The sequence below is a fragment of the Marinobacter sp. genome, assembly GCF_048266785.1.
Lineage (GTDB): Bacteria > Pseudomonadota > Gammaproteobacteria > Pseudomonadales > Oleiphilaceae > Marinobacter.
The window spans coordinates 57,672-113,002 of the sequence record NZ_JBLWYX010000006.1 but is presented as its reverse complement, the minus strand read 5'-3'; the positions used below and the strand labels follow the sequence as shown (position 1 = coordinate 113,002).

The window sequence follows — 55,331 nt, the reverse complement described above, 5'->3', positions numbered from 1 at the left end:
TGCCTGCGAGAACCTGGGCGAGCGTACTCTTGCCCGAGCCGTTCGGGCCCATGATGGCATGTACTTCTCCGGCCTTGATCTCCAGGTTGATACCCTTAAGGATCTCTTTTCCCTCAACGGATGCGTGCAGGTTTTTGATGCTCAGCATTTGTAGGCTTCTCTCTATTTTTACCGTCTGAATTCTGTTTGCTTATGCAATGCTTTGGGTTCGTGCCGCCTTAGCCGACAGACCCTTCAAGGCTCACCTCAAGAAGCTTGCCGGCTTCAACCGCAAACTCCATGGGAAGCTCCTTGAAAACTTCTTTACAGAAACCGTTCACAATCATGGAAACGGCTCGCTCCGGATCGATACCACGCTGACGGCACAGGAACATCTGCTCATCGCTGACTTTGGATGTGGTGGCCTCGTGCTCGACGATCGCGGATTTGTTCAGGCTCTCAATGTACGGGAAGGTGTGCGCGCCGCAGCGGTCGCCGATCAGTAGCGAGTCACACTGGGTGAAGTTACGCGCGCCCTCTGCACGGGGGCCGAACTTGACCAGGCCACGATAGGCGTTGGAGCTTTTCCCGGCTGAAATACCCTTGGAGATGATGGTGCTGGAGGTGTTTTTGCCCAGGTGAATCATCTTGGTGCCGGTGTCGGCTTGCTGGTAGTTGTGGGTGAGCGCCACAGAGTAGAACTCGCCAACGCTGTTTTCGCCGCGCAGGATACAGCTGGGGTATTTCCAGGTGATGGCTGAGCCGGTTTCAACCTGGGTCCAGGATACTTTGGAATTCTTGCCGATACAGGCCGCGCGCTTGGTCACGAAGTTATAGATGCCGCCTTTGCCGTTTTCATCGCCCGGATACCAGTTCTGTACCGTGGAATATTTGATCTGGGCGTCGTCCAGTGCAACCAGCTCCACCACGGCTGCGTGCAGCTGATTTTCATCGCGCATGGGGGCGGTGCAGCCTTCCAGGTAGCTAACGTAGCTGCCTTCGTCAGCAATAATCAGTGTGCGTTCGAACTGGCCGGTATTTGCCGCGTTGATGCGGAAATAGGTGGACAGCTCCATGGGGCAGCGAACGCCTTTGGGAACGTACACAAAGGTGCCGTCGGAGAACACAGCGGCGTTCAGCGCGGCAAAGTAGTTGTCAGTGTGAGGCACAACCGAGCCGAGGTATTTCTGAACCAGCTCGGGGTAGTCGCGCACGGCTTCTGAAATAGAGCAGAAGATAACGCCGGCTTTCGCCAGTGGCTCTTTGAAGGTGGTGGCTACCGATACGGAATCGAATACTGCGTCCACGGCCACGCCAGCGAGCTTTGCGTGTTCGTGCAGCGGAATGCCGAGCTTCTCATAAGTTTTCAGTAGCTCGGGGTCTACGTCATCGAGGCTCTGGGGCATGTCGTCTTTGCGCTTCGGGGCCGAGTAGTAGGAAATCGAGTTATAATCGATTTTCTCATAGCCCACATGCGCCCAGTCTGGCTCTTCCATCTCCAGCCAGCGACGATAGGCTTTGAGGCGCCATTCCAGCATGAATTCCGGCTCTTTCTTGATTTCAGAAAGGCGGGCGATAACGTCTTCGTTCAAACCGGGCTCGAACGTATCAACTTCGATTTCTGTCACGAAACCGTGTTCGTACTCCCGTTTGATCAGTTCGTTCACCTCTTGGTCGGTGGTCGCCATGATCGTCGCTCCGTATTCTCTCTCGCGGGCTCTGAGGCCCTTTGGTTTGCCGGCAACCAGGGTGGGTTGCGGGGGACTAATCTAATGCTTCTGGCACAGGATTGTACAATACCAGAGTAATTTAGTCAGGTATTAAATTATGGGAAAGCCAATTATATCGCAATACACCCGTCAGAGGCTAAGCCTGACGGGCGCAGAGCGCTTGGGTATGGGTTTATACGGAGTCCCAGGCTCGGTGGAGCCTTAGACTTCGGATGGCAGAATGCGGGTAAGGTAACTGTGCTGCAGCGAATCGGGAGTGTGCGGGGGGCGGAGTATGCGAACAATGTGACCGCTGCCGGGGGCGCAAACCATAGCGACGCCGTTCAGGTTTTCCATAACGGGTATCGCGAACAGCAGATTGCCGGATGGCGTAATCAGCTCAAGCTGGTCGCCAGGTGCGAACTTGTTCTTCACATTGATGGTCAGCCAGTTGCCGTCGTCATTGGTGATGGTACCCACTACCTGTTGTGTGCCCAGGTAGGACGAGCCCCTCTCGTAGGTCTGGTATTCCTGAGGCATGTGGCGGCGCAGGAAGCCTTCGGTGTAGCCGCGGTTGGATAAGGCCTCCAGCTCATTCATCAGGCCCATGTCGAAGGGCTTGCCTGTCGCTGCCTCATCAATGGCGCGGCGATACACCTGGGTGGTGCGTGCCACGTAGTAGGTGCTTTTGGTGCGCCCCTCTATTTTCAGTGAGTGCACGCCCATTGCTGCGAGTTCGGCCACATGCTGCACTGCCCGCAGATCCCGGGAGTTCATGATGTAGGTGCCGTGCTCATCCTCATAAGCGGGAATAAAGTTGCCTGGGCGGTTGGGTTCTTCGAGTAGTATTTCTTTCGGCTCGTAGTTGTGCACATCGCTGGTGGCTGACGTGGCGATCAGGTCGCCGGTGTGGTCGTGGGTATGCTGCACTTCCTTGTAGTCCCAGCGACAGGCATTGGTGCAGGCACCCTGGTTGGCGTCTCGGTGATTCATATAGCCGGAGAGCAGGCAGCGCCCGGAATAGGCCATGCACAGTGCGCCGTGAACAAACACCTCCAACTCCATTTGCGGAACGCGCTCACGGATGTCCCGGATTTCACCGAGGGCGAGCTCCCGGGACAGAATGACCCGGCTGATGCCCTGACGGCGCCAGAATTCCACGGTTGCCCAGTTTACGGCGTTGGCCTGCACCGACAGGTGAATGGGCTGGTCCGGCCATTTTTCCCGAACCAGCATAATCAGCCCTGGGTCTGACATGATCAGAGCATCCGGCTTGTATTCGAGCACCGGCTCCAGATCTCTCAGATAGGAGCGCACCTTGTCATTATGGGGCGCTATGTTCGAGACCAGATAGAACTGTTTACCCAGAGCGTGGGCGCGTTGGATGCCGGCGCCCAGCGCTGCAGTGTCTTTGAAACTGTTGTTACGTACCCGCAGGGAGTAGCGCGGCTGGCCGGCATAGACCGCATCCGCGCCATAGGCGAACGCGGTTTCAAGGTGCTCAAGGGTGCCGGCGGGTGCCAGCAGTTCCGGGATATTCATTGGGGGCTCCGGGTAAATCGGTGGCTGGCTATTTTGCCGCAAGCTATTGCGCTTTCCCTTGACCCTGCTCAAACGTCTTATTGATTATTTTCAGCTAACATGTGTACGCTGTACGCCGAACTGAATGGGTCGGTATTTATGAACAAGGAGAATCACAGAATGGGATTAGAGCCTCTGGGGCCAGAGGTGGTGCGGGTTTCACTGAGTAACAGAGTGAGTTCACTGATCAGTATTCAGCTTGCCCGGGGCAAGGTGGGTGTTGAAGTTGTGGCATCGCAGTTGCACATGAGCCGGTACACGCTTCACAAGAAACTGAAGCGGGAAGGATTAACCTTTGCCCGTTTGCTGGAAGATGTGCGCCGTAAGCAGGCGCTGACATACATGCAGGATAAAACCAAGCCGCTGGTGGAAATTGCCGAACAGCTTGGGTTTTCAGAATTGAGCGCATTCAGCCGGGCATTCAAGCGCTGGATGGGCACTTCGCCGGCTGAATATCGCTCTGTCAGGCTTTCCTGATCAGTACTTCTTGAACACCAAGGTTGCGTTGGTGCCGCCGAAGCCAAAACTGTTGCTCATAACGAGGTCCAGATTCTGGTTATCCATGCGCTCGCGCACGATTGGATAACCTTCTGCACCTTCATCCAGGTTCTCAATATTGGCTGAGGGTGCTATAAAACCGTCCCGCTGCATGATCATGCTGTAGATGGCTTCATGAACGCCGGCTGCGCCAAGGGCGTGGCCGCAGAGAGGCTTGGTTGAGCTCAGCGGCGGTATCTTGTCGCCAAAGGTCTTTTTCAGGGCTGTCAGTTCCGTAACATCACCGGCCGGTGTGCTGGTGCCGTGGGTGTTAATGTAGCTGATCTCGCCATCGAGGTTTTTCATGGCCTGCTGCATGCAGCGAATTGCGCCTTCGCCGCTGGGTGCAACCATGTCGGCACCGTCTGATGTGGCGCCAAAACCAACCAGTTCCGCAATGATATTCGCACCGCGAGCCTCGGCATGCTCCAAGGCTTCGAGCACCACGGTGCCACCGCCTCCGGAGATAACAAAACCATCACGGTCTTTGTCGTAGGTGCGAGATGCCTTACCAGGCGTATCGTTGTACTTGGTTGAAAGTGCGCCCATGGCGTCAAACAACAGGCTCAAGGTCCAGTGAATATCCTCGCCGCCGCCGGCAAGCATGACATCCTGACGACCAAGCGCAATCTGATCCGCAGCATGGCCGATCGCGTGGGCACTGGTGGCGCAGGCAGACGTAATACCGTAGTTGATGCCGGTAATGCCAAACGCTGTTGCGATAGAAGCGTTGATTGCGCTGCCCATGGTGCGGGGCACGCGATAAGGTCCAACCCGGCGTATGCCTTTGGCACGGTGGGTATCGATAGCGTCAAGCAGCTCGACCGTTGATGCGCCGCCGGTACCGAAAACGGCTCCGGTGCTGTTGGCCGTAAGATGCTCCTTACTCAATCCGGCCTGCTCAATGGCCTCGCAAGTTGCCAGGTACGTGTACGCCGCAGCCGGGCACATGAAGCGCAAAAGCTTGCGGTCAATCAATTCCGGCAGATTCAGATTGATCTGGCCGCAAACCTGGCTGCGCAGACCATTGTCACGGGCTTCTTCGCTGAAGCCGATGCCGGGTATGGACTCTCTCAGGGAGCGAGTTACTTCTTTCTGGTTAGTGCCGAGGCTGGAGACAATCCCCATACCGGTGATAACAACACGCCGCATCTTGCTAGCTCCTAAAAATCATCGGTGGAAGTGAATACGCCGACCCGCAGGTCTTTAGCCGTGTAGATTTCCCTGCCATCCACTTCCATGCGTCCGTCGGCAATGGCTAGCGTAAGTTTACGCTTGATTACACGCTTGATGTCGAGGTAGTAGCGCACTTTTTTGTTGGTGGGCAGAACCTGGCCAGTGAATTTCACTTCTCCGGCGCCCAGTGCGCGACCTTTGCCTTCGCTGCCGTCCCACGCCAGATAAAAACCTACCAGTTGCCACATGGCATCAAGGCCGAGGCAGCCTGGCATGACGGGGTCGTCGACGAAATGTACTTTAAAAAACCAGAGGTCCGGATTGATGTCCAGCTCTGCCACCAGGCTACCTTTGCCATAAAGGCCGTCGTCCGTCCCCACGTGGGTGACACGGTCAACCATCAGCATCTCATCTATGGGCAGCCGCGTGGCGCCCGGGAAAAGTTTGCCATGACCACACTTAATCAGGTCTTCTTTGTCAAAATGGTCCGGGTTCATAGTGCCATCGTCTCTGTTACAGAATGATTTATTGTTACTTTAGCTGTTATTTCGCGAGTCGCTATTGACCATTAGTGGATGATTAACGTTTAAGCGGTGCAGTTGCAAGTGCCAGATGGCCCTCAAGGGACGGAAAATAAAATAAAAAAAGGGCAGGCTCCCCACGACCCTGCCCTTTTTTAGTTGCGCCAGTAAAGTGCCGCGCGGTCTTTTAGCCTGCGCGGCCGTCAGGCCTGGGGCTTGCAAGTATTTTTGTGTAGCGCACCAGAAACATGCCGTAGGCGAACATCCAGAGCAGGCTACTGCTGCCGATCCCGGAATGCCATGGAATAAAATCAAACGCGGTAAGCACACGGATCAAAGCCGCCAACTGAATGGCAACAAACGCGATAACCATGCCTTTGGGCAGCACTAACGGCCGGCCAGTGTGGCCGAGGGTCACCCGGGCGATAACCCCCAGAATAAGGCAGCTGATAGCACCTGTGCCCGCTGCGTGGCTCCACGCGTTGGACGGCCAGCCTGCGAAAAGCGTGCCCGCGAGAAGGTACAGGGAAACCGGCACCCAGAGAATGGAGAGGTGAAGAACCCACAGCAAGGGCTCCTTGCGAGTAAGCCAGCCTTTCCAGTTGACCAGGCGTACCAGCGTGAGGGTGCCGGCTATGATTGCAAGAATACCCGTGAGCGTTTGCCAGCCTGTCACCAACGATGCGGTAAGCAAAACCATCGAAAACAGCGTCGCCATATCCAGCGCCGGAATGGTTTTTACGGCGCTGGCATCCAGCCCGCGCTGGCGCAGCCAGCCGGTTGTGAACGCTGGAGTGATGCGCCCACCCACAATACTGATAAGCGCCATGGCGATAATCAACGCACCATGGCTGTAAGCCATATCTAGGCGGGTAACAAACCCGATTTGCATCAGCCACAGCAAGCCCAGAACCACCAGGATCATAAGCTGACGTTTTTGCTTTGCCTGCCAGACACGCCATCCGGCGTCCAGCATCACCAGCGGCAGGAAGGCCAGGTTAAAGCCCTGAACCAGCCAGTCAGGCAAGTCCGCACCGAGGGCCAGAAGCAATCGCCCTGCCAGCCATACGCTCCATAGCAGCACAAGCCGGAAGCCATGGGTGCGCTCAGTCTGAGTCCAGACGCAGACAGCGGTCAGCAAAAAACCGGCAATAGCGGCAGACAGAAAACCGAACAGCATCTCGTGCTGGTGCCAGAACAGCCCCGGCATAGCCAGAGGTAGGCTAATGACACCGGTTACCTGCAAAACCCAGAGAGGGATGACCAACAGCGCCAGTAACGTCATCGACAAAAAGAAAATGCGGAATGGATAGCCGAAAAGCTGACTGACACTGGCGGAATTGGCCTGAGCGGATGTAGGAATAGCCTGCATGTTGGTTCCTGCTAATACATATATGTTAGTTATATGTTAAACGTCTGCGGCCAGAAATAACATACCCGCTTGGTGGTATCTTTGCGTACAATGCCGCTATCGTTTTGATTCACAATGGAATGATTTATGAGCACATACGTGATCCTGAAAACCCTTCACATGTCCACAGCTTACCTTACTGTAGTGCTATTCACGCTGCGGCTGCTGCTCGACGCTGTGGGAAGGCCCGGCTGGCGCCAGACTCCGCTGCGCTGGATTCCCCATGCAAACGACACTGTGTTGTTGGTAGCAGCCATCAGCCTGCTATTTGTTGGCGGCTGGAATCCGCTGGAGCAAGGCTGGATTCTGGCCAAAATCGTGTTGTTGCTGGGCTACATCGCTGCCGGGCTGTTCGCGTTGAAAGTCACCGTGTCACGCCCCGTGCGTGTTGTTGCGGCCCTTTTGGCCCTGCTCCAGGTGTCATTCATCTTCCACCTTGCGATGACCAAACCCGTTCTGTTCTGATTTGGTGTAGCTGATTAGCTCGGCAAGTTGGCCCTGCACCTCTCGTAGCTGGCGCGTAATCTCATCGCGCTCATCGTGAGCCTGCTGGGCCTGCCTGGCATTCTGCTCCTCGCTCATAACCTCCAGAATCGCACCGATCATCATGTTCAGAAAAACAAACGCCGTCAGAAAAATAAAGGTCAGGTAGTAGATCCAGCTTAGTGGGTACTGCTCCATGGTCGCGTACATCACATCGGTCCAGTCCTCGAACGTAGCCACCCGGAACAGCGTGAGCATCGATATCGCGACATCGCCCCAGAGCTCATCGTCAACACTGGCAAAGAACATGGAGCCCATGGCTGCGTAGATATAGAAAATGATAAACATCAGAAGTGCGATGTAGCCCATGCGCGGAATGGCCTTGAGCAGAGAATTGATCAGGAAGCGCAGCTCAGGCACCACCGAGACCAGACGCAACACCCGAAAAACCCGCAGCAACCGCCCCAGCAAGACGGCTTCAGAGTTATCGAGAGGGATAAGGCTGCCAACCACCACAAGTGTGTCAAACAGGTTCCAGCCGTCCATCAGGAAGCGCCGTTTGACCGGGCTGGCGGCAAAACGGAACAGAATCTCGATCAGGAAAAACAGCGTGATCGCAGTATCCATCACGCTCAGGGATTGCTCTACCAGCGGCGGGAGATCATAGGTTTTGGCACCTATGGTCAGAGCCGACAGAATGATAATCGTGATGACCACGCCCTGAAAGAGCGTGCTGGACTCGATTCGGCGCAACTGGTTGAAGCCGGCAACGGGGGACATTTCCGGTGGCATGGTCTGTTCTGCTCCAGGTGAAATCGGGTGTGTGAATTCTAATGGCCCGGCCAGCGCTGGAACAGTGTTGTTACAGAGATTTCAAGAAACGCTCATCAGTCACCCTACGGAGTTGGTGAGCCCGTGCCGCCTCCCTGTTTGTGTTTGCGGTTGAGCGGGTAGAACAATTGCGGTGATGCCAGTTCCGGCAAATCGGTTTGTTCCTGATTTGCCGCCCACTCGACCCGTTCGGCTGAACGAATGGCGTAATGCATCCAGGCCAGTGCGGCAGCGGCAATGATGAACATCAGCATAAAGCAACTCTGCCAGATACCGGTAAGGTCGTTCAGAACCCCGAAGGTCAGTGGCAGGATAAAACCGCCTAACCCGCCAATCATTCCGACCACGCCACCGACAGCGCCAACATGCATGGGGTAGTAAACCGGGATGTGCTTGTATACGGCGGCTTTACCGAGGGACATGAAAAAACCCAGGGTGAAAATCAGCACCACGAACACCGGCAGACTCATTTCCAGCGTGAAGCGCACATCGCCGTCTATGCCATGTATCACATAATCTGTAGGTGGGTAGCTCAGGAGGAAGGTGCAGATAACGGATGCGATAAATGTCCAGTACATCACACGCCTCGCGCCAAAGCGGTCGGACATCCAGCCGCCCAGAATGCGAAACAGGGAGGCTGGAATCGTATAGAGGGCGGCGATCATGCCGGCGGTTCGGATGTCGAGCCCGTAAACGCCAATCAGATAGTGTGGCAGCCATAGTGCCATAGCCACAAAAGCCCCGAACACGAAAAAGTAGTAAAGCGAAAAGCGCCAGACCCGTGGATCCCTCAGCGGCTCCATCTGCTCCATAAACGAACGTTGTTGCTCGTCTTCTTTACGACTGGCAGAAACCGGATCTTCTTTTGCCAGCAGGATAAAAACAACGCCCATAACCGCCAGCACCGAGGCATAGATCTGGGCGGTGGTCTCCCAACCAAAAGCTACCAGCAGAAAGGGTGCGCCGAAGTTGGTTACTGCGGAACCGACGTTGCCTGCGCCAAAGATACCCAGAGCCGTGCCCTGGCGAGCGGGCTCAAACCAGGCGGCGGTATAGGCGACGCCTACGATAAACGCGCCACCGGCAAGGCCAACCCCCAGAGCTCCGACCAGTAGCATCAGATAGGTAGTGGCAAAGGTCAGCAGGTAAACACAGGCTGCCGTAGTCAGCATGAGTATGCCGAACACCCAGCGCCCACCATAACGATCCGTCCAGATACCAAGGAACAGCCGGCTGATTGAACCGGTCAGGATGGGTGTGGCCATAAGCAGGCCAAGCTGGGTGTCTGAAAGGCCCAGATCTTCCGCAATGCGGATGCCGATAATGGAAAAAATCGTCCAAACTGCGAAGCAAAGCGTGAACGCCAGTGTGGAAAGGCCAAGTGCGCGATGCTGCTGTGACCTGGTTGGCAAGATCATCGTGACGGCTCTCCCTGTTTGCATCTACCGATCTGTATTCATGATCTTTGTAACCTTACCAAAACCCGGTTTTTCCGGGTGAGAGCATTGGAGGTACCTCCTGCAGGGTGAGCTGGTGGTAGGCGCTGACAGGGATTTGCCGTGAGGGGGTAGGGCGCTGATTGCTCTGGTGGGGTACCCGGTGTCGATTTTGACTTTAGTCAATCATGCGCAGCTATAGAGTGTGGGCTAATGCTGACCAATATCAATTGGCGCGCTGCCTGAACGAGGCATTACCGCCTTCGGAGACTGCTATGAAAATCATGATTGCCTACGACGGCTCCAGGAACGCAAAGCTGGCTCTGGTCCAGACGATTACGATGTTTCGCGAGCTGACACCGCAGATCACCCTGGTGGCTGTGGCGGAAAACCCCAGAGACATCACTGCCGGTAACGAGGACATGTTTCAGGAAGAGATATCCGAACTCAGGCAGATGCTTATTGAAGCGCAGACAGTTTGCGAGAAAGAGGGGGTTGCCTCAGAAACACTGCTTCTGGAGGGCGATGCCCGAAAGATGCTGCTTTATGCCGCGGACAACAAGGTTAAGCCCGGCATGCTTGTCATCGCTCGTCACAGTGAAGAGGTGGACGGCGGCCTGATTGCCCGTTCGCTGAACTACTTTGTGGACGAACTGGATTACATGACATTCGGCAAAGTCAGCTCGTTTCTGGCGCGCCGGGTGCAATGCCCGCTACTTATCCTGCCCAGCTGCTAACAGCCACTGGCACTGAAAGAACTGGAACTCCCCGGAGGCTTAAATGAGAGTCGCAGACGTATTCGGTTTCAAGAATCCAGAGATCAAGGCCCTGCACCTGACCTGGATTGCGTTTTTTATCACATTCTACGTGTGGTTCAACATGGCGCCGCTGGCGTCCAGCATGCTCAAGAGTGTCGACTGGCTGACCCCGGACGACCTGCGCTTGTTTGCCATCTGTAACGTGGCACTGACGATCCCTGCCCGTATCCTTGTGGGCATGGCTCTTGACCGCTTTGGCCCGCGCCGGGTGTTTTCGATACTGATGGTTCTGATGTCCATTCCGGCCCTCACCTTCGCCTTTGGTGACACCATGACCCAGCTGCTGGTCAGTCGTCTGGTACTCAGCTCTATCGGCGCCAGCTTCGTGGTAGGTATCCACATGACAGCCATGTGGTTCAAGCCTCGCGATATCGGCTTTGCAGAAGGTTTCTACGCAGGCTGGGGCAACTTCGGTTCCGCCGCAGCGGCGCTGACACTTCCGACCATCGCTTTGCAGATGTACGGTGGCGATGACGGTTGGCGCTGGGCTATTGCCCAGAGCGCTATCGTGATGGCGCTTTACGGCGTGTACTACTGGTTTGCTGTTACCGATGGCCCTGTAGGAACCGTGCACCGCAAGCCACGCAAAGCGACCGCATTGGAAGTCAGTACCTGGGGCGATATGGTAAAGCTGATTCTGTGGACCATTCCCCTGATTGGCGTTCTGGCTATTCTGGTTTGGCGCATCGAGAACATGGGCTACCTGAGTTTGACCGGTGCGATTATTGCCTACGCAGTCATCGTTGCGATCGTCTGCTACCAGATTGTGCAGATTCTGCGCGTGAACCTGCCCATCCTGAGAAAAGGCGTGCCGGAAGACGACAAATACCCGTTCAACAGTGTTGCCGCGCTGAACAGTACCTACTTTGCCAACTTTGGTGCTGAGCTTGCGGTTGTTTCGATGCTGCCGATGTTCTTCGAGGAAACCTGGAGCCTGACAGCCGCTGCTGCAGGCATGGTTGCAGCGTCCTTCGCTTTTGTGAACCTGGTTGCCCGCCCTATGGGTGGCATGGTTTCCGACCGTATGGGTAACCGCCGCTTTGTTATGCTCAGCTACATGTTTGGTATTGCAGTTGGTTTCGCGCTGATGGGCCTGCTCAACTCCAGCTGGCCGCTGATCATTGCTGTGGGTATCACTGTGTTCACCTCCTTCTTTGTGCAAGGCGCAGAAGGTGCAACCTTCGGAATTATCCCATCGATCAAGCGCCGCCTGACCGGGCAGATTTCAGGTATGGCAGGCGCTTACGGTAACGTGGGTGCTGTGGTTTACCTGACCATTTTCACTTTCGTAACACCTAACCAGTTCTTCTTCATCATTGCTGGCGGCGCTTTTGTGAGCTGGTTGCTGTGCCTGATGTGGCTGAAAGAACCTGAGTCTGGCTTTGCCGAAGAGTATGAGGTGTCTTCTGTAGACCTTCAGATCGAAGACGAAGAGCGCGCACGCCAAGTGGCACTTGGCAAAGCGTGATGCCGGGCTATTGAAGTAATAAAGCCAGTACCCAAGCCCCGCCGGGAGTGATCCCGGCGGGGCTTTTCGGTTGGTAAAAGGGTGTTACTCAGCCAGCTCGGCCTCAAGCCATGCCCAGGCATCCTTTTCCCGGTCTGCCGGGAAAGTCCGCATGTCGATATCCGGGAAAAACGGGTTCATGGAATCAATAATCTTCCGCATCCAGCCAGGCGCCCCGACAATGGCGTAACGCTCTACTTTTTCCATGGCAGAAAGCTTCATTGAGAAGAGACCGCTCTGCATGAGAATAGACGGATCGAAGCCGCCGAAATGCGTCATCCGATTGAGTAATCGCACCTTGCTTTGACCCGCAAAGAAGTCCTCCAGTTTCCTGATCACGCCAGGCATTTCCTCTGACGACATTACACCGTCTACTTCAAAGGCGAGTACGGTGTCCTTGGTGGTTGGCAGAAAGCGGATGGAGGTTTCCTTACTTGCAGGCGTGCCGGACGTATCTGCTGCCCACTTGAGCGCTTCCTGGCTCTGGCTGGAAGGGAAAACCCTCACTTCTAACATCGGGAACAGCTGTTGCAGGAAGGACGCAAGCGTTTGTGGCCACTCCTTATCTGATACAAAGGCACATCGGTTCAGTTGGCTTAGGTGGCTGAATAGCTCCATGTCGGCTTTGGCGCCTTCGATCAGCGCGTGAGCACTTATGTCAGACAGAGTTGTGAGGTCGACATAAATGCCGACCTGTGGATGTTTTTGCAGCTTGTTCTGGAAAATACGTTGGTATTCCTGAATGCCCTCACCGGTTAGTTTCCCATCAAGCGATAAGGCAATCACATGATCTGGAGCGGAGACTTGCTGCAACATTGTTTTATCCTCTTTTTGGTTGAGCAGGTGTGGCTTTATAAGAGTGTATGACATCCAAAGACTATTTGTTCAGAGTTGCGCAAGCCCAAAAAAAGTCCACCGAGGAGAACCCTGACGGACTTTTCTGTTTACCTGATGTGCTTGTGTGGCTTAGCTGAAACCTGCTTACGGATTCTTGATGTAAGCATCCTTGCGCAAGTAGAACCACCAGTTCACCACCAGACAAAGCGCGTAGAACACTGCGAAGCCATACATGGCGATTTCCGGAGTGCCTGCCTGAATCTGCTGGCCTAGCAGCTTGGGCGCGATGAATGCACCGTAGGCCGCGATGGCGCTGGTCCAGCCCAGTACCGGACCTTTCTGCTGCTGGTTGAAGATAAAGCCAATGCTGCGGAAGGTGGAGCCGTTGCCAATGCCGCTGGCAGCGAAGATCACGATAAACAGAATCATGAATACCACGAACAGGCTGTTGGGGTCGGTGGAGTTGTAGGCCAGCATCATCACATAACCAGTAGCCACGGAAGCGACGACCATGATGGCGGAGATGATCTGGGTGACAATGGAACCACCTACCTTATCGGAAATCCAGCCACCCACAGGCCGAATCAGAGCTCCCACCAAGGGCCCAATCCAGGACCAGGTCAGGGCGCTTGGCGCATCCGGGTTCACCACACGGGTAACGGTGCCGTCTGCGGCCACGTCCATCATGTTGCCGAAAATAACGCTGATGGACAGGGGCAACGCAGCAGAAAAGCCAATGAAGGTGCCGAAGGTCAGAATGTACAGCACGGTCATGGACCAGGTGTGCTTGTTGCTGAAGATCGCAAACTGGTTCTTGATGTTGGGTTTGATATCACCGGGGATCAGGCGCAGCAGAACCACGGTCAGAATGATGGTCAGCGGCAGGGCCAGCCACATGCTCATGATGCTGAGCGCCCAGACTCCGATTATGGCCGTCAGCATGCCAACACCATACAGGCCGAGAATCTTGCCGAAAGCAGCAGCAGGACTGCCTGGGTTCGGGGTGACGACTTTCAGGTTGTTCATACCGAACCAGCCAGCGAACGCCAGCGGAATCAGGAAAACCAGCCAGATGAAACCTGCGTTCTGAATCCAGGTGTCGGTGCCGGCTTCAATGCGGCCAATCAGGGTGCCACTGGGGGATTGAAGCGCCAACGGATCACCGGCCAGAGCGCCGAAAACGCCGGCGGTCATCACCAGTGGGATCAGTACCTGCATGGTAGTCACGCCGAAGTTGCCGAGGCCAGCGTTCATTCCCAGGCCGTAGCCCTGTTTGCTCTTCGGATAGAAGGAGCTGATGTTGCTCATGGAGCAGGCGAAGTTGCCGCCACCGATACCGGAGAGAAGTGCAAGGGCCTGGAATACGATGAACGGCGTGTCTGGATTCATCAGAGCAATGCCGGTGCCCGCGGCGGGGATCATCAACAAGGCTGTGGTCAGGAATATGGTGTTACGCCCACCGGCAATCTTGATCATGAAGGACGCCGGTATCCGCAAGGTGGCGCCAGACAGACCGGCAATGGCCGAGAGGGTAAAAAGCTGTTCAATGCTGAAGGCGAACCCCAGGTTCTTCATCTGGGTGGTGATCATTCCCCACATCAGCCATACCGCAAACCCCATCAACAGGCTGGGAATGGATATCCACAGGTTGCGGGAGGCAACGTGTTTGCCTTCCTGTTCCCAGAATTCTTCACTTTCGACATCCCAGTGCTCGATGTCGGCGTTGGTTTTAGCCATAACAGTACTCCTCGGTTAGCGTGCCCTGTGCCGCATTGGGCGCGGTTTCCGGGCTTCCCGACACCATTGTGCAAAGTGAAGTACCTGTTCAATCATGACATTTATCAAGGCAAAGGTTGTGCGAAGACAGGTCTATTAAAAGTCATTCAAAATGTAAGGGTTTGTGGTATTTAAATCTTTATTTTTCAAATGGATGTGAGAGGAATATCACCAAATGGGTAATCATATTCGCGATTGGCGCAGGAGAGGTAGCCACTCATTTCCTGCGGTTTTTCGCATGCTTAGCGAGAATGCAGAGCCTCAAGGTTACCCACAAATAGGCCAATGCCCAGAAGCTGGCCGAGAGCCATAGCAACTCAGGTGCGCCGAAGGGTGATTCACCGGCCATAAACCGAGTGGTAGCAGCTCCCACGACAAGCGCTGCGACAGGAAAGACCTCACCTGCAGCAGGTGCTTTGCGATGGCTTCGTTGCCAGGCCAGGCGAAGCATCACGCTGGTAGATAAAGTACCCAATGCCCCGATCGTAATCAGGTGCAGCGACGGAGCCAGCGCTGTGCCGCGCAGCAGCGCAATGCCGGTAGCCAGGGTGCCAATGGCAAGCCAGAGATAACCGGCCGCCAGAACCAGCAAATCCGGCCGCTCCGGGCATAGCCAGAGCTTCCAGCGCAGGGTGCGCAGGGTGATAAGGCCTGCCGCGACCACCAGCAGGCTGCCGGTGATCGGGTTCGCGGCGGGAAATGCCACCAGAAAAACCGAGCAACCCAACACAACAATCAACATACCCTCAATACGCGGCTGAACGCGAGCCTCCAGAGGTACGCCTTTCTTTTCCAGAGTGCCTGCGACCGCCGGCGCTATGATTCGCCCTGCCATAAACGTCATCAGCAGTAGCAGCCCCGTGATAGCGGAATGCATGAGCCTGAATGGGCCAGGCCACCGGTGTGTGTGCGGCAAATTCACTGCCGTAGAGAGCCAGAAAGCGACCGCAAGCAGGCAGATCAGCAGGATGAGAGGGCCGACCATCTTGTTGCGCCATTTTTTTGCAGCGTTAAAGCGCGGCACCACATGCCAGGCGAGCAGCAGAGCAAATGCAGGGCCCAGAAGCTGGGCCAGAAAGGTGTCCGGAAAGAAAATCCAGCTCAGTCGTGCTGCCAGCCAGAGAGCAAAAAGCGGATAAAGCACCGCAGCAGTTTGAGGGCCGAGGGTGTAACCCGCCACCAGGGCCAGCGCAAAACCGAAAATCAGTTCGTGCCCATGCCCAGCACCTAGCAGCCCCGCAGGCCAGCCGGTTCCGGACCAAACTGCCCATATTGAAAGCGGAACCGATATTGCGGCCAGCAGGCTTGCGGCAGGGAAAAACAGCCAAAAAGCCTGAGGTTTTTGTTTACGCCTGTTGTCTGACTTGTTCAAGATCATCCCGGTCAATTGACGGTTTGGCGTGAGGCGCCTAAAAAGAATAAATGAAAGCCATAATAATATTGCAGACGCAGTCTCGGGAGGCAAATGTCTCCGCCAGAGACAAAGGAGATCCATCATGAACGTTTCAAGCTTGCTTAAACTGCCGTTTTCCAGCAATGGAGGTTGGGGCGAACTTCAGCGTAGACAGCTTTCCATACCCATGCTCGCCTGGTTCATTGTGGTACCCATGTCGCTTTTGCCGCCCGTGATGCTTTACTACGCCGGAACCCATTACGGCGATGACTTCATTGCCGGGTTCGCAGGTAAGGAGTGGCGCTTCATTACCACCATTCTTTTTCTTGCGGAATTGCTGACGTTTTTTGTGATGGGGTGGCTGATTCATGCCGTGGCGGAAAGCCACAAGTTGGAAGTCAGTTACAACAACGCTTATCTGCTTGCCGCCATTGCACCGCTGCCACTGTGGCTTTCGTCGCTGGCGTTGCTTGTGCCCTCCGTGGCATTCAGTGTGATCGTTGTCCTGGCCGCGATGGCGCTGTCATGCACTCTGGTATACCAAGGCCTCAGATCCGTATGTGGTCGCACTCAGGACGACGTTCTCACCATGTCCGCAACCTACACCATTATGGCGGCGTCCTTGCTTGCCTGGGTTCTCCTGTTGGCTATGGTTTGGGCGTACTGATTGTGGCGCTTGAGGTCAGTTGGCCTGCGGGGCGGTGAAAAGCCCCGCATGATCAATAAACTGGCCTTGCCCCCGGTTATTCATGGCGTTCTTCATGGTTTCGGGGATGGAGATTTTTTCAAAGGTTTCCGGATGGACTGCCACGCCAATCATTTCGCCCTTGGCCAGGAACTGTCGAGTCTGCGCGTTGCGAATGATTGTAGTCAGCTCGAAGGAAGTGTTGCCCAGGTGGGTTGTGCTAACGGATAGTTCCAGTTTGTCACGATAGCGGGCAGGCGCTTTCCACTCAATGGTAAGTTTGACCACCTGATAGTCAAAAACGCTTTCCAATAAAGGCTCCTGAGCACCGACAAAGTAAAGGAACTCGGTGGCGGCCAGCTCAATGTAATCCCCATAACGGGCGTTAAAAACCACTTGTTGGGCATCACATTCGCTGTACCGAACCTGCATGAAATACCTGAACGGCTTATCAGCAGAGGGCTCATATTCAGGCGTTTCCCGTATTTGCGTCATCGCTGCTTTCCTTGTTCTTGAGAATAATGCGCTTACCAGATGTCGATCATTGGGCGCCGCCGGCCGTGTCTTGCCCCTAGCTTTTCACGGACTTGAGACCCCACACAATCCAGCTTTGGGTCTCGAAAGGGTCGATCACCGCATCAATTTCCCGCGGTTGGCGATCAGTAGCTTGTTGAAGTTCGCACATGCCTCTTCCTGTTTCAGTTATCGAATTGCCCGTGACGGCCCGCAGATCACACAGCAATGACAATTCAAGGCCGCCTGCCACCGCATAGCCCGATATAGCTGCGATCACCGGTTTGCTTAGTGCCATGCGGGTAGGGCCCATGGGGCCGTATTCTTTGCCTTCAGGATCAATGCTGTTGCGGGTTTCGGGGTCATGCATTGCTGTCAGGTCGGCACCGGAGCAGAAGGTACCATTAGCGCCCCAAAGCACAGCAACCCGCAAGTTGGCATCTGCCTCGAAGTGCTCGAACGCAGCATAAAGTGCCTCGGCGGTTGGTCGATCTACGGCATTCTTTTTATGCGGACGATCAATAATAATGGTGCAGATGTGATCTTGTTCTTCGATACGAACGGCAGGGGTGCTCACGCTAGAGTCTTCCTGTAAATGAAAACTGGTTCAGTGTATCAGGAAGAGTAGCACGCTTATTAATTGCTGCAATCACGCAGTGTAAGGCAGTACACCAACGTAAATAGCGCTGAAATGGCAGGCGCTACCGCCGATCACGCTGAGTAATACGCTGTTCGTCAGTATTTTATTGCACCGGTTTTGAGCCGGGAGAAGGTTGCAGGTACTACGCCTAGCCATGAAGCAAGCTGGTTGTCCGGTACGCGCTTTACCAGCTCCGGATACTCTTCAAGCAGCAGTTGATAACGCTCCTTTGCCGACATGGTGTGCTTGCGAAATTCTCGCATACTGGCCAACTCCGCCAGCTCTTCGGTCAGGGCCATTGCAAACTGGGGCCAGAGGCCTTCGCCATGGGACTGAATGGCAGCGCGAAACGCGGCAAAATCGGCAACCCAAACGGTGGCGGGTGTGACTGCAGTGAGGCAAAGCGTATTGCGCACTGTGCGGCTGCGCCCGAATACCGGCCAGACCATGTCGCCTTCGGTAAAGAAGTGATGCACCGCCACCTTGCCGCTGGGGGCTTCCCGGAACAGGCGCATAATGCCGTACTGGATCAGGTACACGTTGGCCCAAGGCGTGTCGTGTTTTTCCATTTGGGCTTCGGCATCGACCCGGCGCTGATGAAACAGCCGGGTCAGATCGCTCAAAAATATTGTGTCCGGGTTGTCCTGTTTTTCGTTCAGTCTTATTCCGAATACGCGGCTCAGACCGTTGAGCAAGGCCACGGACTGTGGGGCCGGATCCTGCTGGATGATTTCCGGATTGTCCTCTCCCAGCATGCAGGGAGAGGAAGACACGTTGGGTTTGAGAGTGCGGGTCATTGCGTTAGTGCCGTTGAAATATGTGTCAATTATCCTAACAGAAAGATGTTAACGGAAATGACTTAAATCATTAAGGCATTTTCACCTACTCGATATAGGCTCAGTGGCTGGTCCCTTCTTCGTAGTTGATCTTGTTCCATACGTTGTACTTTCCGGATGGCTTGTTCATCGGGATGCGTTTTTCTTCCTCCAGGGTGTCGGCGTCGTATACGATCACCGCGCCTTCTTCGTCCCAGATGCTCAGTAGCAGTTTTTTGCCGTAGCGATCGAATTCAACATGGGCGGCTACTTTGCCTGGGGCAGGCTGGAGGGTTTTTACGATTTCCAGAGTCTGTTTGTCGATAACATGGACTTTGTCTTTGTTGGGGCCGAAGAAGACGTCTACCCAAGCGTAGCGTGAGTTCTCGTGGCTGCGCATGAAGAAGCCAGGACCGGCGGTTTCCAGGGTTTTGATGACTTTCCAGGTATCCATGTCGATGATGGAAACGGCACCTGTGCGGAAGTGGGGGGTGGCCATTACGCGGGTGCCCTGGTAGTCCCAGGTAATGCCGGAACCCAGGTGGGGCATGCCGGGCAGGGGCAGATTGGCGATGGTTTTTCCGGTATCCATGTTGATCACCAGTCCGTGTTTGCCATCGCGGGCAGCGCCGATAAGGTGTTCGTAGCCAGGGTCGAAGAAGAAGTCGTCAAGCCAGGTGTCGGTTTGCATTCTGCGTACCTTTGCCCGGTCGTTTTCTACCGTGATCTCCCAGGCTTCCGGAATGTCTTTCAGGGCGGCGATGAAGCTGTTCCGGGGTGGTGCAGCGTAAACGGCACTTACCCTTGAGCTTTCCTTGGCGTCGTTTTGAACCGGAATGATTTCCAGCAGGTCGAGGTTTTTCGCGTCGAACAGCACCAGTGTGTGGGGCAGGTAGTTGGCCGCCATTACATGGTCGCCATCGGCGGAGACGGCAATGTTGCGCATGTTGATACCGGCGCGGATTTCTGCAACGACTTTGAGGTTGTAGAGATCGTACTTGGTGATCCAGCCATCGCGGGAACCGAAGTAAACGTAGCGGCCATCGGGGCTGTATTTGGGGCCGCCGTGCAGGGCGTAGCGGCTGGCGAAGCGGTGGATGGGTTCCATGCTGTCGCCGTCAAGCAGGGTTACGTGGTGATCGCCGATTTCCACGACCAGAAACAGATTCATCATGTCGGCGTCATAAGCCGGTTTGTCCGGGAGCGAGCCTGTCGGGTGGGGCAACAGATGGCTGGCGGCAATTTCGTTTTTGCCCCATACGGGCTCTTGTGCCGGTGGCTGGTAGATGTATTCAGCCAGGGCGGTCACGGATTCGGCGTTCAGTGTATCGGCAAAGCCCAGCATCTGGGTGGCTGGCCGGCCGTTACGAATGGCGTCTTCAGCCTGATCTTTTTTCAGGCGCGAAAGATTTTCCGGAAGCAAGGCCGGGCCCATGCCGCCGAGCCTGTCGCTGCCGTGGCAGCTTGCGCAGTGTTGCTGGTACAGGGCTTCGGTTTGCGCATCGGTGTTGGCAGCAATCAGGGGTGAGGCCAGTAGGCCTGCGGTCAGCATCAGGGTTTTAAGAGTCTGTTGCATCGAGTTTCCAGTTTGGATCGTTGGTAATGTTTCAAGTCTCGTTTTCTAGGCGGGGCGCTGTGTCGCAGTGGCAGCAGCCGGCCCTATTAACGCGCTGTTCCAGCCTGCCTGGGCCGGTTGCGCGAGTTTTTCGGCCAGTTGCACCACTTCGCCAACAATGATCAGTGTGGGTGGCTGAAAGCCTTCCATTTTGATGGTTTCTTCCAGGTTTTTAAGAGTGGTCACGGCCATGTGCTGTTGTGGGGTCGTGCCACGCTCGACCAGCGCCACCGGGCAGTCGTCAGACAGGCCATTGGCAACCAGCTCCCGTACGATGGTGGGTGCGTTATGCAGGCCCATGTAAAACACGCGGGTTTGGCCCGGAGCAGCCAGAACTTTCCAGTTCAGATCCAGTGCGTGGTCCGCTTTGCGATGCCCGGTTACGAAGGTCACGCTTTGTGCATAATCCCGGTGCGTCAGGGGAATGCCGCAGTAGGAGGCGCAGCCGGCTGCGGAGGTAATGCCGGGCACGACCAAAAAGTCGATGTCGTTATCCACCAGAAACTCGGCTTCTTCACCGCCACGGCCGAAAATGTATGGGTCGCCGCCTTTTAACCGCACGACGCGGCGTTGTTTTACCGCCAACTGTACCAGAAGCTCATTGGTGTCTTCCTGAGCCACATAATGGCAGCCGCTGGCTTTGCCTACGTGGATTCGTTCGGCGCGCGGGTTCACCAGTTCCATGATCTGTGGCGACACCAGCCGGTCGTAAACGATGGCGTCCGCCTGCTGGATCAGCATCAGGGCTCTGAGGGTCAGCAGCCCGGGGTCTCCGGGACCGGCGCCCACAATGGCAACTTCTCCGGCGCGCAAGGGCTGTTCCGCCAACTGGAATTCCACCAGGCACTTCTTTCTCTGGCTGATTGTCATGCTGCGTTCCTTACAGATTGTTGACTGGAATTTCGACCACCGGGGTGGCGACGCGCCTGGGCATATCGATAACACCAATCTCTTCATTAGTGAGGTAACAGCCGGGATCTTCTTCCCAGAAGTCACCGGAAACGTTGTAGGCCCTTACCCGGGTGTTGCCGTTGCAGATGGCCAGGTACTGGCATTGAGCGCAGCGGCCTTTCACCGGCCGTGGCTTCTGTCGGAAGCCCCGCATTAGCGGGTCACCTGCTTCTGACCAGATTCGCGAAAAGGGTTTTTCACGCACGTTGCCAAGGTTGTAGTCCCACCAGAACGTATCGGGATGGACGACGCCCAGGTTGTCGATGTTGGAGACGTTCTGGCCGGAGGAGTTGCCACCCCAGTTAAGCAGCCGTTGCTCCAGGGCCGGCACCTGATCCGGATAGTGTTCTGCGGCCCATTGAAGCAGGAAAGGCCCATCAGCATCGTTATTGCCGGTCACGTATTCGCGCTCGATACCACGCTTCAGCTCTTCGTGGCAGTGGTTGAACAGCAGGTTCATCGCGTCCCGGGTCATGTCATACCAGGCATCGCGCTTGCGGTTGCGACCGCCACGGCCGGAATAGTTCAGGTGCGAGAGGTAGAACTTGTCGATGTCATGCTCGTCCAGCAGTTTGAGCATGTCTGGCAACTGTGTTGCGTTGTCTTGTGTGAGGGTGAAGCGCAGGCCCACTTTAATACCGGCATCTTTGCACAGCTTGACCGCTTTCATGGAGGCGGCAAAGGCGCCTTTTTTCTGGCGGAATTCGTCGTGGGTTTCTTCCAGCCCGTCAATGCTGATGCCCACGTAATCGTAGCCGGCGTTGGCGATCTGCTGAATGTTGTCCTCGGTAATCAGGGTGCCGTTGCTGGACAGGCCCACATAAAAGCCCATGTCTTTGGCACGACGTGAAATCTCGAAAATATCCGGCCGCATCAGTGGCTCCCCGCCGGAAAGAATCAGCACCGGAACGCCGTAAGCTTTGAGGTCGTCCATCACGGTATAGACCTCATCGGTGCTCAGCTCGCCCTTGAAATCTATATCTGCAGAAATCGAATAGCAGTGCTTGCAGGTTAGGTTGCAGCGGCGGATCAGGTTCCAGATTACCACTGGGCCGGAGGGTTTGGGGATGGCTCTCACCGGGGCCGGATTCGTCAGGCTTTTTATGTAGCGGGTCATTCTGAACATGGTGCTTCCCCTTGCGTTATTTGCGCAGCCGCAGGCCGGTTTTCTTCAGAATGGCCGAGCTGTAAAGAATGGTGTGCTGCTGGCAGGCATCGCCCAGCACGGCACGGATCTGTGCGGCTTTGTCTTCCACCTCTTCCCGGGTGGTGCCGTGCACCATGGCAAACAGGTTGAACGACCAGTAAGGCAGGTGCCGTGGCCGGCGATAACAGTGGCTCACGAAAGGCAGCTCACCGATTGCGGTGCCGAGTTCTGCGATGCGGTCATCAGCTACGTCCCACACGGTCATGCCGTTGTAGCGATAACCCAGGCGGTAATGATCAGGCACTGCAGCGACACGGCGTATTACGCCGGCTTGTTGCATAGCCTGGAAGCGGGTAAGTACCTCGTCCGCGCCCATGTCCAGCTGCTTGCCTAATTCAGCCCAAGGGTCGGATACCAGTGGCAGGCCGGCCTGGGTGGCAAGAATCAGTTCGCGGTCGCGCTCGGTCATTGCGAAGCCGTTTTGTGTGGTGGCATCAGACAGGGAAGTGGAGGTGGACATGGAACTCCTGCTCCTTTGGCATGTTGTAAACCGGGTAACCGGTGGTGTCTTCAATGGCGCCGATGGTATTTTCAATAGCGCTTCGGGTTTCGGTTGCCAGTACAAACCACATGTTCAGGTCGTGCTCACGGCGGTAGTTGTGAGCCACTTCTTCAAAGCTGTTTACCTGTTCGGTAACCCGCTCAAAGTCCACCTCAGGAATGCGCATGGCGGCCAAGGTAAGCCCGCCGCCCAATTCGCCGGCGTGGAACATGGGGCCGAAACGGGTCAATACCCTTTCAGCGAGCAGTTTTTTAACCGTATCCAGGACCTGCTGTTCGTTGAGATTGAGCTCTTCTGCGACTGCCGCATAAGGCCGGCGCACAAGCGGCAATCCGTGCTGCAAACGGTTGATCAGAACCTTCTCCACCGGGCTCAGGTCCGCAATCGGGGCCTGGCGGCGGGATTCAGTCGTGGCTGACATAACGCCCTCCGCGCTGCCGGTAGGCTTTGTTGCTGAACAGCACGGAATGTTGAACCTGCTGAAGGCTGTGCTCAGTGATCAGGCTGTTCAGTTGTGCCAGTACGCGCTCGCGATTGGTGCCGTGAATCATGCAGAACAGGTTGTAAGGCCAGTCCGGGAGCCGTCTTGGACGCTGATAGCAAAGGGTGATAAATGGCACGGCGGCCATGGCTTTGCCCAATGCTTGTACTTGCTCATCGGCAATGTCCCAAACCACCATGGCGTTGGCGGTGTAGCCCAGCGTGCGGTGTTTCACCACCAGACCGAAGCGTTTGATCAGGCCATCGCTCTGCCATTGGGTGATGGCGTTCATCACTTCCTGTTCGGACAGGCCGGTACGCTCGGCAAGTGCCAGATAGGGCCGAGGTGCTAGCGGCAGGCCCTGTTCAAGCTGCTGTCTGAGTCGCAGCAGCCCCCAGGCGCTTACTTCGCTTGAACTTGAATCTGCAGAGTCCGGGGCAAGATAATTGGCCGAAAAAGGTAGGCTCATGACAACGCCTCCCAGTCGATATCGAAGCCGAGGTCGATGTGATAACCCTCCACCATAGGGAGGCGCAGCATGGGTAGTTTCAGTTCCCGTTCCAGTTCGTCGAGATGCTCTTCCAGAAGTTCGTGATCTGGCGCGGTCATAACAAACCAGAGGTTGTAGGTGTGCTCCCGGGCATAGTTGTGGTTCACCCCCGGAGCACGATTTATACGGGCGGCTACCAGATCCATCTGCTCTTCCGGAGCCGCCACAGCCGCCAGCAGGCTTGCACCTGCCTGGCTGTGTTCAAACACCGACCCGACCCGGCCGACGACATCGCGAGACTGTAACGACTGCAACCGCTCAATGACCTCCTGTTCGGAAATGCCCAGTTGCCGGGACATTTCCAGATAAGGCCGCTCACACACCGGCAGATGCCGCTGAAAGTGATTGATCAGTTGCTGATCCGTAGGGTCCAGTCTCATCGCTCGTCTCCTCCGGGCCGACGTGGCTTAACGCTCTCTAGTAGACGTCGTGCTGGGTGTTGTAGACGTTGAACTTGCCAGTCGGAGTGACCAGGCGCTCGTCATTGATGACCTTTTTCAGCTTGCGGGTCTTGTCATCCACCACCACGATGGCTGATCTCTGCTCTTTGCCATTCCACACAGAGAACCAGACTTCGTCGCCTGCTACGTTGTATTCCGGCTGAACGACGCGCTTGGGTCCTTCGCCCAGGTTTGCCCATTCGGCAATCGGCAGTACTTCGTAGCCGGCTTCCAGATTGTCGATGTCATACACCGCAACGCTCTGGCTGACCGACTCTGCAGGGTTGAGTGCAGTATCGACGTACAGGTTTTTGGACTTTGGATGGGTCTTGATGAACAGTGAGCCACCGCCCTGACCATTGAGGGTGCGAACCACTTTCCAGGCTTTATCGGGATGACCTTTCGGGTCTGTACCGATCATCTGGATGGTCGGGTCGCCCAGGTGACTGGTTGCCCAGACAGGGCCATGCTCCGGATCCACAAAGTTGGCGCCGCGGCCGGGGTGAGGGATTTTGCCCACATCCACCAAGGCTTCGAGTTCACGCTCCTTGGAGTCGACAACCGCGATCTTGTTGGACTGGTTGGCGGCGGTCATGAAGTACCGCATGCTGCTGTCCCAGCCACCGTCGTGCAGGAACCGTGCTGCGTCGATAGTGGTAGTATTTAGGCTTTCCAGATCCTCGTAGTTCACCAGCATGATCTTGCCGGTTTCTTTCACATTAACAATGAACTCGGGGTGCTCGTGAGACGCAACGATAGCCGCAACCCGTGGCTCCGGATGGTATTCCTGAGTACCCACGGTCATGCCCCGGGTAGCCACGATTTTCATCGGCTCCAGAGTCTCGCCATCCATGATCACAAACTGCGGTGGCCAGTAGGCGCCCGCAATCGCGTACTTGTCCTCATAGCCCTTGTATTTGGAGGTTTCTACCGAACGGGCTTCCAGGCCAATCTTGATCTTGGCTACCGTGTCCGGATGTTCCATCCACAGATCAACCATGTTGATTGCCGCATCGCGACCAATCACGAACAGGTAACGGCCCGACGCCGACATGCGGGATATGTGAACCGCGTAACCGGTCTTGATGACTTCCACAATTTCTTTGGACTCGCCATCAATCAGTGCAATTTCGCCAGCATCACGCAAAGTAACACTGAACAGGTTTGGGAGATCCAGGCTGTTCATTTGCTTTTTCGGCCGATCCTCGGGTGCTACAAGCACTTCCCAGGTCGCTTTCATATCGGCCAGGCCCCACTCTGGGGGAGCAGGTGGCTCGTGCATCAAGTATTTGGCCATCATCTCGACTTCGGCTTCGGTAAGGTCACCGGAGGTGCCCCAGTTCGGCATGCCGGCGGGTGAGCCGTAAGTGATGAACGCCTTTAGGTAATCGATGCCTCTTTCCTGTGTGATGTCCGGGGTTAGCGCCTTACCCGTGGCGCCTTTGCGCAATACACCGTGACAACCAGCGCAGCGCTCGAAGAATATTTTTTTGGATTTTTCAAACTCGGTATCGGTAAGATCTGGCGCGCCCGGTGAGCGGACAACTTTTGCAGATTCCGAATCAATAGGGCTAGAGGTGCCTTCATAGGCGGTTTCGGCCGGGTCTGCGTTCTTCGGGGCGGCACTTGCGGTCATCACGCCGAACGACGCGACAGCCACGGCAAGCGCCAGTGGTTTGAGGAATGGTTTTGTTGCTCTCATCAGGCTCTCTCCTTTGATTTAAGAGTGTTGCTAGGTTTCTCTTCTTTACTCTGATGAACATTGATTAAAATCATATATATGTTTTTTGTCCAGTGGGTACCCACCCATGGGTATAACCAAAGAGTTGTTGTGGCCGAAGGTGTTTTTAACCAATATCAAAGGTGAGTTTGATTGACGGCATCACCATGTGAAATCAGCTACAGATCCACGGGAGAAAGCGAGCTGTGAACGGTTCCGAAAGGGGTAAGGCCAGGCCGCAGGTTAGCGCCACAATGGTGTTATTGATGCTGTTTACTGTGCCATCGGCACTGTTGGCAGGCGAGGAGTTGGAGCCATCGCGTAACCTGGCTGATCTTGAAAACTTTGTGGTGCAGGACTGCGGTTCGTGTCACGGGCTGACCCTTAAAGGTGGGCTTGGCCCGCCTTTACGGCCTGAAAACCTGAATCACCTGCCTGAAGAAGCCATTGCCGCGATAATCCGTGACGGTGTCCCGGGCACCGCCATGCCACCCTGGAAGCCTTTGTTGGCTCCCGCCGATATTGAATGGATCAGTCATCAGTTAAAGACCGGCAAGCTGGTCTCGCCCTGACAATTAGCCCGGAGGATGTATCAGATGTTTCGGATAACCCGTTGCGCGAAGCGCGTGTTGTTACTGTCACTGTTTTCTGTGTTGGTGAGTGGTTGCCAGGCTCTTTCTGTTTCTGACGATGGTTCGCAGAACGCGGCACCTGCCGCCATGGCTGATAGTTTGATGGGCACCGGCGACCTGGGCCTGATTGTGGAACGGGCGACCGGTTCTTTGCTGGTTATCAACACCACTACCCACAGCGTGATCCGCCGTATTGAAGGGCTGGGAGATCTGTCTCACGCTTCCATTGTATATTCCCGCGATGCGCGTTATGGCTTCGTATTTGGCCGTGATGGCGGCCTTACCAAAGTGGATCTGCTCACGCAGTCTATTGTTGGCAGAGTGATCCAGTCCGGTAACAGCATTGGTGGTGCTATCTCCCAGGATGGCCGCTACGTTGCGGTGTCCAACTACGAGCCAGGTGGGGTGAAAGTTTTTAACAGCCAGACTCTTGAGCTGGTCGCCAATATCCCTGCTACCTATATCCGGGAAGACGGTGACACAGCGCAGTCCAAAACTGTTGGTCTGGTAGACGCACCGGGCAACCGTTTTGTGTTCAGCCTGTTTGATGCCGGGCAGATCTGGATTCTCGATATGCCAGACGGTGTCGCTGGCAGCAAGCCTGAAGTGACTCGTTTCGAAGCCGGTAAAGCGCCCTACGATTCCATGATCACGCCGGATGGGCGCTACTACATTGCAGGCCTGTTTGGCGAAGATGGCCTGTCTATGCTGGACCTCTGGGATACCGATGCTGGCGTCACCGAGATCCTGCCGGATTATGGCAAAGGCGAACAACAGCTTCCGGTATACAAGATGCCGCACCTCGAGGGTTGGACCGTTGCTGACGGCAGAGCGTTTGTGCCAGCTGTAGGGCACCATCAGGTGCTGGTGGCAGATATGAATGACTGGTCACTCGTAGACAAAATTCCGGTACAGGGCCAGCCGGTTTTCGTGATGGCCAGCCCGGACAACCGGCGAATATGGGTGAGCTTTGCGCACCCGAAAAATGATGTGGTCCAGGTGATTGATTCCCGGACACGCAAAATCATCCGCACATTGGAGCCTGGCAAGGCTGTGTTGCACATGGAATTTACCCCTCGGGGTGAAGAGGTTTGGGTGTCGTCCAGAGACAGCAACCGGGTGACGGTTTACAACACTCGCACTTTGGAACCCGTTGCAGAACTGGACGCGAAAAAACCCAGCGGTATTTTCTTTACCAGCCGGGCCCATGTGCTTGGGTTATAAGCACGCTCGAGCATCGGTATTTACGGTGCTGATGCTCTGTATGGCCGGCGCGGCAACGGCAGGAGAGCTTTCGCCAATTCTATTGACTATAGACTCGGTAACCCGCGTAACAGACGTTGCACGTTATCGTCTTGGCCAGCATCTTGCCGAGCAAGGGTGTCAGGCCGACATCCGTTTTGATAGCGAAGTTCCCATGGTCGCACTGATGTTCCGATTGTCAGCGCAAGGTAGCCAGGAGACGATGGTGTTGAGTGCGAAGAACCGCGATGGCGAGTGGCCTCGCCCGGCCTGGATAACCCGCAGAACGGCGGGAGTTCATTCAGTTTCCGAGCTGGAGGCTCGAGATCTGGCCACGGTTTCAGGCGGGGATCCATTGGCATCCGCACTGCCTCTTGCCGCGCTGGAGGCTGCCGGCATACATCCGGAACCGGAACGAATCTATGAATCCGGAGACTTCAGCTCGGCACTTGGTCTTCTGCTGCATAACAACACCCATGCGGCGGTTTCCGAGGCAGGGTTTGCGGGCCAGTTTCTTGAACGCCAGGATCTGGTGATCACCTGGCTCGGAGCGCCAGTAAAGACCGTAGGCTGGTATCGGGGTGTTGGCTGGAGTGAACGCGCACTGGCCTGTGAGAAAGCGCTTGGTCATCTGAGCCGAACGGATGACAAGCAGGCGTTTGTAATTTTTCCTGAATGGGTTCATGGCTTTGCCAGAACCGACGCTCAGTAACAGAGGATTGTGATAGATGACGTTTTACCAGTCTGTTGGTAACGAAATAGAGCTGTTCCATGCGGCCGCAGACAACGGCTTGCCCGTGCTTATCAAAGGGCCCACCGGCTGCGGTAAAACGCGGTTTGTGCGCTATATGGCCGAACAACTGAAGCGGCCGGTTTATACCGTGGCTTGCCACGATGACCTGACGGCAGCGGACCTGGTTGGACGACACCTGATCGGCCCGCAAGGCACCTACTGGCAGGATGGTCCGCTGACCCGGGCGGTGCGCGAAGGCGGCATTTGCTACCTGGATGAAGTAGTGGAAGCCCGCAAGGATACTACCGTGGTGCTGCACCCGCTGGCGGACGACCGCCGTGAGCTGCCGATAGAGCGCACGGGTGAGCTGCTGACCGCAGCACCGGGCTTTATGCTGGTCGTCTCCTACAACCCGGGATACCAGAGTCTGCTGAAAGGCATGAAACCCAGCACGCGCCAAAGATTCGTATCGCTACGGTTTGATTACCCCTCCGAAGAGGCAGAGCAAACCATTGTGGTGGAAGAATCCGGTTGCGACCGCGACCTCGCACAGCAGCTCGTGAGCCTTGCGACCGCGTTACGCAATCTGAAAGACCACGACCTGGAAGAAGCGGCATCAACGCGGCTGCTGATACACACAGCGTTGTTGATACGCGCCGGTTTGCCAACGGCGGCAGCTTGTCGCGCGGGCATGATTGAGCCGCTGTCAGACGACGAAGCAACAGTCAGTTCACTAATGGAGGTGGTGTATGCAGTATTCGGGCGCCCGGAAGAAACCCGCTAGCGGAGCGGTTGTACCAGTTGTCTGGTATTTGTTGAATTTGTTGGCAACACCGGTTATTGGTTTTGTGATTTTGCTCTGGCTGTTCATTAATAGTTCAGGAACCAATGAACTGCGCCGCGCCCATACTCGAGCGGCCATGTTCATGTCAGTGATTGGTTTCGTCCTGATCAGTTCGGGCATTGCTATCAGTTGGATGCTTTTCGGCGATGTGGGTCACTTTGGAACGTTTGCCCTGGTCTGGGCAATCGCCTTGCACACCGGATTTGTGCTTTGGGGGATAATCTCTCTGGCGCAAGCGATGTCGGGAAAGATGCCTTACTTTCCAGCTAAGTGGCTCTAGCCTCTTAGCTTGGAGGTAGCACCAGCGCAGAGGGTCTCCCAAAACACGCTGTGAATACGTTCGTGTACGCTTGGCTCCGCCATCCATGGCTACGCACAGTTTTGGGAGACCCTCTGCGCTGGCGCTTGTCTGACCTTAGGAGTTGCTTCCGCGCCGCCGTTCTCGGGTCTGGAGGCCTCGTACACTCACGTAATCGTATGAAATCCCGCAACTGCAACAATTACCACAGGTGCCCAGGACTGGGCAATCAGTCTCCACCCGCGCGGTGCATGCTTCATTTCCATGAAGTGGTCGACCAACAACATTGCTTTCACAATCACCAGCCCAAAAACCAGCCAGGCCAGAAACTCGGGGCCTATTCCGACCTTTAGTGCGATCACCGGCAGGGCCGTGCAAATCATCAGTGCAAAATAAATCGTCAGCATCGCCAGCCCTCCCTAGGCCAGAACATAAATCATTGGAAACAACACCAGCCACACCAGATCCACCATGTGCCAGTAGGAGGCGCCAGATTCCATGCCGTTCATATCCGAACCGTCGTAGTCACCGTTGCCGACCTTTACCGCAAGAACGATCAGAATGACCTGTCCCAGAATCACGTGCATGAAGTGGAAGAACGTGAGGAAAAAATAGAACATAAAGAAGGTGTCTGTGCCCAGGTTATAACCTTGACCGTACAGGTTCACGTATTCATAAAGTTTACCCACGGTATAAATGCAGGAAACCGCAACCGCAAGCCATAGCCGCCATTGCACGTTGGAGCGTCTGTGGCGGAGCTGATGCACAGCGGTTGCGACCAGGTAGCTGGCGGTAATCAAGGCGGCAGTGTTCAGCAGCCCGATTAAAGGGTGCAGAACTTCGCGGCCGGCGTGGAACGTGGCCGGGTCCAGGCTGCGGGCGACTGCGAAGCCGATGAACATGATGCCGAACACGGCCAGCTCGGCAAAAATGAAGATCCATACCGCGATATCGCCGGGAAGCTGGCGCGTATCGATTTCCGGAGCAAGGTTCAGGTTGGTCATATCACTGTGTCAGATTCAGGTAGAGTTTCGGGAGCTGCAGCGGCAACTGTGCCGGGTCGCGGATCACCACGAAGTTGTTGCTGCCGAACACATAAGGCAGGTATTCGCTGGCTTCATCATCAATGGTCACGCAAAACGGCGTCAGACCTGCTTTTTGGGCTTCCTGCACGGCCATGCGGGTGTCTTCCACGCCGTATCGGCCTTCGTACAAATCCAGGTCGTTGGGCTTGCCGTCGGTCAGCAGCAGCAGAATTTTTTGGTGCTCGTGGCGCGCCTGTAACAGTTTGGTTGCCTGGCGAATGGCGGCGCCCATGCGGGTATAGAACCCCGGTTCCAGTGCCTGAATGCGCCCCCGAATGGCGCTGGTATAGGGTTCATCAAAGCCTTTCAGGTGATGAAACCTTACGTGGTCGCGCCGTCGCGATGAAAACGCAAACAGCGCGAAAGGATCGCGACTGGCCTGTAAGGCTTCACTGAGCAGTTGCAGGCCATCCCGGGCAACGTCGATAACCCGTTGATGATTGTTGATATAGGTTTCGGTCGAGAGCGACACATCTGCCAATACCAGACAGGCGAGATCACGCTGGCTTTGCTGGCAGCGCCGGAACAGCTTCTGGTCGATAGCCCCCTGGCCTCGCCGGCTCTGAACTTCCCGCTCAAGGCAGGCATCAAGGTCCAGTTCATCGCCGTCCAGTTGCCGCTTTTGCCATTGTTTGAGAGGCTTCAGAGCGCTGAACTGTCGTTGCAAACGCTTTGCCGGTCGGCGCAGATCTTCCGGAAGTTCCGCAGGCGCTGCGTCCTTTGCCAGCATGGGTTGCAGGCAACAGAAGGCTTCCCGGTAGCTTTGACTGCGCCAGTCCCACTCCGGCAAATGAATGCCCGGGCCAAGGCGCAGGTCGTCGTGTTCCTCCGAGGGCAAGTCCAAATCAAACTTGATGGCCGATGAGGTTTCCTTGCGGTCGTTGGAAACGGAGATCATGTCCATATCATTGGCAACGGCCTCGGCATCTTCTTCGTCGGTATCGTCGCCCGCCCGGTCAACCGGAATGAATTCGGTCCAGGAGAACAGGCTTTCCAGCCGAAAGATCATCAGGCCCTGGTCGCGACTGAAGGCTTCCACCCGCTCTGCCTGCTTGCGCTTGTTCTTCTTCGTCAGGCCACCGGGGCTGGACTGGGTGTCCTCATCGCCGGTTACCTGTCCGCTGGCTTTTCCTTGCTCCAGAGTAGGGTATAACCAGAGGATGACCGGCCAGGGATCGGTGTCGGCAACGGGAAGGGCAGGAACGCTGCCCGGATGTATGAGCGCCTGGCGGATAGCCTGTTCGCGGGTCGCTTCCTGGGCAGTCAGGCTTTCCGGATCGGGGCGCCAGTACAAAACTTGCTTGACCAGGCGCTGGTAAACCTTTTCCAGCCCTGGCCAGCGCGCGAGGACATCCTGCACCAGAATCTGATTGCCGGTGAACCAGTCGCTATCGGGCGGAACCGGCGAAGCCGCGAGTGCAGCAAGCCAGATATAGAGATCCCGGTTCAACTGTTTGGAAGGGAACCGAGCGACTCGCTCCGGCAGACGCAGGTTTTGCTCATCCCGCCAGGCCAGTTCAAATTTGCGATGTGTTCCCGCGAGTTTGTGCAAAAACTTCCTGCGCAGGCGGAAGTGTCGGGGTTCTGCGGTCACCAGACTGAGCGCCGGATCGCCTCCGAAAGCGCGGAATACAATGCCCAGGCTGCGGGCTTCGTCTTTCAGGTAAACGGCGTGCTCGGGAAATTCACCCAGAGCCTGGCGAGTAATGTATTCATGCCATTTGTAGCCGACCCACTCTTCCATATCGAGCTCCTTTCAGACCCGCTGCTTGGCGGGTTTGCTGTCAAGTTGGTGGTTGCGGCTTAACTGATGGACAGGAATCAGAACCGTCTGCCGACTGGGTTTACCAGGTTCCCAATGCAGCAGACTGCCTTCCGGGTTGTTTTTCTGAACCTCACGGCAGGCGCTCACACATTGCAGACATTGGGTGCATGAGAACTTTGCGCGTTTGTGACTGCGGGTAGGCAAGCGCATAGGGCAGGCCTCGTCGCAGGCTTTTGTACAGTCGCGGCAGGCCGCCGCGCGGGTGGTGTCGAAGGTGACCAGGCGCCCGCGGCCGTTGGTCATCCAGGCAATGCTCTGTACAACGCCGAAAGCGCACCCGTATTTGCAGAACAGATGGCGGGCGAACAGGAAATCCAGGGTAAAAACCGAGGTAGCTACCGCCAGAAACACAGCCGGGTAAAAGCTCATATTGCCCGTGACCAGGTCGGTGTATAACGGAATGGGCGGCAGCAGGTAAGACAGCATAGCCAAGGCCCAGGAAAACCCGATCAGGCCGCAGACCAGAGACAGCCCAGCCCAGTGAATAATCTTGCCGCGACGGCCTTTTTTCAGGGCTTCCCAGAGAGTCGGGCGGCCGGTAATGCGGGTCATCAGGTGGTTAATGGTTTCCACTACAGAGAAATGTGGGCACAACCAGCCGCAGTAAATCCGGCCCCACTTCCAGGCAACCCAGAGCACAAGGGGAACCAGTATCAGAATAGGAAGGATGAACCACAACAGAATCTGGCTGGCGACGTCCACAGGGGAACTTTGCGCCACCCAGTCGAGATTCAGGTTAAACGAGAGTGGAAAACCGAGCAGTACAAACTCGGTTTCCGTTAAATCATAGCGAAAAATATTCAGAACCGGTGCCAGCAGAAACAACCCGAAGAAGGCAGCCCGCGTGATCAGTCGCCTGCTCTGCAGTGTGTCCTTGGGATTGGCTTGCTGTACGGTCACAATTCAGTTCCGGATAAGTAGGGCCGGAAAGTGATTTCCGGCCCTGTATTAAGGTTTTACGAGTCTTGAGTGGCGGGGCCACGGACTTCCTCAGCCGGGGATGCTTGCCCTTTTATAAGGAAACTTCCGAAGTACACAACGAGGCCGGCCATGAAGAAAGAGCCGGCAACCAGGCGCATCCAGTAGAACAGTGCGATGTTGTCCTGGGTGGCCATAAACGAGAGTGCTTCACCGCTTTCGGGTATACGCTGCAGCCAGATTTGCAAAATGCCCGCGCCGGTCAGGAACAGCGTGATGAAGACCATGGAAATGGTCATCAGCCAGAAGCCCCACATTTCCACAATCTGGGCCGTATTGCTGTTGCCGTAAGGCCGGCCGCGCATGATCGGCATGGCATAGGAAATGATGGTGAGCACGATCATCACGTAGGCGCCGTAGAAGGCCATATGGCCGTGGGCCGCCGTGATCTGACTGCCGTGGGTATAGTAGTTCACCGGTGCGAGTGTGTGCAGGAAGCCCCACACGCCTGCGCCCAGGAACGCCATTACCGCCGTACCCATGGCCCAGAGCGTAGCGGCCTTGTTGGGGTGATTGCGCTTGCGCCGGTTGATCATGGTGAACGCAAACAGCACCATCATGAAGAATGGCAGGGGTTCCAGTGCGGAAAACACAGAGCCCAGCCACAACCAGTACTCAGGTGGCCCGATCCAGAAGAAGTGGTGGCCGGTGCCGATGATGCCGGTAATCAGCGCCATGGCAATGATGACGTACAGCCACTTTTCAATCACTTCCCGGTCGACACCGGTAATCTTGATCAGCACGTAGGCCAGAATGGCGCCCATGATCAGTTCCCATACGCCTTCAACCCACAGGTGTACCACGAACCACCAAAAGTATTTGTCGGTGGTCAGGTTGCTGGGGTTGTAGAAAGAGAACAGCCAGAGTACGGCCAGACCGATCAGGCCGGTGATCAGCACAATGTTGACCACGGTTTTGCGGCCCTTCAGGGCGGTCATCAGGATGTTGAACAGGAAGCCGACCACCACCAGGGCTATGCCTATCTTGGTGATCGTGGGTTGTTCAAGGAACTCCCGGCCCATGGTTGGCAACAGTTTGTTCATGGTGATATCCGCCAGCGTGGCGTAATCCACAAACAGGTAACCAAGAATGGTGAGTGTGCCGGCAGCGGCAAAAACCCAGAACAGGATCCACGCAAGCAACGGGCTGTATAGCTCGGTTTGCGCTTCTTCCGGCACCAGGTAGTAGGTTGCCCCCATAAAGCCGAACAGCAGCCACACGATCAGCAGGTTGGTATGAACCATTCGCGCAACGTTGAACGGAATTTCCGGGAACAGAAAATCACCCACCACGTATTGCAGGCCCAGAATCAGACCGAATACGATCTGGCCGGCAAACAGAATCAGGGCGAAGATGAAGTAGGGCATGGCGACCCGTTGAGACTCGTATTTCATGTTTTCTCCCTTAGCCTTCGATGTTGGGTGGCCAGCCGTTATCGTCGATCTTGGACGTCCACTCGAGGAACGATGCCAGATCTTCGATTTCCTGGTCAGTCAGGTTGAATTGCGGCATTTGCCGACGACCGGGTACGTTGGTGGGCATGGCGTTCATCCAGGCGTTCATATACGCCTTGAAGACTTCGCTGTCTGCTCCGCCGCGGCGGTCGAATACGTTGGCAAGCTCCGGTGCAAAGTAAGCACCTTCACCCATGAGGGAGTGACAGCCGACGCAGTTGTTGTTTTCCCAGACGTGTTTGCCCCGGACTACCTGCTCGGTAAGCTGATCCCTGTTATCCCTTTCGGGCATAGCCCGCGATTGAGTATCAAAAGTCAGGACCAGAAACAGCAGGACGAAGAATGTACTTCCTCCCAGATATATGTTTCTGGCCATGCTTTTGGTAAAGCGTTCGGCCATTGGTCTCTCTCCTTGGTCGTTGTGGAATACCTGACTGCCCTACTAGGATATAAAGATGTATTGGCAATGCTGTTGATGATTATCAATCATTGCAGGAAATCACACTACTACGCCGGGGAGTTACCTCTGGAGAGGTAGATGCTAGACTTCGCGGTCTGTTTTTCTGAACTCGGGTATCCGGAGCCATCATGGCCGCAGCGCTGGCGTTGTTTATCAAGTTGATTCCGCTTTATGTCACGGTTGCTCTCGGTTGGGTGGCAGGGCGCTACCTAGAGGCCAGTGGCAAGCATATTGCGGGCATCATGCTTTACATTGTTACGCCCTCGGTGGTGTTCTCCGGTGTTATGGCTGCTCCGCTTTCCCCTGAAGTGATCTTCCTGCCGTTTCTGGTGTTCGGGTTTTCATCGGTGCTGGGAATACTGCAGCTCAAACTGGCGCGGCGGGTGATTACCGATGGCAGTGCCAGCATCATTCCGCTGTGTGTGGGGTCGGGCAACACCGGGTATTTCGGTGTCCCGGTGGCGTTGCTGCTGTTTGGCGAAGAAGGGCTGGGGCTTTATATTGTTTGTATGCTGGGTACGACCCTGTTCGAAAACTCGGTGGGGTTCTACCTGGCGGCCCGTGGCCGGTATGATCTGAAGGAGTCTCTATGGCGAGTCGCCAAGCTGCCTTCGGTTTACGCGTTTCTGGCGGCCGTAGCACTCAACCTCTCGGGCATCGGCATCCCCGATGTGTTTATGCCGCTTTTCGATAATCTGCGCGGTGCCTACAGCATTCTGGGCATGATGATCATTGGTATGAGCATTACCAGTTTCCGTGGGTTGGCGGGCAATGTGCGGTTCACGGCTTTGGCATTTTTCGGTAAATTCGTGATCTGGCCACTGGTGGCAACGGCATTCTGGTGGCTGGATTCACAGGTTCTGGGCATTTATGAACCTGCGGTGCACAAGGCCATCTTCCTGATTTCCATTACGCCCATGGCAGCCAATACCGTCGTTATAGCAACCTTGCTGGACACCTCGCCCCAGCAGGCTGCAGGCACGGTTATGTTGACCACGCTGTTCGCTCTGGTGTTTATCCCGGTGATGATTTCGCTGGCGTTCTGACTCGTTTGTATCCTGGTGGTATCAAAGTTATGTCAGTGGCTTTCGGCCCTCGTGGCGGTGCTGATGCTGCGTTGGGCCTCAGCAATATCAGCTCGGGCATGGCGCACTACGCTGAAGCCGGCCGTGAACGCCAAAGTACCCATAATTGCGGCGACAGTCAGGTCCGGCCAGGCGCTTCCTGTGCCAAAAACGCCCAGAGCGGCGGCCATGACGGCCAGATTGCTGATGGCGTCATTCCGGCTGCATAGCCATACCGAGCGCATATCGGAGTCGCCGTCGCGAAACCGGAACAGTATAAACGCAACGCAGAGATTCGCGACCAAGGCCAGTAGGCCGATGGATCCCATGGTAAACGGTTCGGGAGTGGTTCCTTGCTGCATCACCCAGACCGCGCGCGCCCAGACGACCGTGCCGAACACTGCCATGGTTATGCCCTTGACCATAGCTGCACGGCCCCGCCAAAGCATGCCCATAGACAGAACCGAAAGCGACAGAATGTAGTTGGCGCTATCGCCAAAGAAGTCGATGGCGTCTGCCATTAAAGAAACAGACCCGGCCTGCAAGCTGGCAACACCTTCCACGAAAAACATGGCCAGATTTACCCACAAAGCAATCCAGAGCGCGCGGCGAAAACCCGGGGCAGGGGATTTGAGTTCTGGTCCAGAGCAACTGCATGCCATAAACACCTCCTGTACAGGCAGGCTTTTATTGAAAACCCTGTAGTTGCTACAGGGTCAATACCGAACAGGCAGTTTTGACGGAATCTTAACTTTTACCTGGCCTGTGGGTGCCCGGCACGTGATTTTCGTGGTCGCTGGGCTTGTCGTGAAGATCCTCCAGTTCAGAGCTGAGCCCTCCCAGAATACCGCACTCCTGAACCGTGCCAGCATCCGAGCAGGCTTTTTGCAGTTGCTGCAGAGTGTTTTCGAGGTTTGCGAGTTCCTTCAAACGGTCACGTACATGATCCAGGTGGCGGGCCAGAAGGGCATCGACTTCGTGACAGTCTGCTTCGGGGTTCTCGGAAAGCCTGATCAGCTCGCGGATCTCGTCCTGGGCCATATCAAGATTACGGCAGCGCTTGATAAACAAAAGGCGATCCAGGTGCATGTTACGGTAGGCCCTGTAGCCGCTGGCGTCTCGATCCGGCTTGGGCAGCAAACCGATTTTCTCGTAGTACCGGATGGTTTCCACCGGCACAGACGAACGCCTGGATATTTCACCGATTTTCATCGTTTCTGCACTTCCTGGTTATTATTGATCTGGTCGGTGTCGGGATTGAGCTATTTTGATTATGGTAGAGCGTCACCCTATCATTTGTGAACAGTAACAGGGAGACTCACCTTGCTGGAACGCCTGCAACGCTTGCTTGGACTGCAGACAATACCGGGTGTATTTTTCACCTCCGCCGGGGTGGCGGCGCTGTTTGTTGCGTTAGCCATACCTTTTGATCAGGCCGTTGCAAATGTCTTTGGCGTTCTGACCGGCTGGGTTGCGGAAAACCTTGGTTGGTTCTACATCCTCTCGGTTACCTCACTTTTGCTGTTCCTGTTAGGCCTTGCGGTCAGCCGTTATGGCAGTATCCGCTTGGGCGCCGACGATTCCCGACCGGATTATTCCAACCTCACCTGGTTCACCATGCTGTTCGCTGCGGGTATCGGCACCATTCTGATGTTCTGGGGCGTAGCGGAACCGATATCGCACTTTTCTAACCCGCCTTTTGACGGTGTTCAAGCCGGTTCTGAACAAGCCGCCAGTGACGCCATGACCATAGCGCTTTATCACTTTGGCCTGCACACCTGGACGATATTCGCCATGCCCGGTCTGGCGATTGCTTACTTTGCCTACCGCCATAACCTGCCCATGCGTATCAGCAGCCTGTTCTACCCGATTCTGGGTGATCGTATATACGGGCCTTTGGGCTGGACTGTGGATGTGATTGCGGTGTTAGGTACGCTGTTTGGTGTGGCGACCTCCCTCGGGCTTGGCACCTTGCAGCTCAACAGTGGCCTGTCCTACCTGTTTGGCACGCCTTCGACAGGATGGGTTCAGGTTCTGTTGATTACAGTGATTACCGGTATCGCAGCCACATCTGTGGCGCTGGGGCTGGACAAAGGGGTGCGCCGATTATCCCAGATCAACATTGTGCTGGCGCTGCTGCTGATCCTGTTTGTGTTGGTGGTGGGGCCCACAGTGTTTATTGCCGAGGGGATGGTTCAGAGCGTTGGTGACTATTTTGACGCCTTGCCCTGGCTGGCGTTCTGGACTCAGACGTATACAGAATCGGACTGGCAGCGGCAGTGGACTCTGTTTTACTGGGCCTGGACGATTACCTGGGCACCTTATGTGGGTATTTTTATTGCCCGGATTTCCCGGGGCCGCACTATCCGCGAGTTTGTAGCCGGCGTGCTGTTTGCGCCAACCGTGTTTACCCTGGTGTGGTTTGGGGTGTTCGGGCTTTCCGCTATCAACGTTGAAATGAACGGGCAGGTGGCGTTGTTTGAGCAGGTGCAGCAGGATCCTTCGGTAGCCATTTTCGCCTTTCTCGAAGCCTTTCCACTGGCGGAAGTGGGCTCGTTGCTGAGCATTATCATTATTGTTATTTTCTTTACAACCTCATCGGATTCTGCGTCTCTGGTGATTGATATGCTCACCCGCCGGGATGACCAGCCATCGCTGGTGCGCCAGAGAATTTTCTGGGCGGTTGCTCAGGGTGTGATTGCGGCAACCCTGCTTCTGGCCGGCGGCCTGGATGCGCTGCAGAACGTAATTACCTCTTTGGGGCTGCCGTTCTGTGTATTGCTTGTTTTTATGGCGGTGTCGCTATTCCGGGCATTGAGAGCCGACCATCGCGGGTATTCCGTGAGCGAACTTGTGCAGGGGCGTGTTTTCCCGGAGGTGGAAGGCACTAATGTGCGGAAAGAGGAGGGGCAGAATGTACCGTAAAATACTGTTAGCCATAGATCATGAAGACGACGGCGAGGGCAAACGGGCGCTGGAGGAAGGTGTACGGTTGATGGGTGAAGACAGCGAGCTGCATCTGGCCACGGTGTTTAATCCCGGTGGTGCCGGGTTCTTTCCCCATGTGACCACAGACGCGCCGGAAGATCGGGAAAATGAGGTAAGGGAAAGTCTCAGCCTGCTGGCGCGTAAATACTTGCCCATGAAGCACAGCGCCAGCCTGCACGTTGTGGCCGGCACGCCGGGTGAAAAGTTGTTGGCGCTGGCCGCGAATATTGATGCGGATCTGCTTGTTCTGGTGTCCAAGGGCGCCAGTAGCCGCTGGCCAATGCGCAGGGCTACGGTTGAGTATGTGGCGGTTAACGCCTGCTGCGCGGTACTTATTTTGCCATCCCTGGTGAAAGCTCCGGAAGAGACCGAAAACAATCCTTAGTGTCTCAAGGTTTGCCGGATACTCAGCACCCCGAAACGTTCGGGCAACTGGCCGCTGTCCGTTCCCACTGAATGGTCACATGCTGAATGTTGAAATCGTGTTTCAGCATGTGTGTCGCCTGTTCGATCACCCGGTCGTCGTCTCCTGAATCCGGCTTTACAAGGTGTACGGTCAGCGCATTTTCAGTGGTACTGAGCGCCCAGATATGCAGGTGATGGGCTGACGTCACACCGGGTAGAGTCTCCAGTTTTTCAAGCACTTCACCTGGATTGATGCTGTTGGGCACTGCGTCTACGACAAGGTTCACGGAGTCTTTTAGTAGCCGCCAGGTGCCGATAAAAATCACCACCGCAATCACCAGACTAACCACAGGATCAATCCAGCGCGCGTCGGTAAACAGAATAACCACCCCGGCAATCACTACGCTTACTGACACCAGCGTATCAGCAGCCATGTGCAGGAATGCGCCCCGAATGTTGAGGTCGCCTTCCTGGCCCTTGAGGAACAGCAACATGGTGATGCCGTTAATCAACACGCCAATGCCCGCTACAATGATAATCGTCATCCCTGCCACCTCGGCCGGGTCGTTGAACCGGCGAATGGCTTCCCAGGCGATACCGCCAACAGCCGCAATCAGAAACAAAGCGTTGAACAGCGCTGCCAGGATGGTGGTTTTCTTGAGGCCATAAGTATTGCGGTCTGTGGCTTTGCGGCTGGCCAGCCAGCTGGCAACCCAGGCCATGAGCAGTCCCAGAACATCACTCAGGTTGTGCCCGGCATCGGCGAGCAGGGCCAGAGAGCCTGCCAGCACGCCGTAAACGGCTTCAATGATCACGAACCCGAGATTGAGAAAGACCGCAATGGCAAAAGCGCGGTTGTGGGTGTCGAAGTGTTCCACGTGGCTGTGACCGTTGCCGTGACTGTGGTTGTGCATGAGCGCGCTCTGAATGGGTTAAGTGAGATTGCACGATTAAAAACCCTGTAGCTGATACAGGGTCAAACAACATTGGAGCGGCTTTTGTATATTTGGTCAATATGGCTTTAACTGATCAGCGGCAATCATACGTTTTTGAAACGCCAGAGGATTGTTTATGGATCGCGTGAGTGAGCGCCTGTCAGCTCCTTCGGTGCTGATATTTGATTGGCATGGAACCCTGGTAGATACCCATGACGCCATGTTCAGCGCCATGGAAGATATGCTGCCGCAACTGGAAGAGCTTGGGCTGGTGGATCAGCTGCTGCCGGAAGAGCAGTGTCGCACGGAAGACGATGCCAGGCTGGTTCGCTACATCCGTATTTTTCGGCGCTTGCACCCGCGCATTCTCGCAGAGCGCCGGGTCTCACGAACCGACATATTCAGTGCGATTTTTGGCGACAACAAAAAGGCCAGACTGATTGCCCACCAGGCTTACAATCAGGCGTACCGGCGTTACTTCGGACAGGTTCGGCCATTTCAGCCGGGTGCGTACGAATACCTCTGCGCGCTTCGGGCCATGGGTATTCGGCTGGCAGTGGCTACGAACAGAAACCGTGAGTTTCTCGACAAGGAACTGAAAACGGTTGATGAGGGGCGTTGGCAGAATCTGTTTGAGGCCACAGTCTGCGCCGACGACGTCACCGAATACAAGCCAGATCCGCAGGTGATCAGCCGGGTTTTGGAGAGGCTCGATCTTCTGGCGGACGCACGCGCCTGGTATATCGGCGACAGTTATGTCGACATGCTTACCGCGAACCGTGCCGGAGTTTCCGGTATTTTTTACAACGGCGCCCAATGGGAAGCGGACCGTATTCGGAGCTGGTTTACCCGGCGCGATAAACCTCTGGCCGTGGTGAACAGCTTTGAGGAGTTGATGGATCTGTTTGCCTTGATTGAGAGGGATGAGCCAGAGAAATTCCTGCAGTCCCCGGCAGAAGTTCGCCCCAGCCCTTTCCCTCCGCCTGTCCGCCCCGAGCCACGCATAGAGCCGGATTGGCACCCTGCCGTGGTGCGGCTTATCCGGCCAGAGGTGATACTGTTCGATTGGCACGCAACGCTTGTGGATACCCTCGATGCCATGTATCACGCAGTGGATGATATGTTCCCGGATTTTCACAAACTCGGGTTAATGCCCCGAATGGTCGCGCCTGAAGACAGCAAAACGCCCGAAGACGCGAAGCTGGTGGCTTATGTGCGTGAGTTTGCCAAACTTCACCCCAAGGTAAAGGCCGATCGGAAGATTTCGCGCACGGATATTTTTGAAGTGCTCTTCGGCGATGATCAGGAAGCAAAGCGGATTGCTCACAAGGCGTTCAATCACCATTACCGCAATCACTACGGCACCGTGAAAGCCTTTGAAGCAAAAGTTCGAGCGGTGCTGGAGGGCTTGCGGCGCCTGAATATTCAGGTGGGTGTGATCACCAACCGCGACCGGGAGTTTTTCGAGCACGAACTGGCTGCTGTTGAAGATACAGGTTGGGTGGAGCTGTTTGATGTGGACGTTTGCGGCGATGACACACCGCTGCGCAAACCGCATCCGGATCAGCTCTTGCTGGCGGTGCAGAAACTGGATTACCCGCCCGACCCCAGCGTCTGGTACGTGGGCGACAGCACCACCGATGTGATTGCCGCCAAGCGTGCGGGAATGACGTCCGTATTCTTTAACGGCGCACAGTGGGACTTGCCCTGGCTGAACCGGATATTCCCCGGTACCCATAAGCATCCGGACAAGCCGGATGTGGTGGTGAATGATTTCTCGGAATTCTGGGCGTTGGTGCTTGCCTGCGAAGTCGGGCCGCCTTGATGCCCTGGCTCAAATCTCTTCCAGGTGCTCAAGCAGGTAATTGGCTCGTTTTAGAAGGGCTTCGCGCTTCTCCGGCGTTTGCTTTTCCCAGTTCCGGTACATCATGCCCATGCGCGGATTACCCTCAAAATCAGCCCGGTGTCGGTCGATGAAATGCCAGTACAGTGAGTTGAACGGGCAGGCGTCCGGCTCCACCTTGAAGGGTGCGGGGGCAGGTGGCTTGCCGCTCCATTTACGCCGGTTGTCTGCATCAAAGTTCCAGCTGCCCTGTCGCGCTTGGGATCGGCGCCTTCCAGAGCGCTGATATCGGTTGTCAGTTGATCACCAAGAATCAGAATCAGATTTGTCATAAGAGGAGGCGCTCCGGCGTCTGGCGGATTTTTGTTCTGAGGGGCATGCGGGGCATTACCCAAAGTAGGTAGTCAGAATACGCCTTGTGCGCAAGGGTGGTTCAGGCCCCAAGATGATAAAATTCGGGTAGTTGTCAACAGCTGGTCGTCAGGATGACTCGCATCAAGATGCGCGCAGCCGGCTTGGCATATAATGTCCCGCTCCTCGGCTGATCTTTCACATCACACGCTCAGAGTTTTTATTATGGCTTCCAACCCCGCACCGCAGACTGCTGAATCCACCCTCCCGGAATTCATGTGGGATGATGCGCTGATCAAGCGCTACGATCTCAGCGGGCCGCGCTATACATCGTATCCAACGGCGGTAGAGTTTAACCAGAGCTACCCGGTGGAGCAGATGGTAGAAGCTGCAGCGCGCAGCAAAGCCAGCAACCGGCCGCTTTCTCTGTATACCCACCTGCCGTTCTGTGCACACCTTTGTTACTACTGTGCCTGCAACAAGGTAATTACCAAGAAACGTGACAAGGCTATGCCTTATGTAGAGCGTGTTCTGAAAGAAGCGGCCATGCAATCCAGGCTTTTTGGCTCGGATCGCCCGGTAAAACAGCTGCATTGGGGCGGCGGCACACCAACGTTCCTGCCGAAAGATGTAATGCAGGAACTGATGGCCGGCTACGCCGAGCTGTTCAACCTGCAAAGCGGTGATGAGCGTGATTACAGCGTGGAGATTGATCCCCGTGAAGTGGATCAGGACACCCTGCCGACACTCTGGCAGTTGGGTTTTAACCGCATCAGCCTGGGCGTGCAGGATGTGAACCCGGAAGTTCAGAAAGCGGTTAATCGCATCCAGCCACGGGAAATGACGGAGGCTGTGCTGAGCGAGGCCCGGCAGCTCGGGTTCCGCTCCATCAATCTTGACCTGATCTACGGCTTGCCACACCAGACGCCGGAAAGCTTTGCAGATACCCTGGAAGCGGTGCTCGAAATGTCGCCAGACAGACTGTCGGTGTTCAGTTATGCGCACCTGCCAGACCGTTTTTATCCGCAAACCCGAATCAAGAACGACACGCTGCCTTCGCCGCAGCAAAAGCTGACCATTTTGCACAACACCATCAACCGCCTGCTTGAGGCGGGTTACGAATACATCGGCATGGACCATTTTGCCAAGCCGGATGACAGCTTGGCCGTGGCCCAGCGTGCTGGACGGCTGCACAGGAACTTCCAGGGTTACACCACCCACTCGGACTGCGACCTGGTTTCTCTGGGTGTCTCGGCGATCGGCCAGACCGACGATGCCTACTTCCAAAATAACCACGATCTGCCCGCTTGGGAGGCCTCCATAGACGCCGGCCAGTTGGCGATTACCAAAGGCGTAAACCTGACGCGGGATGATCGCCTTCGTCGCTGGGTGATTGGCCAGCTCATTTGCCAGTTCCGCCTGGATCGTCAGCAGTTTGCTGCTGAGTGGCAGGAAGATTTTGATGGTTACTTTGCGGACGAACTTGCTCGCCTCAGGCCGATGATTGCCGATGAGCTGATTGGTGATAATGGTCAGGTGCTGCAAGTAGAGCCCGCCGGCCGGCTGTTGATTCGTGCCATCTGCCAGATCTTCGACTTCTACCGCAAAGAAGGCGCCAGCCAGCGGTTTTCCCGCATCATCTGACTTCCTTCCAACCAAGTCTCCAACCGAGTTTCACTCCGGGGCGTTCCGTGCCCCGGATACTTCTCTTCCGCCACAGTCTGCTCAGGCTGCTAAAACCTTGAACTCATTGGCCAGATCCTGGAGCTGCCGGGCCAGTCTTGCCTGTTCGCCCGTAACATGGGAGATTTCCTCGGAGCCCGTCAGTGTGAGGATGGCCACCTCACTGACGGCTTCCATGTTCCCTGCGAGCTCCCGGGTTACGGCAACCTGCTGTTCGGATGCGGCGGCAATCTGGGATGCCATGTCAGAGATACTGTTAACGTCTCCCAGAATGTCTGCAAAGGTCTGCTCCAACTCTGATGACTGTTCGCTGGTTTCATTTGCAAGCTTGTGGCTGGCAGTGATGGAATGGCTGGCATTGTCGGTGATCACTTTGAAACCATTAACAATGTCTTCAATCTGGGTGGTGGATTCGTGCGTTTGGCGGGCGAGGGTGCGAACTTCGTCGGCCACCACGGCAAATCCCCGGCCGTGCTCGCCAGCCCGGGCAGCTTCAATGGCTGCGTTCAGGGCCAGAAGATTGGTTTGATCAGCAACCTTGCGGATCACATCCATTACTTCCACGATGCTGCTGCTGCGTTTCCCCAGCTCTGCAATAACGTCGTTTACATCTTTGACCGAGTCTGCCAGAGAGCGAATTCGGCGCACACTGCTTTGCAGAACTTCTTCGCCCGCCCGGCTCCTCTCCATAACGGTATTTGCCGCATCCGCTACTTGCTGGGTATTCTGGGAAATTTGTTCTGAGGTGGCTGACATTTCTTCAGTAGCGGCAGCGACCTGTTCTATCTGCTGCTGCTGGCTCTTGGTCTGAGTAGCGTTCTGGCCGGCGGTCGAGCTGGTCTCTTCGGTGGCGGTCGCAAGCTGAATGCTGGCCTTGTCGATGTGCTGGAGGGCGCTGCCAAACCGACCGAACAGTTCGTTGATAGCGCGTCCGATGGTGCCGATTTCGTCTTTGCTGGAAATGTGAATTTTTTTGGTAAGGTCTTTGTTGTCCATGGCAAACCGCACACCGTCGAGCAGGCTTTTGATCTGTCGGTTGATGGCACTGACCATGAACAGCATCAGAGAAAAAACAGCGATGATCGCAGCTGCGGCGATGCCTGACGCCACAAGTAGCTTATGGCGGGCATTTGCGACGCCTTGAACTGCAGCGGCTGAGGTGTTTTCGAGCAGTGATTTGCGTAAGCTGTTCAGGTTAGCTAGCCGCTCAGTAGTGATATTAAACCACTCCATTGAATCCAGAGCGTACATTCCTGAAGGGCTGCTGAATAAGGTGTCCCGCTTTTCCTGAAGATCACGGTTTTCAGTGGTAGCTGGCAGCTTTTCCAGTACAGTAAGTAGCTCAGAATCCCCAATCAGCATGGCGCCAGTCTGCCGGATCAAGGCTTCCTGGTGGCCTTCGAACGCAGCGATCTTCTGGATAGCGGGCAGGTCAAAGTTTCCGCTGCTGATCAGAGCAGCTCCTGCTGCACGTTCTTTGCCGGCTGACTCAGCGGCTTCCGCCAGAGCGTAGTAGGCGTTGATGTTACGAGTCAGTGTTGGGTCGGTAGAGCGTGCGATTAGCAGAGGGATCCGGTCAAGCAAACTCGTGATAAGTCGCGTATAACGGGCTCCGGCCTCACGGCCGTTGACGGAGCCACTATCGACGTTGCTGCGAAGCTGATCGAGAGTGGCCAGATCCTGTGCCACAGACTGGATATTGTTCGTGACGACAGGGCTGAAAATAACTTCCTGTGTAAGGCCGGAAATACGTGAGCTATAGTCGGACAGGCGAGCATCGGTTTGGCTGCGTTGTTGGGCCAATGCCTGTTTTGCCTGCCGCGCTGCGTCACGATCCGAACCGCCTGAAAGCACTACCGCGGATCGCCCTCGTTCTTTCTGCAATGTCTCCATGAGTGGGTCGCCGATATCGGCCAGCTGAACCAACGAGTGGAGCTGCTGCATCGCGCGCAGTTGCCCTGTATTCAGCACAAAACTTTCAATCGCAAAGTAGCCGATAACCAGCAAGGCAGGCACCACAAGTGTAATGAGTTTTCCTCGCATGGACAGATCGTTGATGATGTTTTTCATCGGAACCCCTTAATTTGTGAATGCTAGCCATTGTAGGTAAGCGTGGCAGCTTAAACTATTTACAGGACGGGGTAGCTGTGGTGGTAGGTGTTACTTCGTAACACTCTGTTGTTCAATGTTAATCCCTCGGTTTTTAACGGGAATTTGTGGCTATACGTAATGGTGCGTGGAGTACTCCTTAATAGGTAACAAGAGCGTATGTGTCGGGCATCAATGGATCTGCTGATAAAGGTCAATGCCTCGTGTTAGTTCACGGCGTATGGTCTGCAAAACTTTAACGTGGAGGCTGTCATGGAACTTGTTTGCCCGGCCGGTAGTCTGCCGGCACTGAAAACGGCGGTGGATAACGGTGCAGATGCCGTGTATCTGGGGTTTAAAGACAGCACGAATGCCCGTCAGTTCGCCGGACTTAACTTCAACGACAAACGTGCAGGCGAGGGCATCGAGTACGCGCACAGAAGGGGCGCCCGGGTATTCTGTGCCATCAATACCTACCCACAGCCAGATGGCTGGGCAACCTGGAAAACCGCCGTGGACCGTGCGGCTGCTCTAGGCGTGGATGCGATTATTCTGGCAGACATGGGGCTATTGGAATACGCGGCCAACAGGCACCCACAGGTTCACCGGCACCTTTCGGTTCAGGGTTCTGCGACTAGCTACGAAGCGCTGCGTTTTTACAAAGACAATTTCGATATCCGCCGTGCCGTCTTGCCCCGGGTGTTATCGATAGATCAGGTGCGCGGTGTCGCTAAACACAGCCCGGTGGAGCTGGAGGTGTTCGCCTTTGGCAGCCTTTGCATTATGGCGGAGGGGCGGTGTTACTTGTCTTCCTATCTGACCGACGAATCCCCGAATACCCGTGGTGCCTGCTCTCCAGCCAAAGCTGTGCGCTGGCTGGAAACTTCGAATGGCCTGGAATCCCGCCTTAACGATGTGCTCATTGATCGCTACGGCAAAGGCGAATCTGCTGGCTATCCCACATTGTGCAAAGGCCGTTTCGAGGTGGAAGGTAGTGTTTATCACGCCATTGAAGAGCCGGTTAGCCTGAACACTCTGGATCTCTTGCCGGAACTGAAAGAGCTGGGCATCAGTGCTGTGAAGATTGAAGGCCGGCAGCGCAGCCCTGCCTATATTGCAGATGTTGCCCGCACCTGGCGCCAGGCGCTCGACAGGCTGGATGCCGGCTCCGGTGACTTCCAGGTTGATCCGGCCTGGAACAGCACGCTGGCGGGTTTGTCTGAAGGTGGTCTGACCACTATCGGCGCCTATCACCGCAAATGGAAATGAGGCTGAACAACCCATGATGAAGCTCTCTCTGGGCCCGATTCTCTGGTTCTGGTCCAAACAAACGGTGTTTGATTTTTACGCCAACGCTGCCGAATGGCCGGTTGATACTGTGTACTTGGGAGAAACTGTCTGTTCCCGCCGTCGTGAACTGAAGCTGGCCGACTGGCTGGAGATTGCCAGTGTCCTCAAGGACGCCGGCAAGCAGGTGGTGCTCTCCACGCAAACGCTGATCGAATCAGAGGCAGATTTGCGGGCGCTGCGCAAAATCTGTAGCCAGCAGGAGTATCTGGTTGAAGCTAATGACCAGAGTGCCTTGCAGCTGGCCACTCAGAACAAGCTGCCGTTTGTGACGGGTCCTGGTATGAACATCTACAACAGTGCAACCTTGAAACTGCTGGCAAAACAGGGATTAAAGGGTTGGAGCCTGCCCGTTGAGTTGGGCCGCGATACACTGCGCCAACTGATCAATGAGCTAAAAGATGAGGGGCTTGATTTGCCGGCCGAGGTGTTTGCCTGGGGCTTTTTGCCGCTGGCCTGGTCGTCCCGTTGTTTTACCGCCCGACACTACAACCTGCCCAAAGACAACTGTGAGTTCCGCTGCCTGCAGCACCCGGATGGTATGGAGCTGCGCTCCCGTGAATCCCGGGAGCTGTTTCGCCTGAACGGCACTTCTACACTGTCTGGTTCTCGTTACGACCTGATGCGGGAAATACCGGATATGGAGAAAATGGGCGTGGCCACCGTGCGCCTGAGCCCAGAACATCAGGGTATGGATGAGGTGGTTCGCCGCTTTGACCAGATGCGCCGTGGAGAGATTCCAGCTACTGATCCATTGCGGCTGGTAGAGGCGCCGCCTTGCAACGGTTATTGGTATGGAAAGCCGGGGATGGATCTTGTGGTTGGCCAGGCTTAGGCGCGGCCAACCAGTCGCCTCTCCCAGTCCTCGACCTGCTGTGTTTCAAGGCGCCGTTTTACGAGCTCTTTGAGGTTGGGAGAAAGCTCGTTAATATCGGCCATTGAGGCAAGTGCGTTCAGGTTTAGAGTGTTTTCGTATAGCACAGACAACACCCTGCTCAGCGGCCAGTCCTCATGGGGGCGTTCCTTGAGCATGAGTTTGTCTTCCTTGCTAACCATGCCGGGCTGCAACACTCGGTAATACCACCCTGTTCCGAGGCTGTTTTGCATTCGCCGGGACATATCCGGTATGCCAAAGCGCAGGTTCAATCGCCAGCATGGCTGGCGGGGTTGGGACACCTGAAGGATGGCCTCCCCAAGCTTAAAAGTATCGCCGGCACACACGTCGGTTTCGGTAAACCCTTCGGTCACCAGGTTTTCACCAAAGGCACCCGGCTGGCAATGCCCAGAGGCTGGCTCAGGAAATTCGCGTCGTAACCGGGCATAGTGGTCTGAGGCAAAGTGATGTAAGGCTTTTTCCGGACCGCCATGGTGGCGCTTGTCACCGTGTTGGTCATCGTTCAGGCCATTTACACCCAGATAGGCCGAGTCGATTTCCCGCTTGTATATACCGGTGAGGGTTTCGGTACCCGCAAGCTTTGTCAGGCTTCCGATTCTGAGTTGCCTGATAACAATGCCGCTAGCCATCTAAAACCTCCGAAGCCTCTATGTCGAGAAAACGATCACCAGATTGACATCATGGCACCGGTTCCCAAAATCAGCGAGCCACCTACTTCAGCCACGATCAGGGCAATCATAAAGCCGTGAACAATCCAAGAGGGTAATGTTATGGCCCCCAAACGGTGTGGCTTGCGTAGCTGGTTGCTGGTATCCCGCAGTAAGCCATGAACGATATAGGTAGCAATAGCCAAGCCAAAAAAGCCCAGTGCACATACTACGCCCAGAGTATTCAGCCAATCCGGGTACACGCTATAACTTGCAAACCAACCCAATAGAACGGCGGCAAAGCTGTACATGAGGGAACTGCGGTGGGCAATATCCACGTACCGTGGCGCCGACGCTTTCGGGCTGTTTGCCACGCACCAGTATTTCCAGATGCCGGTTAATAGTCCTGTCATAAAAAAAACAAAGGCAGCGGTAAGGCAGAGTTTTTCAGCCAGTGCCATTACATGGGTTCCTTCCACTTCATCCATTCATTCATTTTATTTATCCGCATTGTCTTCTGTTTAGATGATCTCACGCTCTGAACTTGGTTCAGTTTGCCTTTAACTGGTGATGTACGGCAATGCCAGCTCCAACTCCATGGAAGCCAAGTGGGGCTAAAGCTGGAAATGGTGGAAAACTGTACTTTGGAAGTGCGGGGTAAGATATAAGATGTATTGCAAGTATAGCTACACTGATCTTTAATGAACAGACTCTTGGGCAGGAGTTCCGGGTTGCATAAAAACAAGGGGCTTCGGCCAAGCGGTATTACGCGATGAACTTTTACGGAGACCAAAACAATGAACAAAGTGCTGGTGTTACTTGCTGTTTTTGCCCTTACATTTCCTCTGGCGGTTCAAGCTGAGAAAAATACAGGCTCAGATGTTTGGCTACCCACGCTGGTTGCCGAAACGCCTCAGGAAGGGTTTGAGTTGGCAATCAAACTTGCGCGAATGGGGGTTAAAAGTACGCAGTCAAATAAAGAAGTTCTGTTCCGTGAGCGTGAAAAATATTCACAGGACGGGGAAGCGTTGATCCATGCCTCTGAAGTGATCGCCGCATACTTTCAAACCGTTGCCGCTGCAAACAACTACTGGAAATAGTCAGGATAGTGGCGGCTATCCAGGCCGCCACGTTTGTCAGCAGCCAGGCAGTTGCTAGGCTCGTCAGAAGAAGAGCAGTTGGCGGATATTGAGATTCCACTCCAGACTGTCCAGCAGGTTTTTTAATCCAAGCCCCAGTTCGGTATCTCCTTCAAGAACCAGGCGCCGCTGGAAAAAGAGCTGGTCAGGATCTTGCTGTCGTTCGGCGAGGGTTTTGAAAGAAGAGAGGGAGCCTCGAATGGTGGCTTCCCCTGGGCCTTCCAATACCCGGAGCCGCCCCGCCCAAAAGCCGAAGGTGATCCCCGGCTGCCCCCCGTTTAACTCCAGCCGGATCCGGCGCCCCTCAAACTCGTCAAATTCACCATCGGCAATGGCGGCTGCAAAGATCCGGTTCAGGGGCTCCTCAGCCACGAGCTGTTTTATGGGGATGGGAACAGCGCGATCTACAGCGCCGAACAAAGGAGACGGTGAGGGCAAATATTCAGAAAGCAGCGCCAGAGTGTCGCTGATCAAGGGGTTAGTGCGCAACGGGAAGGCAGCAAGCGATGGCAGGGCCATAATCAACTCCGGGCAGTGAATTCGGTCTGCCCAGAGTAATCAAAACCGGCGGTACTTGATTTGATATAGCTCAGCCCTTGTGCAGACCTTCTTCCACCGCCCACACGGCGACTTCTACACGGGAGCGCAGGCTGAGCTTTTTGAGCAGGTGCTTTACATGCACTTTTACCGTGCCGTCGCTGATATCCAGCTTGCGACCGATCATTTTGTTGGAAAGGCCTTCTGCGATAAGCCGTAGGATATCTTTTTCCCGCGGTGTCAGGCTGTCGAAATCCGGTCGTGATGCCTGCTGCGGCTTGTTGGAACGCAGTGCCTCTGCAAGTAACGTGGTCAGCCGTTCACTGATGACCATCTTGCCCACCGCTGCCTGGTGTAGCTGGGCGATCATGTCTTCCGGTTCCATATCTTTCAGCAGGTAGCCGTCAGCGCCGGCGCGCAGAGCGGCGACTACGTCGTCTTCCTGGTCAGAAACAGTGAACATCACGATACGTGAGCTTACGTTCAGTTCCCGCAGTTTTTTCAGGGCATCAATGCCGCTGACTTCCGGCATATTGAGATCCATCAGGATGAGGTCTGGTTCAAGCTCGGTCGCCAGCTGAATTCCGTCTGTCGCGTTACTGGCCTCGCCAGCCACAACCATGTCACTCTCCATCTCGATGAGTTGTTTGATACCTTGACGCAGCAGAGGGTGGTCGTCGATCAGCAATATGCTTGCAGGTGTATCAGACGGTCTATCAGGCATGGTACTTCGCTTCCTTTGTCTACGTGTTCGATGTTTCGGTTGGAATCAGGTGCCGGCTCTTGGGGACGAACGTCAGAACAACTTCAACGCCGCCTTCCGCGTGATTTTGCACGGCAAGCTGGCCGCCCAATGTGCGTGCGCGATCTTGCATGATAATCAGCCCGTAATGATTGACCGGTTGGCCACCTTCGGGCAGGCCTTTGCCATTATCCCGTATTTTTGCCTTTACTTGGGGGGAGTCAAACACTATCTCTACGAAAATTTCGGTGGCATCAGCATGTTTGACTGCGTTGGCAAGGCCTTCCCTTATGATCTGAAGCGTGTGAATCTCCTCGTTGGGCGATAGCGCCTGGTGCGGCATGTTGTACTTAAGCCCCACGGACTTACCCAGCCGTTCGGAAAATTCCTCAATGGTTTTGCGCAGCGCCGTAGCCAGGTCTGGGGTATCCAGTTTCAGTCTGAAAGTCGCCAGCAACTCCCGGAGTTGACGGTAGGCGCTGTTCAATCCGGTGCTCAGCTCTTCCAGTATCGCGTCGTGAGCGATTTTCTGATCACCCTCAATGTTCAGCCGGCGCATACGGGCTACCTGCATTTTCAGGTAAGAAAGTGACTGGGCCAGGGAGTCATGCAATTCCCGGGCGATCACCGTGCGCTCTTCGGCCAGCGTAAGCTGCTGCTGTTCGGTAATCTGCCGTTCGAGGAAAATAGCAGTAGCCAATTGGTCGCTCAGTGTCTCCAGCAGACGGCGAGCCGTTTTAGAAAGCCCTTTATCGGCAGGGTACCACACCTCCAGAGTGCCAAGGAGCCCGCTCGGGGTCCGAATGGGCAGCAGTAGCCTTCGCCCGTCGTGCTCTTCTATGGGAAGCTCGTCGTAGATTTCAGGTGTTACCAGGCAGGCGTTGCAGTGGTGGTCACGGCAGTAAAAGGGACGCTCTGTCGAGGCCGTTGTAACCGCCTGCACGGGTTCTGCTGATTCTTTATCGTGAAGGTAAAGCCGAATTGGTCCAATGCCCAGGAGCTGTTCCAGCTCCTGCAACATTGGGACTGCACCATCACACAAGTCATGATTGGCAAACAGGTTGCGGCTGGAAGCGTGGAGCAATTGAAGGGCCGCATGGCTCTCTTCCAGCTCCTCGGTTTTGCTGCGAGCGCGCTCTTCAAGCTCGTTGTACGTGAGTGCCAGTTCGCTGCTCATCTGGTCAAACGCGCTGCCCAGCTGTGCCAGTTCGTCACTTCCCTGCAGGTTCGCCTTACGTGAAAAATCCTGTTCGCCAACGGCTATGGCAATACTGACCAGTTTACGCAGCGGCTTGAGGACCCGGTTTCTCAGATCAACGAACAGGGCAATGATGATCAGTATGGAGAAAACCAGGCTGATGATCTGGATAAGGTGTAGCAGGCCGATTCGTGCTTCAGTTCGTCGTTCGAGCATGCTGACGAGCTGGTTTACCGAGTTTACGTAGTTTTCTGTGGCCGCAAGCATGTTGGCGCTGACGGGCGCACCCTGTGGATGATTCTCCAGGCCGGGGCGCAGGGTCTGCTCCCAATAGGCTGTGATGGCGCGGTACTGGTTTGTCAGCGGGTGATCGGTTGAACCGGGGATTGCCCCGGTAATCAAGCTGTCCTTCAGGCTGGCTTCATAGTCGTCTGCCAGGCTCCTGATATTGCCCCCCGGGGTATGGTTGTCCCTCGGGCCTGCAGCATGAGCCAGCAATCGGAACGCGCCCATACGCAGGGCGCCCGCCAGATTAATGGCGGTGGCGTTCCCTTCAATGCTTTTCGAAACCGCAAGGGTCGTAGCCATGCTGACAAGGGATGTCAGCACAACCGCACAAACTACGATAGCAATCCTGTTAACAAGGGGGCTTCTGGATTTCATTGCATCTCGTCTTTGCAGTCGCCGGGTTCGAATACCTCCTTGAGGATAGTCAATTACCCCAATGGTTGGTATCCCATCATAGTCTTTGACCTGCGGCAGGGCAAAAGCTGACACTGAAAATTGGTGTTAAAACGGACCACAAAGGCATTAACGGATGAAGTCAGAAGCGGATCAGGAGGATGAGCGGCTGGCATCGCTTGCTGTGGTCCTGCCGCTTGCTGTAACAGGATTTATTATCGCAGCCGGCAGTTGGACGCTTTTTGCTGTGGCCGGAATACACCTTCGCGCCGAGCTCAGTCTCAGCAATCTGCAGTTCGGTTTGCTGCTTGCCATGCCCATGGCAGTCAGCGCCCTGTTGGCCGTGCCAGCCGGGCTCGCCGCCCGGAAATTTGGCGCCCGGCGCATTATGCTTGTTTGCCTTGCTGGGCTTGCCGTCTGCATGGTGATTTTGCTGACGACGGATACTTTCTCCGGCTATCTTCTGGCGGCGGGTGGCCTCGGGTTAGCCGGTGGGTTTTACAGCGCTGGAATGCAGTTTGTGACCAGTAACTGCCAGCACCAGCGGCTTGGCCTTGTGCTTGGTGTGTTTGGCGCAGGCGTTACCGGCGCCGGGTTTACCTACTATCTTGTTCCGCTGTTTCATGAAGCCTTCTCCTGGCACGGCGTTCCGCTTGCCTACCTGATTGTGCTCCTGCTTGTGCTTGCACTTCTGTTGCTACTCACGGATCCGGAAGATGCCATTGCGGATCCCGAAACCGAAACCGAAACCGAAACCGAAACCGAAACCGAAACCGAAACCGAAACCTCTGTCAAAGTAATGTTTGCGGGTTTCAGGCGTCAGGGCATATGGCAACTGGGTGCCTACTTCGGTGTGATTGCAGGAAGTTTTTTTGCCCTCGCGCTGTGGCTTCCGGATTATCTTTCCTCGCAGTTCGAACTGCAGGTGCAATCCGGCGCCAGGCTTGCGCAATGGTTCATTATCCCGGGCGCTTTGGCGCAGATTCTGGGAGGGGGCTTATCTGATCGTTATGGCAGCCCCAGAGTCATCGGCCGGTCGCTCTCTGTCGGCCTGGTGGCCCTGGTGGTGCTGTCGTACCCGCCCATGACGTTGTTTATTCGAGGTGTGGAAACAACCATCAAG

56 protein-coding genes and 1 pseudogene (2 of these 57 cut by a window edge) are annotated in these 55,331 nt (G+C 55.5%); 19 read left to right on the top strand and 38 right to left on the bottom strand.

The window, feature by feature from the left end; genetic code table 11:
- The 3 genes from sufC to yegQ form a co-directional block, all read right to left on the bottom strand.
- Positions 1-148, bottom strand: partial view of a Fe-S cluster assembly ATPase SufC gene (gene sufC / locus ACN0V1_RS10885; protein WP_417545012.1) — the start only. The gene continues 626 nt to the left of window position 1, outside the view; the window shows 148 of its 774 coding nt (coding positions 1-148); the start codon lies at positions 146-148; the stop codon falls past the left edge of the window.
- Positions 149-218: 70 nt separating this feature from the next.
- Positions 219-1,667, bottom strand: coding sequence for a Fe-S cluster assembly protein SufB (gene sufB / locus ACN0V1_RS10880; protein WP_291949571.1), 1,449 nt, complete (start codon positions 1,665-1,667; stop codon positions 219-221).
- Positions 1,668-1,910: 243 nt separating this feature from the next.
- The gene (gene yegQ / locus ACN0V1_RS10875; protein WP_417545011.1) at positions 1,911-3,230 is read right to left on the bottom strand and encodes a tRNA 5-hydroxyuridine modification protein YegQ; all 1,320 of its coding nucleotides are present in this window, start codon (positions 3,228-3,230) and stop codon (positions 1,911-1,913) included.
- 159 nt (positions 3,231-3,389) lie between these two features.
- On the opposite strand from yegQ, the gene ACN0V1_RS10870 reads away from it, so the two are divergent.
- Positions 3,390-3,746 carry a helix-turn-helix transcriptional regulator gene (locus tag ACN0V1_RS10870; RefSeq protein WP_144778009.1) on the top strand — a complete coding sequence of 119 codons (357 nt, stop codon included), beginning with the start codon at positions 3,390-3,392 and terminating at the stop codon, positions 3,744-3,746.
- Here the strand turns inward: ACN0V1_RS10870 and fabB are convergent, their stop codons facing one another.
- The 3 genes from fabB to ACN0V1_RS10855 form a co-directional block, all read right to left on the bottom strand.
- On the bottom strand, positions 3,747-4,958 hold the full coding sequence (fabB, locus tag ACN0V1_RS10865; protein ID WP_417545010.1) for a beta-ketoacyl-ACP synthase I: 1,212 nt from the start codon (positions 4,956-4,958) through the stop codon (positions 3,747-3,749). It lies immediately after the preceding gene.
- Positions 4,959-4,969: 11 nt separating this feature from the next.
- A complete protein-coding gene (gene fabA / locus ACN0V1_RS10860; RefSeq protein ID WP_144778011.1) occupies positions 4,970-5,479 on the bottom strand; it encodes a bifunctional 3-hydroxydecanoyl-ACP dehydratase/trans-2-decenoyl-ACP isomerase in 510 nt (169 codons plus the stop codon).
- A gap of 211 nt (positions 5,480-5,690) precedes the next feature.
- A complete protein-coding gene (locus tag ACN0V1_RS10855; protein WP_417545009.1) occupies positions 5,691-6,875 on the bottom strand; it encodes an NnrS family protein in 1,185 nt (394 codons plus the stop codon).
- Positions 6,876-7,001: 126 nt separating this feature from the next.
- On the opposite strand from ACN0V1_RS10855, the gene ACN0V1_RS10850 reads away from it, so the two are divergent.
- The gene (locus ACN0V1_RS10850; protein ID WP_291948976.1) at positions 7,002-7,379 is read left to right on the top strand and encodes a SirB2 family protein; all 378 of its coding nucleotides are present in this window, start codon (positions 7,002-7,004) and stop codon (positions 7,377-7,379) included.
- On the opposite strand, the gene ACN0V1_RS10845 is transcribed toward ACN0V1_RS10850, so the two are convergent.
- Complete coding sequence (locus ACN0V1_RS10845) at positions 7,335-8,189, bottom strand: ion transporter (protein WP_417545008.1); 855 nt, start codon at positions 8,187-8,189, stop codon at positions 7,335-7,337. The two genes, ACN0V1_RS10850 and ACN0V1_RS10845, sit on opposite strands and share 45 nt — an antisense overlap.
- Before the next feature lie 104 nt (positions 8,190-8,293).
- The gene (locus tag ACN0V1_RS10840; protein ID WP_417545007.1) at positions 8,294-9,646 is read right to left on the bottom strand and encodes an MFS transporter; all 1,353 of its coding nucleotides are present in this window, start codon (positions 9,644-9,646) and stop codon (positions 8,294-8,296) included.
- Positions 9,647-9,939: 293 nt separating this feature from the next.
- Here ACN0V1_RS10840 and ACN0V1_RS10835 point away from each other — a divergent pair, with 293 nt between their 5' ends.
- Positions 9,940-10,401, top strand: coding sequence for a universal stress protein (locus ACN0V1_RS10835; RefSeq protein WP_417545006.1), 462 nt, complete (start codon positions 9,940-9,942; stop codon positions 10,399-10,401).
- A gap of 43 nt (positions 10,402-10,444) precedes the next feature.
- Positions 10,445-11,950 carry an MFS transporter gene (locus ACN0V1_RS10830; RefSeq protein WP_417545005.1) on the top strand — a complete coding sequence of 502 codons (1,506 nt, stop codon included), beginning with the start codon at positions 10,445-10,447 and terminating at the stop codon, positions 11,948-11,950.
- 84 nt (positions 11,951-12,034) lie between these two features.
- On the opposite strand, the gene ACN0V1_RS10825 is transcribed toward ACN0V1_RS10830, so the two are convergent.
- From ACN0V1_RS10825 to ACN0V1_RS10815, 3 genes are all read right to left on the bottom strand, one after another.
- Positions 12,035-12,805, bottom strand: a complete 771-nt coding sequence (locus tag ACN0V1_RS10825) for an STAS/SEC14 domain-containing protein (RefSeq protein WP_417545004.1) — start codon at positions 12,803-12,805, stop codon at positions 12,035-12,037.
- Positions 12,806-12,970: 165 nt separating this feature from the next.
- A complete protein-coding gene (locus tag ACN0V1_RS10820; RefSeq protein WP_417545003.1) occupies positions 12,971-14,563 on the bottom strand; it encodes an antiporter in 1,593 nt (530 codons plus the stop codon).
- A 256-nt stretch (positions 14,564-14,819) separates the two neighbouring features.
- On the bottom strand, positions 14,820-15,980 hold the full coding sequence (locus tag ACN0V1_RS10815; protein WP_417545002.1) for an NnrS family protein: 1,161 nt from the start codon (positions 15,978-15,980) through the stop codon (positions 14,820-14,822).
- A gap of 118 nt (positions 15,981-16,098) precedes the next feature.
- On the opposite strand from ACN0V1_RS10815, the gene ACN0V1_RS10810 reads away from it, so the two are divergent.
- Complete coding sequence (locus ACN0V1_RS10810; RefSeq protein WP_291951373.1) at positions 16,099-16,662, top strand: Yip1 family protein; 564 nt, start codon at positions 16,099-16,101, stop codon at positions 16,660-16,662.
- A 15-nt stretch (positions 16,663-16,677) separates the two neighbouring features.
- Here ACN0V1_RS10810 and ACN0V1_RS10805 read toward each other — a convergent pair whose 3' ends face one another.
- From ACN0V1_RS10805 to ACN0V1_RS10755, 11 genes are all read right to left on the bottom strand, one after another.
- Entirely contained in the window at positions 16,678-17,175 is a 498-nt protein-coding gene (locus ACN0V1_RS10805) for an acyl-CoA thioesterase (protein WP_417545001.1), read from the bottom strand.
- 76 nt (positions 17,176-17,251) lie between these two features.
- On the bottom strand, positions 17,252-17,770 hold the full coding sequence (locus ACN0V1_RS10800) for an enoyl-CoA hydratase-related protein (protein ID WP_417545000.1): 519 nt from the start codon (positions 17,768-17,770) through the stop codon (positions 17,252-17,254).
- Between the two features lie 158 nt (positions 17,771-17,928).
- Positions 17,929-18,630: a Crp/Fnr family transcriptional regulator gene (locus ACN0V1_RS10795; RefSeq protein ID WP_417544999.1), complete on the bottom strand. Its 702-nt coding sequence runs from the start codon at positions 18,628-18,630 to the stop codon at positions 17,929-17,931.
- Positions 18,631-18,730: 100 nt separating this feature from the next.
- Positions 18,731-20,224 carry a cytochrome D1 domain-containing protein gene (locus tag ACN0V1_RS10790; RefSeq protein ID WP_417544998.1) on the bottom strand — a complete coding sequence of 498 codons (1,494 nt, stop codon included), beginning with the start codon at positions 20,222-20,224 and terminating at the stop codon, positions 18,731-18,733.
- A 45-nt stretch (positions 20,225-20,269) separates the two neighbouring features.
- The gene (gene cobA / locus ACN0V1_RS10785; RefSeq protein ID WP_417544997.1) at positions 20,270-21,133 is read right to left on the bottom strand and encodes a uroporphyrinogen-III C-methyltransferase; all 864 of its coding nucleotides are present in this window, start codon (positions 21,131-21,133) and stop codon (positions 20,270-20,272) included.
- Between the two features lie 10 nt (positions 21,134-21,143).
- On the bottom strand, positions 21,144-22,340 hold the full coding sequence (gene nirJ / locus ACN0V1_RS10780; protein ID WP_417544996.1) for a heme d1 biosynthesis radical SAM protein NirJ: 1,197 nt from the start codon (positions 22,338-22,340) through the stop codon (positions 21,144-21,146).
- Positions 22,341-22,356: 16 nt separating this feature from the next.
- The gene (locus ACN0V1_RS10775; RefSeq protein ID WP_417545103.1) at positions 22,357-22,830 is read right to left on the bottom strand and encodes an Lrp/AsnC family transcriptional regulator; all 474 of its coding nucleotides are present in this window, start codon (positions 22,828-22,830) and stop codon (positions 22,357-22,359) included.
- Between the two features lie 25 nt (positions 22,831-22,855).
- Entirely contained in the window at positions 22,856-23,299 is a 444-nt protein-coding gene (locus tag ACN0V1_RS10770) for an Lrp/AsnC family transcriptional regulator (RefSeq protein ID WP_417545102.1), read from the bottom strand.
- A gap of 28 nt (positions 23,300-23,327) precedes the next feature.
- Positions 23,328-23,873, bottom strand: a complete 546-nt coding sequence (locus ACN0V1_RS10765; RefSeq protein ID WP_417544995.1) for an AsnC family protein — start codon at positions 23,871-23,873, stop codon at positions 23,328-23,330.
- On the bottom strand, positions 23,870-24,334 hold the full coding sequence (locus ACN0V1_RS10760) for an AsnC family transcriptional regulator (protein ID WP_417544994.1): 465 nt from the start codon (positions 24,332-24,334) through the stop codon (positions 23,870-23,872). Before ACN0V1_RS10760 ends, ACN0V1_RS10765 begins: the two co-directional genes overlap by 4 nt.
- Positions 24,335-24,371: 37 nt before the next feature.
- Entirely contained in the window at positions 24,372-26,096 is a 1,725-nt protein-coding gene (locus ACN0V1_RS10755) for a cytochrome D1 domain-containing protein (protein WP_417544993.1), read from the bottom strand.
- A gap of 224 nt (positions 26,097-26,320) precedes the next feature.
- Between ACN0V1_RS10755 and ACN0V1_RS10750 the strand changes: the two genes are divergently transcribed.
- The 5 genes from ACN0V1_RS10750 (at position 26,321) to ACN0V1_RS10730 (ending at position 29,845) form a co-directional block, all read left to right on the top strand.
- On the top strand, positions 26,321-26,686 hold the full coding sequence (locus tag ACN0V1_RS10750) for a c-type cytochrome (RefSeq protein ID WP_417544992.1): 366 nt from the start codon (positions 26,321-26,323) through the stop codon (positions 26,684-26,686).
- A gap of 147 nt (positions 26,687-26,833) precedes the next feature.
- Positions 26,834-27,970 (top strand): cytochrome D1 domain-containing protein, encoded by a 1,137-nt coding sequence (locus tag ACN0V1_RS10745; protein ID WP_417545101.1) that lies wholly within the window; start codon positions 26,834-26,836, stop codon positions 27,968-27,970.
- Positions 27,971-28,010: 40 nt separating this feature from the next.
- On the top strand, positions 28,011-28,700 hold the full coding sequence (locus ACN0V1_RS10740) for a hypothetical protein (protein ID WP_417544991.1): 690 nt from the start codon (positions 28,011-28,013) through the stop codon (positions 28,698-28,700).
- Between the two features lie 16 nt (positions 28,701-28,716).
- On the top strand, positions 28,717-29,505 hold the full coding sequence (locus tag ACN0V1_RS10735; RefSeq protein WP_417544990.1) for a CbbQ/NirQ/NorQ/GpvN family protein: 789 nt from the start codon (positions 28,717-28,719) through the stop codon (positions 29,503-29,505).
- Entirely contained in the window at positions 29,471-29,845 is a 375-nt protein-coding gene (locus tag ACN0V1_RS10730; RefSeq protein ID WP_417544989.1) for a hypothetical protein, read from the top strand. The genes ACN0V1_RS10735 and ACN0V1_RS10730 overlap by 35 nt, the downstream gene beginning before the upstream one ends.
- Before the next feature lie 185 nt (positions 29,846-30,030).
- Here the strand turns inward: ACN0V1_RS10730 and ACN0V1_RS10725 are convergent, their stop codons facing one another.
- From ACN0V1_RS10725 to ACN0V1_RS10700, 6 genes are read right to left on the bottom strand one after another with little or no spacing between them, the layout of a single operon-like run.
- Positions 30,031-30,270, bottom strand: a complete 240-nt coding sequence (locus ACN0V1_RS10725; protein WP_417544988.1) for a cytochrome C oxidase subunit IV family protein — start codon at positions 30,268-30,270, stop codon at positions 30,031-30,033.
- A gap of 12 nt (positions 30,271-30,282) precedes the next feature.
- On the bottom strand, positions 30,283-30,867 hold the full coding sequence (locus tag ACN0V1_RS10720; RefSeq protein ID WP_417544987.1) for a cytochrome c oxidase subunit 3: 585 nt from the start codon (positions 30,865-30,867) through the stop codon (positions 30,283-30,285).
- A 1-nt stretch (position 30,868) separates the two neighbouring features.
- Positions 30,869-32,692 carry a nitric oxide reductase activation protein NorD gene (locus ACN0V1_RS10715; protein ID WP_417544986.1) on the bottom strand — a complete coding sequence of 608 codons (1,824 nt, stop codon included), beginning with the start codon at positions 32,690-32,692 and terminating at the stop codon, positions 30,869-30,871.
- A 12-nt stretch (positions 32,693-32,704) separates the two neighbouring features.
- A complete protein-coding gene (locus ACN0V1_RS10710; protein ID WP_417544985.1) occupies positions 32,705-33,673 on the bottom strand; it encodes a 4Fe-4S binding protein in 969 nt (322 codons plus the stop codon).
- 56 nt (positions 33,674-33,729) lie between these two features.
- Positions 33,730-35,145, bottom strand: a complete 1,416-nt coding sequence (locus ACN0V1_RS10705; RefSeq protein ID WP_291943785.1) for a cbb3-type cytochrome c oxidase subunit I — start codon at positions 35,143-35,145, stop codon at positions 33,730-33,732.
- 10 nt (positions 35,146-35,155) lie between these two features.
- Positions 35,156-35,605, bottom strand: coding sequence for a c-type cytochrome (locus ACN0V1_RS10700; protein WP_291943782.1), 450 nt, complete (start codon positions 35,603-35,605; stop codon positions 35,156-35,158).
- Between the two features lie 188 nt (positions 35,606-35,793).
- On the opposite strand from ACN0V1_RS10700, the gene ACN0V1_RS10695 reads away from it, so the two are divergent.
- Positions 35,794-36,711, top strand: a complete 918-nt coding sequence (locus ACN0V1_RS10695) for an AEC family transporter (protein WP_417544984.1) — start codon at positions 35,794-35,796, stop codon at positions 36,709-36,711.
- A 32-nt stretch (positions 36,712-36,743) separates the two neighbouring features.
- Here the strand turns inward: ACN0V1_RS10695 and ACN0V1_RS10690 are convergent, their stop codons facing one another.
- Both ACN0V1_RS10690 and cadR read right to left on the bottom strand, forming a co-directional pair.
- Positions 36,744-37,391, bottom strand: coding sequence for a cation transporter (locus ACN0V1_RS10690; RefSeq protein WP_417544983.1), 648 nt, complete (start codon positions 37,389-37,391; stop codon positions 36,744-36,746).
- An 85-nt stretch (positions 37,392-37,476) separates the two neighbouring features.
- Positions 37,477-37,941, bottom strand: a complete 465-nt coding sequence (cadR, locus tag ACN0V1_RS10685) for a Cd(II)/Pb(II)-responsive transcriptional regulator (RefSeq protein ID WP_291943773.1) — start codon at positions 37,939-37,941, stop codon at positions 37,477-37,479.
- Positions 37,942-38,052: 111 nt separating this feature from the next.
- Between cadR and ACN0V1_RS10680 the strand changes: the two genes are divergently transcribed.
- Both ACN0V1_RS10680 and ACN0V1_RS10675 read left to right on the top strand, forming a co-directional pair.
- Positions 38,053-39,654, top strand: a complete 1,602-nt coding sequence (locus ACN0V1_RS10680; protein ID WP_417544982.1) for a BCCT family transporter — start codon at positions 38,053-38,055, stop codon at positions 39,652-39,654.
- Positions 39,644-40,102, top strand: coding sequence for a universal stress protein (locus ACN0V1_RS10675; protein ID WP_417544981.1), 459 nt, complete (start codon positions 39,644-39,646; stop codon positions 40,100-40,102). The genes ACN0V1_RS10680 and ACN0V1_RS10675 overlap by 11 nt, the downstream gene beginning before the upstream one ends.
- A gap of 22 nt (positions 40,103-40,124) precedes the next feature.
- Here the strand turns inward: ACN0V1_RS10675 and ACN0V1_RS10670 are convergent, their stop codons facing one another.
- A complete protein-coding gene (locus ACN0V1_RS10670; protein ID WP_417544980.1) occupies positions 40,125-41,036 on the bottom strand; it encodes a cation diffusion facilitator family transporter in 912 nt (303 codons plus the stop codon).
- 157 nt (positions 41,037-41,193) lie between these two features.
- On the opposite strand from ACN0V1_RS10670, the gene ACN0V1_RS10665 reads away from it, so the two are divergent.
- Positions 41,194-42,882: an HAD family hydrolase gene (locus ACN0V1_RS10665; protein WP_417544979.1), complete on the top strand. Its 1,689-nt coding sequence runs from the start codon at positions 41,194-41,196 to the stop codon at positions 42,880-42,882.
- Positions 42,883-42,891: 9 nt separating this feature from the next.
- On the opposite strand, the pseudogene ACN0V1_RS10660 reads toward ACN0V1_RS10665, so the two are convergent.
- Positions 42,892-43,074: pseudogene (locus tag ACN0V1_RS10660) on the bottom strand (cryptochrome/photolyase family protein); the annotation flags it as partial.
- Positions 43,075-43,476: 402 nt separating this feature from the next.
- On the opposite strand from ACN0V1_RS10660, the gene hemN reads away from it, so the two are divergent.
- Positions 43,477-44,895, top strand: coding sequence for an oxygen-independent coproporphyrinogen III oxidase (gene hemN / locus ACN0V1_RS10655; RefSeq protein WP_417544978.1), 1,419 nt, complete (start codon positions 43,477-43,479; stop codon positions 44,893-44,895).
- An 81-nt stretch (positions 44,896-44,976) separates the two neighbouring features.
- On the opposite strand, the gene ACN0V1_RS10650 is transcribed toward hemN, so the two are convergent.
- The gene (locus tag ACN0V1_RS10650; RefSeq protein WP_417544977.1) at positions 44,977-47,004 is read right to left on the bottom strand and encodes a methyl-accepting chemotaxis protein; all 2,028 of its coding nucleotides are present in this window, start codon (positions 47,002-47,004) and stop codon (positions 44,977-44,979) included.
- Between the two features lie 291 nt (positions 47,005-47,295).
- On the opposite strand from ACN0V1_RS10650, the gene ubiU reads away from it, so the two are divergent.
- A complete protein-coding gene (gene ubiU / locus ACN0V1_RS10645) occupies positions 47,296-48,291 on the top strand; it encodes a ubiquinone anaerobic biosynthesis protein UbiU (protein ID WP_417544976.1) in 996 nt (331 codons plus the stop codon).
- A 13-nt stretch (positions 48,292-48,304) separates the two neighbouring features.
- Entirely contained in the window at positions 48,305-49,204 is a 900-nt protein-coding gene (locus tag ACN0V1_RS10640; RefSeq protein ID WP_417544975.1) for a U32 family peptidase, read from the top strand.
- On the opposite strand, the gene ACN0V1_RS10635 is transcribed toward ACN0V1_RS10640, so the two are convergent.
- Together ACN0V1_RS10635 and ACN0V1_RS10630 are read right to left on the bottom strand one after the other, a co-directional pair.
- Complete coding sequence (locus ACN0V1_RS10635) at positions 49,201-49,893, bottom strand: MOSC domain-containing protein (protein WP_417544974.1); 693 nt, start codon at positions 49,891-49,893, stop codon at positions 49,201-49,203. The genes ACN0V1_RS10640 and ACN0V1_RS10635 overlap by 4 nt on opposite strands.
- A 35-nt stretch (positions 49,894-49,928) precedes the next feature.
- Complete coding sequence (locus tag ACN0V1_RS10630) at positions 49,929-50,372, bottom strand: hypothetical protein (RefSeq protein WP_417544973.1); 444 nt, start codon at positions 50,370-50,372, stop codon at positions 49,929-49,931.
- 336 nt (positions 50,373-50,708) lie between these two features.
- Here ACN0V1_RS10630 and ACN0V1_RS10625 point away from each other — a divergent pair, with 336 nt between their 5' ends.
- Positions 50,709-51,011 carry a hexameric tyrosine-coordinated heme protein gene (locus ACN0V1_RS10625; protein WP_417544972.1) on the top strand — a complete coding sequence of 101 codons (303 nt, stop codon included), beginning with the start codon at positions 50,709-50,711 and terminating at the stop codon, positions 51,009-51,011.
- 63 nt (positions 51,012-51,074) lie between these two features.
- Here ACN0V1_RS10625 and ubiT read toward each other — a convergent pair whose 3' ends face one another.
- The 3 genes from ubiT to ACN0V1_RS10610 all read right to left on the bottom strand — a co-directional run bounded on the left by ubiT (position 51,075) and on the right by ACN0V1_RS10610 (position 54,190).
- On the bottom strand, positions 51,075-51,569 hold the full coding sequence (ubiT, locus tag ACN0V1_RS10620; protein WP_417544971.1) for a ubiquinone anaerobic biosynthesis accessory factor UbiT: 495 nt from the start codon (positions 51,567-51,569) through the stop codon (positions 51,075-51,077).
- Positions 51,570-51,639: 70 nt separating this feature from the next.
- Positions 51,640-52,311, bottom strand: a complete 672-nt coding sequence (narL, locus tag ACN0V1_RS10615; RefSeq protein ID WP_417544970.1) for a two-component system response regulator NarL — start codon at positions 52,309-52,311, stop codon at positions 51,640-51,642.
- 19 nt (positions 52,312-52,330) lie between these two features.
- The gene (locus ACN0V1_RS10610; RefSeq protein ID WP_417544969.1) at positions 52,331-54,190 is read right to left on the bottom strand and encodes a histidine kinase; all 1,860 of its coding nucleotides are present in this window, start codon (positions 54,188-54,190) and stop codon (positions 52,331-52,333) included.
- Between the two features lie 154 nt (positions 54,191-54,344).
- Here ACN0V1_RS10610 and ACN0V1_RS10605 point away from each other — a divergent pair, with 154 nt between their 5' ends.
- On the top strand, positions 54,345-55,331 hold the 5' portion of the coding sequence (locus ACN0V1_RS10605) for an MFS transporter (RefSeq protein WP_417544968.1). The gene runs 324 nt beyond the window's last position; 987 of the gene's 1,311 nt are visible here — the first part of the coding sequence; the start codon lies at positions 54,345-54,347; its stop codon lies beyond the right edge, outside the window.

What these genes read in the sequence shown, in the direction of transcription:
- sufB (WP_291949571.1), bottom strand. Translation starts at nt 1,667, where the DNA reads ATGGCGACCACCGACCAAGAGGTGAACGAACTGATCAAACGGGAGTAC.
- yegQ (WP_417545011.1), bottom strand. Translation starts at nt 3,230, where the DNA reads ATGAATATCCCGGAACTGCTGGCACCCGCCGGCACCCTTGAGCACCTT.
- ACN0V1_RS10870 (WP_144778009.1), top strand. Translation starts at nt 3,390, where the DNA reads ATGGGATTAGAGCCTCTGGGGCCAGAGGTGGTGCGGGTTTCACTGAGT.
- fabB (WP_417545010.1), bottom strand. Translation starts at nt 4,958, where the DNA reads ATGCGGCGTGTTGTTATCACCGGTATGGGGATTGTCTCCAGCCTCGGC.
- fabA (WP_144778011.1), bottom strand. Translation starts at nt 5,479, where the DNA reads ATGAACCCGGACCATTTTGACAAAGAAGACCTGATTAAGTGTGGTCAT.
- ACN0V1_RS10855 (WP_417545009.1), bottom strand. Translation starts at nt 6,875, where the DNA reads ATGCAGGCTATTCCTACATCCGCTCAGGCCAATTCCGCCAGTGTCAGT.
- ACN0V1_RS10850 (WP_291948976.1), top strand. Translation starts at nt 7,002, where the DNA reads ATGAGCACATACGTGATCCTGAAAACCCTTCACATGTCCACAGCTTAC.
- ACN0V1_RS10845 (WP_417545008.1), bottom strand. Translation starts at nt 8,189, where the DNA reads ATGCCACCGGAAATGTCCCCCGTTGCCGGCTTCAACCAGTTGCGCCGA.
- ACN0V1_RS10840 (WP_417545007.1), bottom strand. Translation starts at nt 9,646, where the DNA reads ATGATCTTGCCAACCAGGTCACAGCAGCATCGCGCACTTGGCCTTTCC.
- ACN0V1_RS10835 (WP_417545006.1), top strand. Translation starts at nt 9,940, where the DNA reads ATGAAAATCATGATTGCCTACGACGGCTCCAGGAACGCAAAGCTGGCT.
- ACN0V1_RS10830 (WP_417545005.1), top strand. Translation starts at nt 10,445, where the DNA reads ATGAGAGTCGCAGACGTATTCGGTTTCAAGAATCCAGAGATCAAGGCC.
- ACN0V1_RS10825 (WP_417545004.1), bottom strand. Translation starts at nt 12,805, where the DNA reads ATGTTGCAGCAAGTCTCCGCTCCAGATCATGTGATTGCCTTATCGCTT.
- ACN0V1_RS10820 (WP_417545003.1), bottom strand. Translation starts at nt 14,563, where the DNA reads ATGGCTAAAACCAACGCCGACATCGAGCACTGGGATGTCGAAAGTGAA.
- ACN0V1_RS10815 (WP_417545002.1), bottom strand. Translation starts at nt 15,980, where the DNA reads ATGATCTTGAACAAGTCAGACAACAGGCGTAAACAAAAACCTCAGGCT.
- ACN0V1_RS10810 (WP_291951373.1), top strand. Translation starts at nt 16,099, where the DNA reads ATGAACGTTTCAAGCTTGCTTAAACTGCCGTTTTCCAGCAATGGAGGT.
- ACN0V1_RS10805 (WP_417545001.1), bottom strand. Translation starts at nt 17,175, where the DNA reads ATGACGCAAATACGGGAAACGCCTGAATATGAGCCCTCTGCTGATAAG.
- ACN0V1_RS10795 (WP_417544999.1), bottom strand. Translation starts at nt 18,630, where the DNA reads ATGACCCGCACTCTCAAACCCAACGTGTCTTCCTCTCCCTGCATGCTG.
- ACN0V1_RS10790 (WP_417544998.1), bottom strand. Translation starts at nt 20,224, where the DNA reads ATGCAACAGACTCTTAAAACCCTGATGCTGACCGCAGGCCTACTGGCC.
- cobA (WP_417544997.1), bottom strand. Translation starts at nt 21,133, where the DNA reads ATGACAATCAGCCAGAGAAAGAAGTGCCTGGTGGAATTCCAGTTGGCG.
- nirJ (WP_417544996.1), bottom strand. Translation starts at nt 22,340, where the DNA reads ATGTTCAGAATGACCCGCTACATAAAAAGCCTGACGAATCCGGCCCCG.
- ACN0V1_RS10775 (WP_417545103.1), bottom strand. Translation starts at nt 22,830, where the DNA reads ATGACCGAGCGCGACCGCGAACTGATTCTTGCCACCCAGGCCGGCCTG.
- ACN0V1_RS10765 (WP_417544995.1), bottom strand. Translation starts at nt 23,873, where the DNA reads ATGAGCCTACCTTTTTCGGCCAATTATCTTGCCCCGGACTCTGCAGAT.
- ACN0V1_RS10760 (WP_417544994.1), bottom strand. Translation starts at nt 24,334, where the DNA reads ATGAGACTGGACCCTACGGATCAGCAACTGATCAATCACTTTCAGCGG.
- ACN0V1_RS10755 (WP_417544993.1), bottom strand. Translation starts at nt 26,096, where the DNA reads ATGAGAGCAACAAAACCATTCCTCAAACCACTGGCGCTTGCCGTGGCT.
- ACN0V1_RS10745 (WP_417545101.1), top strand. Translation starts at nt 26,834, where the DNA reads ATGGCTGATAGTTTGATGGGCACCGGCGACCTGGGCCTGATTGTGGAA.
- ACN0V1_RS10740 (WP_417544991.1), top strand. Translation starts at nt 28,011, where the DNA reads ATGGCCGGCGCGGCAACGGCAGGAGAGCTTTCGCCAATTCTATTGACT.
- ACN0V1_RS10735 (WP_417544990.1), top strand. Translation starts at nt 28,717, where the DNA reads ATGACGTTTTACCAGTCTGTTGGTAACGAAATAGAGCTGTTCCATGCG.
- ACN0V1_RS10730 (WP_417544989.1), top strand. Translation starts at nt 29,471, where the DNA reads ATGCAGTATTCGGGCGCCCGGAAGAAACCCGCTAGCGGAGCGGTTGTA.
- ACN0V1_RS10725 (WP_417544988.1), bottom strand. Translation starts at nt 30,270, where the DNA reads ATGCTGACGATTTATTTTGCACTGATGATTTGCACGGCCCTGCCGGTG.
- ACN0V1_RS10720 (WP_417544987.1), bottom strand. Translation starts at nt 30,867, where the DNA reads ATGACCAACCTGAACCTTGCTCCGGAAATCGATACGCGCCAGCTTCCC.
- ACN0V1_RS10715 (WP_417544986.1), bottom strand. Translation starts at nt 32,692, where the DNA reads ATGGAAGAGTGGGTCGGCTACAAATGGCATGAATACATTACTCGCCAG.
- ACN0V1_RS10705 (WP_291943785.1), bottom strand. Translation starts at nt 35,145, where the DNA reads ATGAAATACGAGTCTCAACGGGTCGCCATGCCCTACTTCATCTTCGCC.
- ACN0V1_RS10700 (WP_291943782.1), bottom strand. Translation starts at nt 35,605, where the DNA reads ATGGCCGAACGCTTTACCAAAAGCATGGCCAGAAACATATATCTGGGA.
- ACN0V1_RS10695 (WP_417544984.1), top strand. Translation starts at nt 35,794, where the DNA reads ATGGCCGCAGCGCTGGCGTTGTTTATCAAGTTGATTCCGCTTTATGTC.
- ACN0V1_RS10690 (WP_417544983.1), bottom strand. Translation starts at nt 37,391, where the DNA reads ATGGCATGCAGTTGCTCTGGACCAGAACTCAAATCCCCTGCCCCGGGT.
- cadR (WP_291943773.1), bottom strand. Translation starts at nt 37,941, where the DNA reads ATGAAAATCGGTGAAATATCCAGGCGTTCGTCTGTGCCGGTGGAAACC.
- ACN0V1_RS10675 (WP_417544981.1), top strand. Translation starts at nt 39,644, where the DNA reads ATGTACCGTAAAATACTGTTAGCCATAGATCATGAAGACGACGGCGAG.
- ACN0V1_RS10670 (WP_417544980.1), bottom strand. Translation starts at nt 41,036, where the DNA reads ATGCACAACCACAGTCACGGCAACGGTCACAGCCACGTGGAACACTTC.
- ACN0V1_RS10665 (WP_417544979.1), top strand. Translation starts at nt 41,194, where the DNA reads ATGGATCGCGTGAGTGAGCGCCTGTCAGCTCCTTCGGTGCTGATATTT.
- hemN (WP_417544978.1), top strand. Translation starts at nt 43,477, where the DNA reads ATGGCTTCCAACCCCGCACCGCAGACTGCTGAATCCACCCTCCCGGAA.
- ACN0V1_RS10650 (WP_417544977.1), bottom strand. Translation starts at nt 47,004, where the DNA reads ATGAAAAACATCATCAACGATCTGTCCATGCGAGGAAAACTCATTACA.
- ubiU (WP_417544976.1), top strand. Translation starts at nt 47,296, where the DNA reads ATGGAACTTGTTTGCCCGGCCGGTAGTCTGCCGGCACTGAAAACGGCG.
- ACN0V1_RS10640 (WP_417544975.1), top strand. Translation starts at nt 48,305, where the DNA reads ATGATGAAGCTCTCTCTGGGCCCGATTCTCTGGTTCTGGTCCAAACAA.
- ACN0V1_RS10635 (WP_417544974.1), bottom strand. Translation starts at nt 49,893, where the DNA reads ATGGCTAGCGGCATTGTTATCAGGCAACTCAGAATCGGAAGCCTGACA.
- ACN0V1_RS10630 (WP_417544973.1), bottom strand. Translation starts at nt 50,372, where the DNA reads ATGGCACTGGCTGAAAAACTCTGCCTTACCGCTGCCTTTGTTTTTTTT.
- ACN0V1_RS10625 (WP_417544972.1), top strand. Translation starts at nt 50,709, where the DNA reads ATGAACAAAGTGCTGGTGTTACTTGCTGTTTTTGCCCTTACATTTCCT.
- ubiT (WP_417544971.1), bottom strand. Translation starts at nt 51,569, where the DNA reads ATGGCCCTGCCATCGCTTGCTGCCTTCCCGTTGCGCACTAACCCCTTG.
- narL (WP_417544970.1), bottom strand. Translation starts at nt 52,311, where the DNA reads ATGCCTGATAGACCGTCTGATACACCTGCAAGCATATTGCTGATCGAC.
- ACN0V1_RS10610 (WP_417544969.1), bottom strand. Translation starts at nt 54,190, where the DNA reads ATGAAATCCAGAAGCCCCCTTGTTAACAGGATTGCTATCGTAGTTTGT.